We start from the raw sequence: 54458 nt of genomic DNA, 5'->3' as shown, positions 1-54458 counted from the left end.
ACGCCTCGGCCAGAGTCGCCGAGCTGCCCGACGAGGTGCGGCAGGACCTGCGCGACCCGATGCTGCGGGTCGCGACGGTGCTGATCGAGACGCTCGTCGAGCACCCGGAGGAACGGCTCGTGCTCGGCGGCACCGCGAACCTCACGCGCAACGTCGCCGACTTCCCCGGCTCGCTCCGGCAGGTGCTGGAGGCGCTGGAGGAACAGGTGATCGTGCTCAAGCTGCTCGCCGCCTCCCGTGATCCGGGCCGGGTGCTGGTGCGCATCGGCGAGGAGAACGAGGCAGCTGAGATGCGCAGCACTTCCGTGGTGTCCATCGGCTACGGCAGCCGTGACAATCCGCTGGGCGGCCTCGGCGTCGTCGGGCCCACGCGCATGGACTACCCGGGAACCATGGCGGCCGTGCGTGCGGTCGCCAACTACGTGGGTGACATCCTGACCGGTCGTTAACTCCAGAAACTTTGCTCTGAAAGATGAACACGAAAGCGAACAAGGTGGCCAGGGATTACTACGGCATCCTCGGTGTCTCGCAGAACGCGACACAGGATGAGATCAAGCGCGCCTATCGCAAGCTCGCCAGGCAGCTGCACCCGGACGTCAATCCCAGCGAGGAGGCCCGCTTCAAGGAGGTGACGGCCGCCTACGAGGTGTTGTCGAACCCGGAGAAGCGCCGCGTCGTCGACCTCGGTGGCGACCCGCTCGACTCCAGTGGTGGCGGCCGCGCCGGCGGTGACCCGTTCGCGGGCTTCGGCCTCGGCGACATCATGGACGCCTTCTTCGGCGCCACGTCCGGCGGCGGCCGCGGTCCGCGCAGCCGTGTGCAGCCGGGCTCCGACGCGTTGATCCGGCTCGACATGACGCTGGAGGAGTGCGCGGCGGGCGCCACCCGTGAGCTGACCGTCGACACCGCGATCCTCTGCGACCGCTGCCACGGCGGCGGCGCCAACGGCGACTCCAAGCCGATCCGCTGCGACACGTGCAACGGCCGCGGCGAGGTCCAGTCCGTGCAGCGCTCGTTCCTCGGCCAGGTCGTGACGTCGCGCCCGTGCCCGGTGTGCCGCGGCTTCGGCGAGGTCATCCCCGACCCGTGCCAGCAGTGCGCGGGCGACGGCCGCGTCCGCTCGCGCCGCACGATCTCGGTGAACATCCCCGCCGGTGTCGCCGAGGGCATGCGCGTGCGCCTCGCGGGCCAGGGCGAGGTCGGCCCCGGCGGCGGCCCGGCCGGCGACCTCTACGTCGAGGTCGAGGAGCACCCGCACGAGATCTTCGAACGCGACGGCGCCGACCTGCACTGCGTGGTCCAGATCCCGATGACCACCGCCGCGCTGGGCGCCACGCTGCCGTTGAAGACTCTCGACGGCGAGGAAGAACTGCAGATCGACCCCGGCACGCAGCCGAACACGCAGCTCGTGCTGACCGGCCGCGGCATGCCGAAGCTGCGCTCCACCGGCCGCGTCGACGGCCGCGGCGACCTGCATGTGCACCTTGAGGTCGTCGTGCCCACCAAGCTCGACGCCGCGCAGACGTCCTTGCTGCGCGACCTCGCCGAGCTGCGTGGTGAGAACGAGCCTTCGTTGTCGCACAACGGCAAGGGCGGCGGCGGGCTGTTCTCCCGCCTGCGTGCCTCGCGCGGTCACCGGTGACCCTGCCGGTCTTCCTCGTCCCGGCGTTGCCGTCGGGCGAGGAGTTCCTGCTGGACGGCCCGGAAGGCCGCCACGCCGCCACCGTGCGGCGCCTGCGCGTGGACGAGGAACTCGTGCTGTCCGACGGTTCCGGCACGCTGGTGCGCTGTGCTGTCGTGGCGGTCGAGCGCGATGCCTTGTCGTTGCGGGTTGTCGAGCGTTGGGTGGAGCCCGAGCCGACGCCGCGCGTGGTGCTGGCGCAGGCGTTGGTGAAGGGCGACCGCGGCGAGCTCGCCGTCGAACTGGCCACCGAGGCCGGTGTGGACGGTGTGGTGCCGTGGCGCGCGTCCCGTTGCGTGGCCAAGTGGGAGGACGGCCCGCGCGGCGCGAAACAGTTGGGGCGCTGGCGTTCCACCGTTCGCGAGGCGGCGAAGCAGGCCCGCCGTTCGCGCGTGCCTTTCGTCGACGAACCCGTGAGCACGGCCCAGCTTTCTCAGCGCGTGTCGTCTGCCGCTTTGACGCTCGTGTTGCATGAGAGCGCGACCGACCGGCTGGCGGACGTCCCGTTGCCTGCTTCCGGAGACGTGCTGCTCGTCGTGGGTCCCGAAGGCGGGATCACGCCGGAAGAGCTCGAGGCTCTGCGATCTTCGGGTGCGCGGGTTGTTCGATTGGGTCCAACCGTTTTGCGTGCATCTACCGCTGCGGCGGTTGCTCTGGGCGCTCTCGGGGTACTCACGTCGCGCTGGTGACCCAGTTCACTCTGAAGGTGAACATCGGATGGATTGGCTTGACGCAAGTTGTAGCGAATCGCAGGCCGATGGGGTTACCCTACTTGCATGAGGGGTTGATTGGTCTATCCGGAAACGGAGTAGACGATTAGGCCCTTCTGACTAAAGGACTCGCCGGACACCTCCCCCCTCGGTCCGGCGTCGGCGCCTCGCGGCGAAGCGACCCCCAGGCTTCGGACCGCGAGGCGCCCCTTTTGGTTTGGGCCGGGCTGCTCGGCGCTGGCGCGCCTTCGCAGCTGGCCCAAAAGGGTGTCTTTTGGGGGCCGAGCCCCCAAACCCCAGCCGGGCGGCTTCGCCCCCGGACCCCCGGCCGACCTCGCCTTCGGCGTCGGCGGCCCTCCCGCCTCGTGCGGCGCTTGGGCTATCTCTTGGCTTCCCCTGTGGATCCTTTGCCCTCGCGTAGGTTCTGCGCGTGCAGCGAATTGCTTACGGTGAGCATCCCAGTCAGTTTGGGGAGCTTTTTCTTCCTGACGGTGTTGCTGAGGGTGCTGTTGTCGTTATCCACGGTGGTTTTTGGCATCAGCGGTACGGGTTGGAGCTTGGGCGGCCGCTTGCCGAGGTGCTTGTTGGTGAGGGATTTGCCGTCTGGAACATTGAGTATCGGCGCGTTGGTGGTGACGGTGGGTGGCCTGTTACCGGACAGGACGTGTTGGCGGCCATTGAAGCTGTCGACATCGGGCCTGTTGTGACGCTTGGACACAGTGCCGGCGGGCATCTCGCTGTGTGGGCGGCCAAACACAGTCCGCGAGTGGTCGGAGCGGTGGCTCAGGCTGCCGTACTCGACTTCACGAAGCACATCACGGCTCGGGCGTTGGAGTTGTGTGCTGAGGAGCAGTTTGCTGAGGCTTCGCCGACGGCGTTGGTGCCGATCGGCAAGCCGGTGATCTGCGTGCACGGTGATCTCGACGAGGACGTTCCGGTGGAGCAGAGCGTCGAGTTTTGTGCTGTGGAGCAGCAGGCGGAGCTCGTCGTGGTGCGGGGCGGCGGGCACATGGACGTGATCACGCCGGGCACCGAGTCGTGGGAGCGGTGCCGGGAGGCGGTCGTTCGGCTTGCGCGCGGCTGCTAGAAAGGGCCGGTGCCGAAGGTTGTCGACCACGAGGAACGCCGCCGTGAGCTGGCCGAGGCGGTGTGGCGCATCGTGCAGCGGGACGGGATCGACCACGCGTCCGTGCGCGCCGTTGCGGCCGAGTCCGGGTGGTCCAGCGGGTCGTTGCGCCATTACTTCCCCACGCAGGACTCGTTGCTGGGCTTTGCGATGGAGCTCGCGTACCGGCGGTTCCTCGCGCGGCTGGAGAAGATCGACGCCGCGGCCGGTAACCGGGAGCTGTTGAGGGCCTTCGCGCACGAGATGCTCGCGCTGGACGACGAGCGGCGGGTGGAGGCGGCGGTGCTGCTGTCGTTCCTGCCGCGGGCGATGGTTGAGCCGTCGTTGCACGAGTTGGAGCGCTACGGCACGCGGCAGCTTTACGACGGGATCGCGCGCGTTCTGACTGCCGCCCAGGAGGCAGGGGAGCTGCGGGACGGCGTCGTGCCCATCAAGGCGGCGCGGCGGTTCATCGTGCTGATCGACGGGCTCAACATCCACCACGGGCTGGGGCCCGACGAGCTCACGGCCGACGACATGATCGAGGCCGTCGACGAGCAACTGGACCGGTTCTTCGCCTAGCGTGCTGGGCATGTCCTGTTTGTTCTGCCGGATCGTCGACGGCGAGATTCCCGCGACGGTCGTGCACGAGACCAAGACGACGCTGGCGTTCCGCGACATCCAGCCCAAGGCACCGGTGCACGTGCTGGTCATCCCGCGCGAGCACGTGCCGAACGCGGTCGATCTGAGCGGGGAGCAGCTCGGCGACCTCTTCGCTGCCGCGAAGGAGGTCGCCGAGGCCGAAGGCGTTGCGGAGAGCGGCTATCGGCTGCTGTTCAACACCGGGCCGGACAGCGGGCAGGAGGTCTTCCACGCCCACCTGCACGTGCTCGGCGGACGGCGACTTTGACAAGCAGGGTCTCTAGCCGAGGGCCTGCAGGATCGGGGCGTGGTAGCGGGTGCGGTCGCCGGGCAGCCGGTCCGCGCCCCTGACCATCCACGCGCACTCGCCGAACGACTCGAGGCCGTGTTCGCGCACGAACGCGATCACTTCCGGGTCGTGCACGTCGACGCGGACCCTGCCGTGGCCGACGGCCGCGTCGGCGATGAGCGCGCACGCGTCGGCGGGGGAGTCCGCGATGACCGGGCCGATCACCAGCAAGTCCGGCCGGACGTGGTACGAGCCCACGACACCGTGCGACGACACCCGCACGGTTCCCATGGCGAGCAACGACTCCCAGAGGAACGTGCGCGTGATGCCCGTGACCTTGGTGTCGAGCGCGACGAGTTCGTCGAGGTCGGCGGCCGTGGCGATCTGCGATATATCGGATATCGGTCCCGTGAAGTAGCCGGCGTGGATGTCGACGAAGCCGACGGCGTGGAAGCCGAGCTGTTCGTAGAGCGGTTGGCCCATCTTCGTCGAGACCAGCGTCGAGACGCCCGTATCCAATACATGGGATACCAGTCGGCGGGCGTGGCCCTGGCGCTCACGGCGTTGTGCGACGAGCACCATGGCGACCGACGTCAGCTCCGGGTAGCGCGTCGCGATCGTCGTGCCGACCAGGCCCTCGTCGTCGAACAACCCCCACGCTTCGGAGTAGGTGATCAGGAATGCCCACTTGTTCTCCTCGCGCGGCCACGACCGGCTCTCGGCCAGGTCGGCGCACGCGGGGATGTCGTTCACGGTCAGTCGTCGTAGCTCCACAAATCCCCCAGGATCAGCCGAGTGCGTGCGAAGCGGGCGCGAAGTAGCGCGACCGGTCGCCCGGCACGTCATCGGCGCCCCGCACCATCAACGTGCAACCACCGCTGCGCTGCTCGAACCCCCGCTCCAGCAGGAACGTGCCCACGTCGGCGCTGTCGGTGTCCACGCGGACCCGGCCTGCCCCCGCGGCCACGTCCGCGATCATCTCGCACGCGACGGAGGCGGTGGGGGCGATCAGTGGACCGACCGTGAACCCGTCGGGATTCGGGCGGGTCGCGATCACGCCGGAGTCCGTCACCCGCACGGTGTAGGGCGTCGACGGGTCGAGCACACGCTTCCAGAACAACGGGCGGGTGTACCCGCTCACCTCGCGGTCGAGCGCCACCAGCCACTCAGCGTCGGCCGCGGTGGCCTCCCTTGACACGCCGGACGCCGCGCCGGGCAACACGCCGTGGTAGTCGGTCGTGGCCCCGACAGGGTGAAAGCCGAGCCGCACGTACAGCGGCGCGCCCATGGCCGTCGCGAACAGGGCGGATGGACCAATATCCAATATATTGGACATCAGTCCGGTGGCGATGCCCCGCCGTCCGGCCCACGACCCGACCAGCACGCCGCTGATCGCCTGCATTTCGGGATAGGGCGTCGTCAACGTCGTGCCGAGCAATCCGGTCGAGTCGAACGCGCCCCACCCCGGCCCCAGTTCGAGCATCAGCTCCCACTGCTCGGGGGTCCACGACCAACCCCGGTCCGTGATGAGCTTCATGCACTCGGGTGTGTCTGCGACGTCAAGCCTGCGGATCTCCACGAGGCCGAGCACACACGGTGAGCAATCCGGTAGCCACCCATTTTCGGCCGGACTAGCATCGACGCCACCAGATCCGAGCGACAGGAAGCAGGCCGGGGCCACGTGGCCGAAGAAACACAGCAGAGCACCAAGGAAGGTCAGTCCCGGTTCGCCGTGCCCGACGGCGCGGTGCTCAGCCTGCTGGGGTCGCGAGACGAAAACCTCCGGCTGGCGGAGGAACTGCTCGACGCCGACGTGCACGTGCGCGGAAACGAGATCACCCTGTCCGGCGACCCGGCCGACGTCGCCTTCGCGGAACGGGTCTTCAGCGAACTGGTCACCCTCGCCAGCCGCGGCCAGGCCGTCGACACGAACACCGTCCGCCGCACCGTCGCGATGCTCAGCGCGAACGCCGACGAGTCGCCCGCCGAGGTGCTGAGCCTGGACATCATCAGCCGCCGCGGCCGCACGATCCGGCCGAAGACGCTGAACCAGAAGCACTACGTCGACGCGATCGACAAGAACACCGTCGTGTTCGGCATCGGCCCCGCCGGCACCGGCAAGACGTACCTCGCCATGGCCAAGGCCGTGCAGGCGTTGCAGGCCAAGCAGGTCAACCGGATCATCCTCACCCGCCCGGCCGTCGAGGCGGGCGAGCGGCTCGGCTACCTGCCGGGCACGCTCTACGAGAAGATCGACCCGTACCTGCGCCCGCTGTACGACGCGCTGCACGACATGGTCGACCCGGAGTCGATCCCGCGCCTGACCCAGGCGGGCACGATCGAGGTCGCACCGCTGGCTTATATGCGTGGTCGCACGCTTAATGACGCGTTCATCATCCTCGACGAGGCGCAGAACACGACGCCCGAGCAGATGAAGATGTTCCTCACCAGGCTCGGCTTCGGCTCGAAGGTCGTCGTGACGGGTGACATCACCCAGGTCGACCTGCCCGGCGGCCAGCGCAGCGGTCTGAAGGTCGTCAAGGACATCCTCGAAGGTGTCGACGACGTGCACTTCTCGGTGCTGACCAGCCAGGACGTGGTGCGCCACCGCCTGGTCGGCGACATCGTCGACGCGTACGAGAAGTGGCAGGTCGAGCAGGACGTCATCGACCAGAACGGGCGACACCACGGACCCGGTGCACGCCGGGGGAACCAGCGCCGGGGACGATAGGCGCCGTGAGCATCGAGATCGCCAACGAGTCGGGTGTCGGAGTCGACGAGGGTTCCATCGTCTCCGCCGCCCGCTTCGCGCTGGACCGCATGGGCGTGAGCCCGCTGGCCGAGCTGTCCGTCCTGCTGGTGGAGCTGGACGTGATGGCCGACCTGCATGAACGCTGGATGGACCTGCCCGGCCCCACGGACGTCATGGCCTTCCCCATGGACGAGCTGGACTCCGCGCGCCGGCCGGACGCCGCCGGGCTCGGGCCCGCGCTGCTCGGGGACATCGTGCTGTGCCCGGCGTTCGCCAAGGACCAGGCCAAGAAGGCCGGTCACGGCCTGCTGGACGAGCTGCACCTGCTGACCGTTCACGGCGTGCTGCACCTGCTGGGCTACGACCACGCCGAGCCGGCCGAGGAACGTGAGATGTTCACGCTGCAGAACCGCATCCTCGCGGACTTCCGCACCGCGCGTGACGAGGCCGAGCGGGCCGCGCACCAGCGCAGCACCGACGACAAGGTGCTCGGCGCCGTGGGGCTGGACGAGCAGAAGCCGCTCCAGCATCCCGAAGAAGACTGACGCGCATGAGCGGGAACCCAGCCAGTGTCATCGTGCTGGCCGTCTTGCTCGTGCTCGCCGCCGGTGTCTTCGCGTGTGTCGACGCTGCGCTCGGCACCGTGTCGCGCGCACGGGTCGAGGCGCTGCAACGGCAGGGGCGCTGGGGCACGAACCAGTTGCTGCAGGTCCTCAACGACCGGCCGCGGCACGTCAACCTGTTGCTGCTGCTGCGGCTGTTCTGCGAGATGCTGGCCGCGGTCCTGGTCACGACGGTGTTCCTGCAGTACGAGGACGAGAACTGGCTCGCCGTCCTGTACTCGTGCCTGAGCATGCTCGTCGTGTCGTACGTGCTCGTCGGCGTCGGTCCGCGCACCCTCGGCCGTCAGCACCCGTATGGCGTGAGCCTGATCGCCGCGGGCACGGTCCGTCAGCTCGGCCGGGTGCTGGGGCCGTTGTCCAAGCTGCTGATCCTCATCGGTAACGCGATCACGCCGGGCAAGGGCTTCCGCGAGGGCCCGTTCAGCTCCGAGGTCGAGCTGCGCGAGCTCGTCGACATGGCGCAGGAACGCGGCGTCGTCGACGAGGGCGAGCGCGAGATGATCCACTCGGTGTTCGAGCTGGGCGACACCATCGCGCGCGAGGTCATGGTGCCGCGCACCGAGATCGTGTGGATCGAGCAGTCGAAGTCGTTGCGGCAGGCGCTCGCGCTGTCGTTGCGCTCCGGCTACACCCGCGTCCCGGTGATCGGCGAGAGCGTCGACGACGTGCTCGGCGTGGTGAACATCAAGGACCTCATGCGGGCCACGCTCGCCGAGGACGAGGACCCGAAGAGCGTCGCCGAGCTGATGCGCCCGATGAGCTTCATCCCGGACTCGAAGCCGATCGCCGACCTGCTGCGCGAGATGCAGGTGTCCCGCCGGCACATGGCGATCGTGGTCGACGAGTACGGCGGCACCGCGGGCCTGCTGACCATCGAGGACATCCTCGAGGAGATCGTCGGCGAGATCACCGACGAGTCCGACACCGACGACCGTCCGCCGGTCGAGCACCTGCCCGACGGCGCCGTGCGGGTCAGCGCGCGCCTGCCGGTCGACGACCTGGACGCGTTGTTCGGCACCGAGCTGGACGACCACGAGGTCGAGACCGTCGGCGGCCTGCTCGCGCAACGGCTCGGACGGGTGCCCCTGCCCGGCACGGAGGCCGAGATCGCGGGCCTGCGCATGCGGGCGGAGGGCGGCAAGGACGAACGCGGCCGCATCCGCGTCACCACTGTGCTCGTGCGTCCCGTGCAGAAGGAGACAGAAGAAGATGAGTGACCTCGACCCCGAGGACGCCAAGCTCGTGACGCTCGCGCGGTCCGTCCGCGCGCGCAACAGCGCTGCGGAGGGTGCGGCGGTGCGCGACCTCGACGGCCGCACGTACAACGCGTCCACGGTCGCGTTGCCGTCGTTGCAGCTGTCCGCGCTTCAGGCCGCCATCGCGGCTGCAGTGTCGAGCGGCGCCGAGGGCATCGAGGCGGCGGCCGTGGTGACGGGGGAGTCGGCGGTGGACGCCGCCTCGCTCGCGGCCGTGCGCGACCTGAGCCCTTCGGCGCCGGTGTTCCTCGCGGACGCGTCCGGGGAGTTCCGCGAGCAGGTCTAGGCGGGCATCAGGCCCAGCTGCATCATCATGCCCGCGGCGTCCGGGTGGGTGTGGAACTCCTTGATCTTGCCGTTCTCGGCCTTGAGGAAGTAGGTCCCGCGGCTGGTGACCGACTTGCCCGTGGGCGGGATCTGCATGCCGCCCATCGCGAGCGTGCCGGTGTTGGTGCCGGTGAACTCGAGTTCGCAGGCGATCTGGTCGTCGGCGCAGACCACGTTGGTCGTGCGGATGTGCATGTCCGGGAACGCGGTGAACCACGCCTCGGTGTAGGCGCGGGCCGCGTCCGGCGTGCGCATCGGCTCCGGTGTGGTGTCGTCGACCCACACGAAGTCGTCGGCCAGCAGCTTCACGAATCCGTCAGTGTCGTGGCGGTCCCACGCGCCGATGCCTTCGTCGTTCAGCCGCTCCAGTTCTTCTCTCGACATGTCGCATCTCCTTGTGCGCGAGCTACGAGTGGAGTGCGGGGGACACGGCGGTCAGCGTGCGCCCGTTCACCTGCCCGGACCAGTGCCGGAAGGCCCCGCGAACGGCCATAACCGGCGAGAGGGACAATGGACTGATGGATGGTTACCGCTCCGGGTTCGCGTGCTTCGTCGGACGCCCGAACGCAGGGAAGTCGACGCTGACGAACGCACTGGTGGGCACCAAGGTCGCCATCACGTCCAGCAAGCCGCAGACCACCCGCCACACGATCCGCGGCATCGTGCACCGTGAAGACGGCCAGCTGGTGCTCGTCGACACGCCCGGCCTGCACCGGCCGCGCACGTTGCTCGGCCAGCGGCTCAACGACCTGGTGCGGGAGACGTGGTCGGAGGTCGACGTCGTCGGCTTCTGCGTGCCCGCCGACCAGAAGGTGGGCCCCGGCGACAAGTTCATCGCCGCCGAGCTCGAGAAGGTCGCCAAGCGCACGCCCGTGGTCGGCATCGTCACCAAGACCGACCTGGTGTCGCAGCAGCAGGTGATGGAGCAGCTGCTCGCGTTGCAGAAGGTGATGGAGTTCGCCGAGATCATCCCGGTCTCCGCGGTCGACGGCTTCCAGGTCGACAAGCTGAGCGACCTGCTGCTGCAGAAGCTGCCGGAGGGCCCGCAGCTGTTCCCGGACGGCGACCTCACCGACGAGCCCGAGCAGACCCTCGTCGCCGAGCTGATCCGCGAGGCCGCGCTGGAGGGCGTCCGCGACGAGCTGCCGCACTCCATCGCCGTCGTGGTCGAGGAGATGATGCCGCGCGAGGGCCGTGACGACCTGATGGACATTCACGCGTTCGTGTTCGTGGAGCGGCCGTCGCAGAAGGCGATCATCCTGGGGCACCGGGGTGAACGGCTCAAGCAGGTCGGCATGACCGCGCGCAAGCAGATCGAGGCGCTGCTGGGCACGCGCGTGTACCTGGACCTGCACATCAAGATCGCCAAGGACTGGCAGCGCGATCCGAAACAGTTGCGCCGCCTGGGCTTCTGATGGCGAACCTGTACCGCGACACCGCGATCGTGCTGCGCGTGCAGAAGCTCGGTGAAGCGGACCGGATCATCACGTTCCTGACCCAGCGGCACGGCAAGCTGCGCGCCGTGGCGAAGGGCGTGCGCAGGACGTCGTCGAAGTTCGGTGCGCGGCTGGAGCCGTTCTGCCACGTCGACGCGCAGTTCCACCCCGGCCGGTCGCTCGACATCATCACGCAGGTGCAGACGCTGGACGCGTTCGGCGTGGGGATCGTCAACGACTACCAGCGCTACACGGCCGCGTGCGCGATTCTCGAGACCGCTGACCGGCTCACGGCCGAAGAGGGCGAACCGGTCGTGCGGCTCTATCTGCTCGTCACGGGCGCTCTCAGGGCGTTGGCCGCGGCGGAACGTGATCCGTCGCTGCTGCTGGACGCGTTCCTGATGCGTGCGATGGCGTTCGCCGGTTGGGCGCCTGCGGTCAACGAGTGCGCGAAGTGCGGCGATCCCGGTCCGCACCGGGCGTTCAGCGTCCAGGCAGGCGGCTCGTGCTGCCCGAACTGCCGTCCGCCCGGCTCGGCGTCGCCCTCGCAGGACACCCTGGCGTTGCTCTCCGCGCTGCTGCACGGGCAGTGGAGCGTGGTCGACGAGATCCCGCACGTCGCCCGCCGCGACGCGAGTGGCCTGGTCGCGGCACACCTGCAGTGGCACCTCGAACGGCAGCTCCGATCGTTGCCTCTGGTCGAGCGCAAGGCCAAGCCGGACGACGGGCCGTTGGGCTGATCGGGCCAAGTTGGCGCCACGACCGGGAAACCCGGCTCGAGATCTCTGTAGTTTCGCCGGGTGGCAGATCTGGGGCTGGTGGCACTCGTGGGGCGGTCCGCGGCGGAAGCCGTTGGCGGGCTTGCTGTTCGTGCTTCCGCGAGCGGATGGAAGGAGTCGGTCGACGCGGTGCTGCCGGCACCGGAGGCCGTGCGCCAGAACGCGGCGTGGGCCGAGCTCGAACTCGCCCGTGCCCACCAGGACGCCATCGCCGGGTACCTCTCCGGACGCCTGTGCACCGGGCTGCTGGAGCTGCTCGCGTTCCTCGAGCTTTCGGCAGAGGACCGCGCCGAGGAGCAGAACCAGCTCGCCGAGACGTTCGTCGAGGAGCTGACGGGCAGGCTGGACCTGCCCGGCGAGCGGGCCACCGCGATCGGCGCCGCGTTGTGGAACGCCCTGCACGACACGGTCCGGCTCACGGTCGTCGAGCTGCGGCAGACTGGCGCGCTCAACGAGAACGACCTGGTCCACGCGACGCGCCTCATCCAACGGCCGGGCGCGGCGAGCCCGATCTCGCAGGCGGTGGTCGACCGGGTGGAGATCTCCGCCGACTACGGCCGTGTCACCGCAGCGCATGCCGCCGTGCGGTCGATCAAGCAGCAGATGCGCAGGCGGTTCGCGAGGCTGGTGATGCCGCACTCGCGTGAGGACCACCAGGTGCCCATCGAGGACATCTACGTCAACCGCGTGCTGGCGCCGTGGTCGTCGGCCGGCACCGTGGGAACGGCGATCTCCGAGGACGACCTGGCCGAGCGCCGGTTCGTGGTGATCGGCAATCCGGGCGCGGGCAAGAGCACGTTCATCCGCCGGATGATGTACCAGCTCGGCGCGGAGGAGAGCAGGCTCGCGCCGCTCGTGCTGGAGCTCAAGGACCACCAGCGGCTGGGGGCGTCGTACACGACGTTGCTCGCCGAGCGGCTCAGCGTGCTGACACAGCACGACTACGACGTCGGTGTGGTGCGCGACGTGCTCGCGCTGGGGCTCGCGGTGATCGTGTTCGACGGCATCGACGAGATCAGCGACGTGGACCGCCGCCGGGAGACGGTGGACGCGATCGAGGCGTTCTGCATGAGCTATCCGCTGGTCCGGGTGGTCGTGACGGCACGGGAGGAGGGCTATTCGAGCGCACGGCTCGACCCTGCCGTCTTCCCGGTGTTCCACCTGCCCGACTTCACCGATCCGCAGGTGGAGACCTACGTCGAGCGGTGGTTCCTGCTCACCTCGGGACCGCACCACGGCGACCCCGAGCGGCGGGTCGCGCTGTTCCTGCTGGACAGCGTGCACGTTGGTGACCTGCGCACGAACCCGTTGATGCTCTCGCTGCTGTGCATGATCTACGAGTACGACGGCTACATCCCGGAGAACCGTCCGCAGGTCTACGAGCAGTGCGCCGAGCTGCTGTTCGAGCGCTGGGACCGGGTGCGGCAGCTGCCCGGCGCGTTCCGGCCGAAGAAGGATCACCGCTACCTGGTGCAGGAGCTGGCCTACTACTTCTTCAACCGGGTCGACTCACAAGGCGGCGAAACCGAGGGGAAGCTGCGCAATCTGATCGGCGACTACCTCTCCCGCGAGGTCTTCGACAACGAGGACAGAGCCGCCACGACGGCGGCACAGGAGTTCCTCGACTACTGCGGCGGGCGGGCGTGGCTGCTCACCCGCACCGGCGTCAACGCCCGCGGGGAGAGGCTCTACGGGTTCACCCACCGCACGTTCATGGAGTACTTCGCCGCGTGTTTCATGGTGCGGCACTGCAACGGCGCGCACGATCTGGTCAGCCGCATCCAGCCGTTGATCGTGAGCGGGCAGAGCGAGATGGTGCCGCAGATCGCGATCCAGGAGCTGGATCGGCGGCTGGTGCGGGCGATCGACAACTGCCTGATGCTGCTGGTGTTCGACCAGTACGGCGAGGGCAGGCAGAATCCGTCGCTGCTGGAGTTCGCGCTGCGGTCGCTGCGGTTCATGAGCCCGACGCCCAGGACACAACTGGCGCTGTACCGGCAGGCGGTCCGCGTCGTGGGCACCACGCTGGACAGCGCGGTGCTGACGTTGCTGCTCGACCTGCCGGAGGAGTACTGGTCGCTGCTGCGAAAGATCTGCGACGAGACCTTCGACGACGTGAGCGCTGGCGACGAGAGCGTGCCGGATCCGGTGCGCGGGCCGGCGCGGCTGGGGGCGGGACTGGTCTCCGTGCTGCTGGGGAGGTGGGGCCGCTCGCTGCCGGAAGGCCCGCGCACGCCCCCGCTGTACCTGCTCCACCGGGACGACGACTCCGGTCGGCTACCGGTGGCGGAGGAACTGGGCGGGCTGAGCGAGGTCGCTCCGGATGTCGTGCACCGGATGTTCGACCGCGGCCTGCTCACCGCCCGCGACTTCGTCGAGCTGCTCGGTGGCCGGGCGTTGCTGGAAAGCTCATTCGTGGATTGGGATCCACACGGGACCAAGTTGCACACCGGCGGTCCGTTGCTGACGGCGCTGCAGCGGTTGTTCCAGTCCGGCGAGGTCCATCCTGAGCTGGAGTACATGCTCGGCGTCGTCGCGGACGACGTGCGGTGCGTGCTGAACATGTCCGAGCCGGTGAACAGGGCACTGGTCAGGGTGGCCAGGCGGTTCTTGGGCATCGCCGAGCGGTTCTTCCCGCTGCGCGCGCCCGAGGACGGCAGAACGGCGGAGGACGCGGCGGGTTTCTACCGTTTGTTCTTGTTCACGTTGTGCGCGGGTTTCGGGATCCAAACCGAGGTCGCACCGTCCGAATACCTCAAACCGATCGTGGAGGGCCTGCCGCCGTTGCGCAGATGGGCGCAGGCGATGCGACGCGACCCGTTCAAGGGTCACAAGTGGTTCCCCCAGCCGGAGGACCTGCGGGAGATCGTTCCCGAGCTGTTGCGCCGGACCGGGCCGTGCGACGACTGGCAGGAGGCGTTCCGGCACTGGCTCGGGGGATGGGAGAAGAGCAAGCGGCCCTAGCGGCTACTGTGGCGGCCACCGACAACGGTTGTCATCGAAAGGATGCCGAGCCTCATGCTGCGTCGCCGCCGCTCCGAACGCGAGAAGCGCGTCCCGCGCCCGCCGGAGCCGCACCCGTCCGGCGCGACGCCCCCGGCGATCCCCGCCGAGTTCGTGCCGAAGCACATCGCGATCGTGATGGACGGCAACGGCCGCTGGGCGAACCAGCGCGGGCTGTCGCGGGTCGAGGGGCACAAGCGCGGCGAGCAGGTCGTCGTCGAGGTCGCCAAGGGCGCCATCGAGATGGGCGTGAAGTGGCTGTCGCTGTACGCCTTCTCCACCGAGAACTGGCGCCGCAGCCCGGAAGAGGTCCGGTTCCTGATGGGCTTCTCGCGCGACGTCATCCACCACCGCACGGACGAGCTCGACGAGCTGGGTGTCCGGGTGCGCTGGGCGGGGCGCCGGCCGCGGTTGTGGCGCAGCGTGATCAAGGAGCTGGAGGTCGCGGAGGAGCGCACCCGCGACAACGACCAGCTCAACCTCGCGATGTGCATCAACTACGGCGGCCGCGCGGAGATCGGTGACGCCGCCCGCGAGATCGCGCGGCTGGCCGCCGCCGGGCAGCTCAACCCGGACAAGGTCGACGAGAAGACCATCGCGCGCTACCTCTACCAGCCGGAGATGCCGGACGTGGACCTGTTCATCCGGCCGTCCGGTGAGCAGCGCACGTCGAACTTCATGCTCTGGCAGTCCGCGTACGCCGAGCTGGTGTTCCAGGACATCCTGTGGCCCGACTTCGACCGCACCGACCTGTGGCGGGCCGTCGAGAAGTTCGCCGAGCGCGACCGCCGCTTCGGTGGTGCGATCGACAAGCCCGATTCGGAGGTGTCGTGAACGCGAGCGGTGAGGCTCTCGAGGCCGCGCGCAAGGCGCTGGAGCTGTTCCACGACGTCTCCGTGGACGACGACGGCGCGTTGAGCTTCCGTCACGGCGATGTGCCGTGCGCCGTGCAGGGCATGGAACTGGCCGAGGGCCTGACCGTGCTCTCGTTGACGGTCGTGGTCGCGTGGGACCTGGTTGGCGACGTGGCCGTGTGGGTGGCCGAGCGCGCTGGTCAGGGCCTGTTCGGCACGCTCGGTGTCATTCAGTCCGAACGCGGCACCGACGTGATGCTGCGGTACGCGTTCCCGGCGGACGGCCTCAAGCCGGAACCGCTGAGCACGCTGCTCATGCTGGTCGTGTCGACCGCCTCGCAGGTGCGCGGCGAGCTCCTCTCCCGCTTTTCCTAGAAAGGACCCCTCGATGGGTGGCGTGATCATTTACGAGCCGGAAGAGGACTCGGACGTCAACGAGTTCCCGTGGACCGTCACGTTCGAGCCGTCGGGCGGCGACGACTGGGACTCGTTCATCTGCGGCCCGTACGAGCGCGACCACGCGGTCGCGCTGGCCGAGGCCGTGGCGCTGGACGACGCCGAGGGCGGCGTGCTGGCCATCGTGAAGCCGATGCTGCCCGCGCTGTCGGCTGAGGACGTCTCCGCGACCATCGAGGAGCTGCGTGAGGCGGCCCTTGAGGAAGAGGACGACGAGGAGACGGTCAACGGCACGCCCGTCGACTTCGACGACGACGAGGACCTCGAGGAAGAAGAGGCCGAGTTCGCCGAGCCGCCGTCGCCGGAGGAGATCCGCGAGGGCATGGCCCGCACCTACCGCCGTCTGCTCGACCTGGATGCGGACGCGGAATGACGATCACCGGCGAGATCCGCTCGTCGAAGCGGCGCTCCGGCCCGCCTAGGCTGAAGATCACGTCGTTGGAAGTGCTGTGCGCGATCCTCGTGCTCGCCCTGCTCTTCCAGTCGCGGCTGGTCGACCTGCTGGACGTGCCGAAGCTGCGCACCGCGTCGACCGTGTTCGTGGCGATCTGCGTGCAGGCCATGCCGTTCCTGGTCCTGGGCGTGCTGATCTCCGGCGCGATCGCGGCGTTCGTGCCGGCTTCGGCCTTACGTCGGTTGCTGCCCTCCAAGACCGCGCTGGCCGTGCCCGTGGCAGGTGTCGCGGGCGTGGCTCTGCCGGGCTGTGAGTGCGCTTCGGTGCCGGTGGCACGGCGGCTGATGCAGCAGGGCGTCGCGCCGGCCGTGGCGCTGACGTTCCTGCTGGCGGCGCCCGCGGTGAACCCGATCGTGCTGGTGTCGACGGCGGTGGCGTTCAACGACACCCCGATGATGGTCGTCGCGAGGTTCGTCGGCTCGCTGCTGACCGCGATGGTCATGGGCTGGCTGTGGGTCCGCTTCGGCAAGATGGAGTGGATCGCCGAACGTGCGCTGGCGCGTCTTGGAGATCACTCCGGTCAGAACAAGTGGGCGGTGTTCGCCGAGAGCGCGCGCCACGACCTCGTCGACGCCGGCGGGTTCCTGGTGCTGGGCGGGCTGTTCGCGGCGGCGTTCAAGACGTTCGTGCCCGTCGCGTGGATGCAGACGCTGGGCGGGCAGATCGTCCTGGGCGTGATCGTGATGGCTTTGCTGGCCGTGATCCTGGCCCTGTGCTCGGAGGCCGACGCGTTCGTGGCCGTCGCGTTCTCCGCACTGCCGCTGTTGCCGCGCCTGGTGTTCCTGGTCGTCGGCCCGGCCGTGGACGTGAAGCTGATCGCGCTGCAGGCAGGTGCGTTCGGCAAGTCCTTCGCCTTCCGCTTCGCACCGGCTACCTTCGTGGTGGCGATCTTGTGTGCCGTCCTGACGGGAGTGGTGCTGCTGTGAGGCGGGAAACCCAGAACATCCTGCTGGTGCTGCTCGGCGGCGCGCTGCTGAAGATCAGCTTCTCCGGGCTGTACCTCAGGTACGTCCAGAAAGGCCTGTTGCCGCTGCTGATCGCGGCCGGCGCCATCATGATCGGCCTGGCGCTGTTCGCGATCATCCGGGACATCCGGGCGGGCAAGGCCGCCGCCGCTGAGGACGACCACGGCCACTCGCACTCGTCGCGCTCGACCTGGCTGATGCTGCTGCCGGTGCTGGCGGTGTTCCTGATCTCGCCGCCCGCGCTGGGCGGCGACGTCGTCAGCTCGGCCGCCGACACGAACCAGACGCAGCGCTCCCGCAACCTGCTGGGCGAACTGCCGTCCGGCGACGTCATCCCGTTGTCCATGACGGAGTTCGTGACGCGCACGGCGTGGGACGAGTCGGGCACGCTGGACGGCCGCAAGGTGAAGCTGACCGGGTTCCTCACGCGCGCCGAGGGCAACACGTTCGTGGCGCGGCTCGCGATCTCGTGCTGTGCGGCGGACGCGCGGCCGTTGAAGGTCAAGCTGACCGGAGACGTGCCGTCGTTGCCCGACGAGCAGTGGGTCGAGGTGACCGGCCAGGTCGTGCCGAAGTCGGCCAACGAGCAGAACTCGTGGGTGCCGAGCTTCACGGTGGAGGCGAGCACTTCGGTGCCAGAGCCGGTCGAGCCCTACGAGAGCTAGTCGTGGCCAACGAGGTCTTCGACGCGTTCGCCGAACTGGGTTTTCGCCAGGCAGGCATGCATCCGGCGTGGTTTCAGGCCTATCGGGAAACGAAGATCATGCCGACGATGGACGGCTCCTTCCACCGCGACGAGGATCGCCGCGTGTGGCAGGACGCCGTCGACCGGTACCAGCGGCTCCATCTCGCCGCCGGACCGCCGTGTCACCCGCGCGAGTTCGCGAAATGGCGTGCGCATCAGGCGATGGCGCCGCTCGAGATGGCGGTGGCCGACCCCGAGTTCGGCCTGATCGTGCTCGAGTGGCTGCGCGATCGGACGGACAACCACCGCGCTCGCGCTGTCGTGGGCTTCCTCTCGGAGACCGAGGACGGTCAGGAGTTGGTGCGCGGTCCAGAAAGGTCACGAGACCGATCCGGCGGTTCACCTCGCCGCGCTCGCGGCCGTGCTCGCCGCACGGCCGCGTCGGAACCTATTTGAGGCCCTTGGCCGTGCACTCCGCGCACGTGCCGAAGATCTCGACGGTGTGGCTGACCTCGGAGAAGCCGTTCTCGGCTGCGACGCGGTCGGCCCACTTCTCGACGGCGGGCCCCTCCACCTCCACCGTGCGGCCGCAGTGGCGGCACACGAGGTGATGGTGGTGGTGGGCCGAGCAACGGCGGTAGATGGCCTCGCCCGAGTCGGTGCGCAGGACGTCGACCTGGCCCGCGTCCGCGAGGGACTGCAGGGTGCGGTAGACCGTCGTCAGGCCGATGCCCTCGCCGCGGCGGCGCAGTTCCTCGTGCAGTTCCTGGGCGCTGCGGAAGTCGTCGAGCTGGTCGAGCAGGTTCGACACCGCGGTGCGCTGTTTGGTGGACCTCAGTCCGGTCACAACTTCTCCTCGACGTGCGTCACAGCGTCCACGACGATGTGCGCCAGGTGTTCGTCTACCAGTCGATACACGACTTCGCGGCCGTGTCGTTCGCCGTGCACCACGCCAGCCGACTTGAGCACCCGCAGGTGCTGGCTGATCAGCGGCTGGGCCACGCCGAGAGCCTCGACCAGCTCGTGCACGCAGCGGTCGTGTTCGCGCAGCTGCAGGACGATGGCGATGCGGACGGGGGCGGCCAGGGCGCGCAGCAGGTCGCCCGCCTCGGCCAGGGTGTGTGCGGCTCTCGGTGGCGCGGGCGCGGGGGCCTCGCGTTCGGGGGAGTGCTCGCCGTGCAACTGGACGGTCATGGCGGCGCACCTCACCTGGTAGGGATTTTCACAACCAATTCTACGGTGATGACGACCAGTACCAGCAGGACCACCACGCGCAATGTGCGCTGAGCTGGGGAAAGCACCTTCCAGGTGGCCGCCAGCAGGGCGCCTGCGCCGATGATCAGCACGCCTAACAGCACCGCGCCGACCGTGCCGCCGACCAGGACGCCGGTGATGAACAACCCGAGCACGAGCAGGAACGCCACCGCCGGGCGGACGCGTGCGAACGGGCCGTCGCCGGGCAGCAGAGGGCGCTTGGAGGTCACCGTGTCATCCTTGCACCGTGCTGCTCGTGTGCCGTTTCCGCGTATCCGACCCTGAGACGTTTACTTCGCGGGTCAAGCGGGCGTTAGAGCTTCTAACTGCCCAACCGGGGTGTCACAAGGGCACGTTGGCGCGGTCGACCGACGAGGACGACCGGTGGGTGCTGACGGTCGAGTTCGAGTCCGTGGTGGCTTATCGGCGCGCGATGTCGCCGTTCCCCGTGCGCGAACACGTCATTCCGCTGCTGTCCGAGGCGCTGACCGACGAGCCCGCGATGTACGAGCCGACGTTGACCAGCGCCGACGGACAGGTCTCGCAGCACACGAGTCTCCTGGCCGAGGACGCGTTCACGGTGCGGCTCGGCGAGGCGGGCGGACCGGCTACGCCCCGCAGTTAGTTCTGGGCGGCGATGGCTTCCATCTCCTCGACCCATTCCTCCTGCGAGTCGTGGGGGAGGAGTTCGAGCGCCTTGCGGGCGGCTTCGGCGGCTTCTTCGTTGCGGCCCAGTGCGTGCAGCGTCTTGGCCTTGCCGCTCTCCGCGTAGGCCTCCGGCGTCTTCTCGAAGGCGTCCAGCGCCTCGTCGAAGCGCTCGTTCTCGTAGTAGTACCAGCCGAGGTTGTTGTGCAGAGGGCCCAGCCAGCGCGACAGCTCCGGGTTCGCCTCGACCAGTTCGAGGCCCTGCTTGGTCCACTTCTCGGGGTCGTCGACCAGTGACGCCATGTGCGCGGCGTCCACCGCCAGCGACAGGTCGCCGCGCGTCTTGGCCAGGATGAATGCCGCCACGAACAACGGTTGCGCGGCCGCGGGATCACCACCGGAGCGGTGCAGCCTGCCGCGTTCGAGCAGCACGCGCACCCGGCCCGTCGAGTCTGGGGCGACGAGCGTTTCCGCCTCGTCGACGAGGGCGTGACCTGCGGCGAAGTTGTCCCGCAGGCCCTCGACGCGGGCGAGCTGGGTCAGCACCTCAGCGCGCTCGTCCTCGGTTTCCACGTTGTGTTCGAGAAACGCGCGGAACCGCGCCTCGGTGCCGTCCAGGTCGGCGAAGTCCCACAGCTCTCGCAGCCGGTCTTCCATTCGTGCAGCGTAAGGCCCCGGTCGCCCGTTCGGGGCGCAACGTGACGGGCTAGGCTGTGGCCCCCGAATCTGATTCCCCCGATGGAGTTCCCGTTGGCCGCCGATCGCATCGAGACCGTTGTCAGCCTCTGCAAGCGCAGGGGGTTCGTCTACCCGTGCGGGGAGATCTACGGCGGCACCCGTTCGGCGTGGGACTACGGACCCCTGGGCGTCGAGCTCAAGGACAACATCAAGCGCCAGTGGTGGAACTTCATGGTCCGCGGCCGCGAGGACGTCGTCGGCCTCGACTCGTCGGTGATCCTGCCCCGTGACGTGTGGGTCGCCTCCGGTCACGTCGAGGCGTTCGTCGACCCGCTGATCGAGTGCGAGTCGTGCCACAAGCGGTTCCGCGCGGACACGCTGTCCGAGGAGTACGCCGAGCGCACCGGCAAGCCGGTGGCCGAGGGCGACGTGTCGGACGTGCCGTGCCCCAACTGCGGCGTGCGTGGCAAGTACACCGAGCCGAAGATGTTCAACGGCCTCTTGAAGACCCACCTCGGTCCGGTCGAGACCGAGGAGGGCCTGCACTACCTGCGCCCCGAGACCGCGCAGGGCATCTTCACGAACTTCCTGAACGTGCAGACGACGTCGCGCAAGAAGCCGCCGTTCGGCATCGGCCAGATCGGCAAGTCGTTCCGCAACGAGATCACGCCGGGCAACTTCATCTTCCGGACCCGCGAGTTCGAGCAGATGGAGATGGAGTTCTTCGTCGAGCCGGGCACGGACGAAGAGTGGCACCAGTACTGGATCGACGAGCGCACGCGCTGGTACACGGACCTCGGTGTGTCGAAGGAGAACCTGCGGCACTACGAGCACCCGAAGGAAAAGCTGTCGCACTACTCGAAGCGCACCGTCGACATCGAGTACCGCTTCCAGTTCGGCGGCCAGGAGTGGGGTGAGCTCGAGGGCATCGCGAACCGCACCGACTTCGACCTCACGACGCACTCGAACGCCTCCGGTGTCGACCTGTCGTACTTCGACCAGGCCACGAACTCGCGCTACAAGCCGTTCGTCATCGAGCCGGCCGCCGGTGTCGGCCGCCCGATGATGGCGTTCCTGCTCGAGGCGTACGTCGAGGACGAGGCGCCCAACGCCAAGGGCGGCGTGGACAAGCGGGTGGTCCTGAAGCTCGACCGCCGGTTGGCGCCGGTGAAGGTGGCCGTGCTGCCGCTGTCGCGCAACGCCGAGCTCTCGCCGAAGGCCCGCGACCTCGCGACGGCCCTGCGCCGCAACTGGAACGTCGACTTCGACGACGCCGGTGCCATCGGCCGCCGCTACCGCCGTCAGGACGAGATCGGCACGCCGTTCTGCGTGACGGTCGACTTCGACACGCTCACCGACCTCGCCGTGACGGTGCGGGAGCGCGACACGATGTCGCAGGAGCGGGTGGCGATGGACCAGCTCGAGTCGTACCTGGCTGCTCGCCTGATCGGCTGCTGACCAGTCGGCTGGTTGGCCGTCGCCGACCGCAGGAGCGTTTGCGTCCTGACGTCGGTGTGACCGCGGTCGTCGTACGGCTGGGCGTGGATTTGTGGCGTTCGGGCAACGGCTCGCGGTGGCCGGTTTCGCGAAACTGGTGAGAGGTTCGGCCGGTGAGTCATCGGCCGAGCCCAGCCGTCGCAATGGCTCGTGGCGGGCGGTGTCGTCGAACCGGTGAGAAGCTCGGCCGGTGATCGTCATCGGCCGGGGCCAGCCGCCGCAGTGGGTGTGGGTGTCTGCTGCGCGCGTGCAGTGGATGCGGGCGCGGCTGGCGGTGGTCGGGCTGGCCGTGGTCGGTGCGGCGCTGGTGTTCGGGATCGTGCTGGTGGCGGTTGGGCTGAAGCTGCCTTCGTCCCGCAACCCGATCAACGTGATCGGCGTGATGATCGCCGGGTTGGCCGCGTTCTGGGTGTTGCTGGCCGGGTTGAGCTTGCTCGGTGCCAGGTCTTGCGCTCAGCGCGAGCATGTTGACGTGAACGGGGCTCGCCTGGTTCGTCGCCTGCTCGGGGTGTGGTGGGGTGGGGCGATCTTTTGCGTGTTGGGCGCGTGGTTCGTTGAGGTGATGACGTTCCGCAGGGCGCCGGTCATGGTGGGGTCGGCGCTGTACCTCGCGTTGCTGGCGGTGATCGTCGTGCTGGGCGGGGTCGCGTTCTTCGCCGCGGGCAACATCCTGAGGCGTGCTCGCGTGTAAGGGGCATGAGGGGGATCAGGAGACGTGGCCTCGTGCAGGCCGTGGTGGGGTTGGTGCTCGTCGCCTGGGTGGTGGTCGTCGCGGCGCTGGTCAAGGTCGAGAACACCCAGGTGCTCGTCGCCACGGCGGTGAGCGGGGCGTTCGTGTGTTCGTGCGCGGTAGCGAGCGGTGTGGTGGCTGCGCGGCTCGTCGACGCTGCGGCGGCCGCTCGGCTGCGGCACGTGATCGTCGTGCTCGAAGGGGCCTCGTTGGCGACCTTCTTCGCGTTCTACTGGTTCCTGTCCGGGGTCGACCTCCTGGGGAACTACCCGCTGGTGGTTCTGCTCGCGTTCGCGGTGCCGGTGCTCGGCGCGGTGCTGCTCAGCGTGTATGGCAGCCGGGCCGTGCACCTGATCGTCGCGGCCGAGTCCGGGCCGCTGGTGCCGGACTCCGGTGCCGATGCGGCGCCGCGGATCCGAGTGCTCGGCACCGTGCTCGTCGTGGTGGGCGTCGCGTTGTCTGTCGGTGTGTCGGCGATTGTGCTCACTGCGCCGTCGCGGTTGCTGGTGCTCGACGTGTTCGGTCTGGTGGTGACGTTCGCGCCGGTGCTGCTCGGGGTGTCGCTGGGGCGGGTGAGGGACGTCTACTCGGCGCGCCGGAAGAATGTCGGCGCGTATCTCCTGCTGCCGATCGCGGGCGGATTCGCCCTGACCAAGTTCGCCTCCCTGGCCGGCGCAGCGGGGATGCTGTTCGGCGCGCTGGTCTTCGGGGCGGTCGTGCTCCTCGTGATCGCGCTCCTCGTGGTGCGGGAGTACGCCGGTGTTTGGGACCGGCCGTGGCGCGAACCGAAGCGGAAGGTCAGCTCTTGACGCCCAGCTTGGCGAGGAGGGCCTGGCTCACGGCGTTGATCGACTGCCGCGCGGTGGTCCAGTTGCCGGTCGGACTCGTGGTGAGCACGGCGATGGCGTAGCGGTTGTCGAGGACGCCCGCGCTGTGCAGGTAGACGTCGCTCGGCAGGTAGTACATCCAGCCCTGCTTGGCGTAGGCGCCGGTGACGCCGAGCAGGCCGAACGCCTGGTCGAAGCCGTCTGCGGCGGTCGGCGGGGCCGATGACAGCGCGGCGACGATGGTGTCGCGCGCCGGTGAGGCGAGGATGTAGCGGTAGAGCTGGACCATGTCGTCCGCGGTGATGACGACCTCTCCCCATTGCGAAGGGTCCTCCGGGGCGTGTGTGCCGGTGAGGCCCGCTTCGGCGGCGACTCGGCCGGTGGCGTCCATGCCGTCGAACCTCGTCCACAGCACGTCCATGGCTTCGTCGTCGCTGGCGCTCAACGCGCGGTGGATCAGGTCTTGGTCGTCGGCGGACAACGGCTGTTGCAACGCGTCGACGGCGAGGATCAGCTTCGACAGCGACGCCGAGTAGAACGGCTGGTCGCCCTCCTGCGAGATCACCTGGCCGGTCTGCAGGTCCAGGACCGCGACGCCGACGTCGGACTTTCCGCCGGCGGCGACGATATCCAATATATCAGTCGCCGATATATTGGATACTGCGGACGACGTGCCGGTATCCGATATATCAGGACTCGTATGCGATATATCGCCGTCCGCGGCAGCCTCCGATGTACCGGAGCCGGTATCCAATACATCAGGTCCGCGCGATATATCAGTTGAGGGCTTCGCGTGCGCGTTGCACGGCGACGCGTCCGGGACCACGAAAACGGCCGCCGTGATGAGGAGGATCAGAGCCCAGCGCACATATCCAAGGTCCGTCTCACAGGAGCCTGGTGTCGAGCTTTTCCTCCTGTGCGGTTGCTGAAGAATCCTCCCTGACCACGACATATGCACCGGAACCAGGACGTTCCGTCACCGCTTCGACGAGCTCGGTGCCGCGGTACAGCAGCCCGACGCCGTCGTCGGTGCAGTAGGTCGTCGGCAGCACACCCGCGGCCACCGCCTCGTGGATCTTCGGGCGGCGCAGCTCCTCGGAGTCGTAGTGCACGCCGTTGCCGTAGGGCAGGAAGCCGAGGCCGTTCGTGACGATGCGGAGGTCCGGGCCGAACGAGTCGGTGGCGCCACCCATGTGCCAGCACAACGAGCCCGCCGAGACGCCGCTGAGCACCACGCCCGCCTCCCACGCCGTGCGGAAGACCGCGCCGAGCCCGTGCACCTCCCACACCGCGAGCAGGTTCGCGACCGAGCCGCCGCCGACCCAGACGACGTCGTGGGACAGCACATAGCTTTCGAGGTCGTCGGTCGGCGGCATCGTGAAGAGGTTCAGCACCGAGACGTCGACGCCCGCGACGCTGCCCGCTTCCGCCATGTTCGCGTTCATGTACCGCTGGTCGCCCCCGGCTGTGCCGACGTAGCAGAGCCGCGGCCGGCGGCCCTCGACGCCCGCCAGATCCAAAGCGAAGTGGATCAGCTTGCCGAACTCGAGGAAGGTCCGGTGACCGGAGCGCAGGCCTCCGGACGTGGCGAGGATGGTGGGCTGCTCAGCAGGCATGATGATGATCCTTGCAGGGGCGTCAACGCAGCAGCCCTGAGGTTCTGGAACCATGCATGGGGTGCGGACCCCACCCCTCAAACCTCTGGCCAGGATTCGTCGGATCGTGTTGCGCCTGCTCTTCGGCGCGTTGGTGGTCGGTGTGCTCGTGGTGGGCGGCACGGCGTTCCGGGTGTGGCAGGTCGCGCGCGTGGACGACTGGACCAAAGCCGACATGGCGATCGTCCTCGGTGCCGCGCAGTACAACGGTGTCCCGTCCGACGTGCTCGAAGCGCGGTTGGAGCACGCGCTCGGTCTCTACCAGGAAGGCGTCGTCGGCTACATCGCCACGACCGGCGGCCGCCAGCCGGGCGACAACTTCACCGAGGGCCAGGTCGGCAAGCTGTGGCTGGTGAAGCGCGGCGTGCCGGAGGACCGGGTGCTGCAGGTCGGCGAGGGCGCGGACACGCTCGGCTCGCTGCGGGCCGTCGCGTCGGTCGCCGAGGAACGCGGTCTGAAGACCGCCGTGATCGTCAGCGACCCGTGGCACTCTTTGCGCGCCCGCACCATGGCCGAGGACGCCGGTCTGCACACGTGGACCTCGCCGACACGCGTCGGGCCGAACGTGCAGACGCGCGAGACGCAGTGGTTCTACATCAAGCGCGAGACCGGAGCGTTGCTCTACTACCGCCTGATGAAGGCGCACGCCGGCGTGTTCGACGAGCTCAAGCTCCCTAAAATCGGCTGATGGGATATACCGGCCACGACGCGGAGCGCCTGCTCGCTGAAGTTCCGAAGACCGCCGTGCTGCCGGGCGCCCGCACCGACACGCGCACGCCGTTCTCCCGCGACCGCGCCCGTGTGCTGCACTCGGCGGCGTTGCGCCGGCTCGCGGGCAAGACCCAGGTCGTCGGCCCCGGTGAGGGCTCCGAGGTCACCGGTGTTCCGCGCACCCGGCTCACGCACTCGCTGGAGGTCGCGCAGATCGGCCGCGGCATCGGCGAGGAACTGGGCTGTGACCCGGACATCGTCGACACAGCCGGCCTCGCGCACGACATCGGTCATCCGCCGTTCGGGCACAACGGCGAGAGGGCACTCAACGAGCTCGCCGGACCGTGCGGTGGTTTCGAGGGCAACGCGCAGACGTTCCGCATCCTCGCCCGTCTCGAACCGAAGTCCGCGCACGGACTGAACCTCACGCGCGCAGTGCTCGACGCGGCGACGAAGTACCCGTGGAAGCGCACGCCGGGCACGGTGAAGTTCGGCGTGTACGACGACGACCTCGAAGTGTTCGAGTGGATGCGTGCGGGTGCACCGGAACGTGAGCGGTGCATCGAGGCGCAGGTGATGGACTGGTCCGACGACGTGGCGTACTCGGTGCACGACGTCGAGGACGGCGTCCTGGCGCACCGCATCAGTCTCGGTGCGCTGGCCCGCCCGGACGAACGCGCCGCCATCGCGTCGCTCGCGGCCAAGACGTTCTCCGACGAGTCCGTGGCCGCGCTCGAAGCCACCGCCGAGCAACTGCTCGAGCTGCCGGTGATCGGCTACTGGACCGAGCACGAGTACGACGGCTCGCTCGGCGCGCAGGTCGCGTTGAAGAACCTCACCAGCGAGCTGGTCGGCCGGTTCGCGAGTGCCGCCGTCACCGCCACTCGTGAGGTGCACGGCGACGGCGCGCTCACGAGGTACAACGCGTCGCTGGAGATCCCGCGCCAGGTCGCGGCGGAAGTGGCCCTGCTCAAGGCGATGGCCGTCCGGTACGTGATGAGCGACCCGGCCCGCCTGGCCATGCAGGCCGAGCAACGCGACCTCATCGCCGAGCTGGTCACCCGGTTGCTGGAACGCCCGACGCTGCTCGACCCCGCGTTCCGCCCGGTGTTCGCGGCCGCTTCCTCTTACGCCGCACGGCTTCGCGTCGTCATCGACCAGGTCGCGCTGCTCACCGACGCGCAGGCCGTGGCCTGGCACCGCGCATCGGCGTAGCTTCGAAGCCATGGCGGACGAATCCAGACCGCCAGGCCGACCGTGGCCGTGGCGGAGACCGAGCAGGGAAGCCGTGCCCGTGGGCTTCGACGACCAGGGGGACGACGACGGCTCGGCCGGCGTGCGCGAACCTCGTCACCCCAAGCCGTTCGGGCCGATGGGAGGAGCGGGGGAGCGGCCCGTCCCGGAAGATCCGATCGTGATGGCACTGCCAGATCCACGACAGTAGGAGTTTCTCGTGACCGATCAGGCCGACTTCGCTCTGACCATGCACCGCGTCGCCGTACCTGATCCGTCCTCCAACGCGTGCTGGTCGCCGTTCTCGGTGGCCAGTGCGCTCGCGCTGGCCCGCGAGGCCGCGCGCGGCGAGACCCGTGCCGAGCTCGACGGGTTGCTGACGGACTTCGACGCCGCCGACGCCCTCGACGTGCCCGAACTGGCCGTCGCCAACACGTTGTGGGCCGACGACGACCTGACGTTGAACCCGGACTTCTCGCTCACGAAGTCGGTGCGGCGCACCGACTTCACCGACCCGACGACGGTCCGCAAGCTCGTCAACACCGACGTCGCCGAGACGACCCGCGGCCTGATCCCCGAACTGCTGACGAGTCCACCGCCTCCAGACGCCGCGGCGATCATCGTCAACGCGCTGTACCTCAAGGTCGGCTGGTTGAACCCGTTCGCCGCGTGGGAGACCGCGCCCAGGCCGTTCCACGCGCCCGGCGGCGACGTGGACGTGCCGACGATGAAGGTGACCGAGAAGTTCCGCTACGCCCGCCACGACGGCTGGCAGACGATCGTGCTCCCGGCGGCGTCCGGCGTCGAGACCCTGATCCTGCTGCCGGACACCTCACTGGAGCAGCCGCTCACCCCGTCGGTCCTCGAAGCGGCCAACCGGGTGAACATCGAGCTCTCACTGCCCAAAGTGGACGTACGGGAGAAGTTCCAGCTGAAAAACGTGTTGGAGCGCCTCGGGGTCCGGCGCATGTTCGCCAGGAACGCCGACTTCAGCGGCCTCTCGCCGGACGAGCGCCTGTTCGTCGACGACGTGATCCACGAGGCCGTGCTGCGAATCGACGAAGAAGGCCTGGAAGGAGCGGCGGCCACCGCCGTGACGTTCCGGACCGTGTCGCTCGAGCTCCCGACCGAGCCGATCGTGGTGACCGTCGACCGGCCGTTCCTGCTCGTCGTCCGGCACGCCCGGTCGAAGGCGATCTACTTCCTCGCGCAGGTCGCCCGTCCATAACACCTGGGAGGATTTTTGACTGATCAGGCGGCTTCGCCCTGAACCTGCACCGCGTCGCCGTCCCTGATCCGTCAGAGAACGCGTGCTGGTCACCGTTCTCGGTGGCCATAGCCCTGGCACTCGTCCGAGAGGGTGCCCGTGGCCAGACCCGCACGGCGCTCGACTCGCTGCTGCGGGACTTCGAGCCTGGCGCCCGACGATGAAGGTGACGGCCGAGCTCGGCTACACCCCCGCCACGACGGCTGGCAGACGGTCGCGCTGCCAGCCAAGTCCGGCGTGGAGGTGCTCGTGCTGCTGCCGGACAGCTCGCTGGAGCAGCCGCTCGACCCCTCGGTGTTCGTGGTCCGCGACACACCGCCAAGGTCACGCTGTCACTGCTCAAAGTGGACGTCAGCGCGAACTACGACCTGGTCGAGACGTTATCGGCCGCGGGGGTGGAGGCAGCCGCCGAGCGGGCCCGATCGTGGTACAGGTGGACCGGCCGTTCCTGCTCGTCGTCCGGCACGCCGAGTCGAAGGCGATCTCCTTCCTCGCCCAGGTCGCCCGTCCGTGACAGTCGCCCTGATGGGCGAGCTTTTCGCGCGGCGAGATCATGATCATGCCTTTACGGTTCCGGGCATGACCCAGCACGGTGCCGGCGAACAGTTCGTCGTGCTCGCCGCGGCCGGCGCCACGCAAATCACCTGCTTCAGCGGCGTCACCGTTCCCGTCCTCCTGCGGACCGAGTGCTACGCGAAGGCGCTCGCCGCGGCGTTGGGTCTCAGCCCGGCACCGGAGCTGCAACGCGACGGCGTGCTGCCACCGTGCGTGTTCTTCATCCACGAGTACGCGCTGCGCACCGTCGTCGGCAGCAACCGGCTGATGGAGGACCAGGTCCTGCACCTGCTGTTCCACGCGCCGTCGATCCGGATCGTGCCGGCCAGCGCGGGCGGGGCGGCGGCGGTCGGGATGGACTACGCGCTGATCCAGTACGAGCACGAGCCACCGCTCGTCTACCTCGCGAACTGGGCACTCGTCAGCGACGCGGCCACCGTCGAACGGGCGATGCTCGTCTTTCAGCGCATGCACGCCGTCGCGCTCGACAACGAGCGGTCGCGTGACCTGCTCATGGAGTACGTGGCCGTCTACGACCGTTAGTTCGGCGTGTTGCGACGCAGGAAAAGTCGCATTCCGTCCTCGCCGGGCAGCGCGCACAGCAGCAGTCGGACGTTCTGGTGACGCACCGGCACCGCGCACGAGTCGCCCGCCAGCAGTGTTCCCGCCAGCAGGCCGGCCGACTCGTGATCGATGTCCAGCACGAAGTCGTTGCTCATGCCAGGACCCTATGAGCTGCCTGCCCCGCAACCCAGTCACCCAAAGGTGTCACATTCTCTGGCGCCGGCTCGTCCAGTGGGCATGACGAGGATCAAGGGAGTCACCAAGAAGGACGCCGGCCTGCTCACCAGGGCCGTGTACTGGTTCGCGAGGCGGGAGTTCGGGGCGGTGCCGGAGCCGGTCACCGTGATGGCTCACCACCCGAAGCTGCTGGTCGCGAGCGGCCGGCACGAGCTGGCGGTCAAGAAGGCGGCCCACGGACCGTTGTTCGAGCTGTGCGTCTACCGGACGGCCGTGCAGCTCGGCTGCTCGTGGTGCGTCGACTTCGGCGCGATGCTGATGAAGCACGAAGGCCTGGACATCGAGCGGTTGAAGCACATCGACTCGTATGCCACGTCACCGCTGTTTACCGACCTCGAACGCAAGGCGCTCGCGTACGCCGACGCGATGACCACCACACCGGTCAGCGTCACCGACGAGCAGGTCGCGGAGCTGGAGGAGTTGCTGGGACGCAAGGAACTCGTCGCGCTGACCTACCAGATCGCGCTGGAGAACCAGCGGGCGCGGTTCAACAGCGCGTTCGAGATCAAGGACCAGGGCTTCACGAGCGGCGACGCCTGCCGCGTCCCGGCACACTAGAGCCGTGGAGAAGATCACCCTGACGGGTGCCCAGGAGACCATGCTCGCCACGCTGTACGGCCGGGCGGTGGACAGCGGGCGGGCCACCTCCGTGCTGCACGACGACGAGGCGCAGCGTGCGGTCGACCGCATCGACTACGACTTCGCCAAGACCGGGATGAACACGACGACCTCGGTCGGCGTCGCCATCCGCGCGAGGGTTCTCGACGACTGGACCCGCGAGTTCCTCCGCAGCAACCCGTCCTGCACGGTGCTGCACCTCGCGTGCGGGCTGGACACCCGCGCGCATCGCATCGAACGGCCGGACACCGTGCGGTGGGTCGACGTCGACATGCCGGACGTCGTCGCGTTGCGGCACAAGCTCTTGCCCGAACCGCCCGGCGACTACCGGCTCGTGGCCTCGTCCGTCACGGAGGACGCGTGGCTCGAAGCAGTGCCGGCGGACCGCCCGACGGTGGCCGTGTTCGAGGGCCTCTCGATGTACCTGACACGAGAGGAGGGCCACGCGTTGATCAGCAGGATCACCAACAGGTTCGCGAGCGGTGAGCTGCTGTTCGACGTATACGGCTCGTGGGGGATCAAGCTGCAGAAGCTCGTTCCGGCCGTGCGCAACGCCGGCGCCACACTGCACTGGGGCGTCGACGATCCGCGCGAGGTCGAGGCGCTGCACCCCGGACTGACCACTGTGGACGCCTGGCGCAGCGTGGACCTGCCGCACCTGGACGCGTTGCCCAGGTCCGGCAGGATCCAGATGAAGGTCGTCAGCGCGATCCCGAAGCTCAGGGACGTCGGGAAGCTGCTGCGACTCCGCTGGTGACCAGGACTCCACCACGAAGTCGAACTTCGCGGTGGAGCGGTTGCCGACGAGCGGGCCGAGCTTGTGAACGTTAGCGTCGAAACGATCCCGTGACGGTTACGGTCTGGACCCAAACTCCACGTGGCCGAGCTTGTCGGGGTTCGCCAGGTCGTAGACGGCGAGGACCTTGCCGTCGTGCACGGTGAACGTGGTGACGCGCGCCGCCACGTCGCCCTGGGCCGGCATGACCATGCCGAGGTCGCCGTTGACCAGTGCGGGCCGCATCTGTGGAAGATCGTCCTCGAAGCCGTACTTGCGGAGGAGTCCGAAGAAGAAGCGGGCGACCTTCTCCGCGCCGGACACCGTGTTGACCGCCGTGCGCGCCTTGCCGCCGCCGTCGCCGATCATCACCGCGTCCGGGTGCAGCAGGCTCAGCACGGCGTCGATGTCACCGCTCGACATGGCCTGCAGGAACTTCTCCAGCACCTCCTGCTGCTCGGCCAGCGCGGCGCGGGGCGGTGGCTCGGCACCCGCGACGGCCTTGCGGGCGCGCGAGGCGTGCTGGCGCGCGGAGGCTTCCGAGACCTGCAGCACGTCCGCGATCTCGTTGAACGGCAACGAGAAGGCGTCGTGCAGCACGAACGCGACGCGTTGCTCGGGAGTGAGCCGGTCCAGCACGACCAGCGCCGCCATGCGCACGCCGTCCGCCCGCACCACGGCCGCCAGCGGGTCGTCGTCCTCACCGGTGGTGAGCAGCGGTTCCGGCAGCCAGGAGCCCACGTAGGTCTCGCGGCGCACGGCCGCCGACCGCAGCCGGTCCAGGCAGATGCGGCTGACCACGGTCGTGAGCCAGCCGCGCACGTCCCTGACGCCCTCGGCGGCCGAGAAGCGCGGCCACGCCTCCTGCACGGCGTCCTCGGCGTCGGCAACGCTGCCGGTCAGCCGGTACGCCACGCCGATCAGGTGGGTCCGGTGCAGTGCGAAGTCGTCGGCCGTGGTCACGGTTGGCAGTTTGCCAAAGGATTAGACTCGGCGACGTGGCAGGACGCATCAGGGAGAGCGACATCGCATTGGTGCGTGAGCGCAGCCGCATCGATGAGGTCGTGGGTGACCAGGTATCGCTCAAGAGGGCCGGTGGGGGAGCGCTGAAGGGGTTGTGCCCCTTCCACGACGAGAAGACGCCCTCGTTCAACGTGCGCCCGTCGCACGGCACGTTCCACTGCTTCGGCTGCGGCGAGGGCGGCGACGTGATCGCCTTCGTGATGAAGGTCGAGCACCTGTCGTTCGTGGAGGCCGTCGAGCGGCTCGCGGACCGGGCGGGCATCCAGCTCACCTACGAGGGCGGCGGCGCCACGCCCCAGCGCGATCGCGGCACCCGCAGCAGGCTGATCGAGGCGCACAAGGCGGCGGCCGAGTACTACGCGGAGCAGCTCGCCTCGCCGGAGGCGCAGCAGGCCCGCGAGTTCCTGGCGGAGCGCGGGTTCGACGAGGCAGCGGCTCGCCAGTTCGGTTGCGGGTTCGCGCCCGGTGGCTGGGACAAGCTCACGAAGCACCTGCTGGGCCGCGGTTTCGAGCTGCAGGAGCTGATCAAGTCGCAGCTCACCAAGGAAGGCAGGCAGGGGCCGATCGACCGGTTCCACCGGCGGCTGCTCTGGCCGATCAAGGACATCGGCGGCGAGGTCGTCGGGTTCGGCGCGCGGCGGATCTTCGACGACGACCCGATCCAGGCGAAGTACCTCAACACCAGCGAGTCGATGATCTACAAGAAGTCGCAGGTGCTGTTCGGGCTCGACCAGGCCAAGCGGGAGATCGCGAAGCGCAAGCAGGCGGTCATCGTCGAGGGCTACACCGACGTCATGGCGATGCACCTGGCCGGCGTGCCGACGGCGGTCGCGTCGTGCGGCACCGCGTTCGGCACTGACCACATGAACGTGCTGCGCAGGCTGCTGATCGACGACGACGTGAACGGCGAGGTCATCTTCACCTTCGACGGCGACGAGGCGGGCCAGAAGGCCGCGCTGAAGGCGTTCGAGGGGGAGCAGCAGTTCTCCGCGCAGACCTACATCGCGGTGGCGCCGGACAACATGGACCCGTGCGAGCTGCGGCAGGCCAAGGGCGATGTCGCGGTGCGCGACCTGGTGGCGCGGCGCACGCCGTTGATCGAGTTCGCGATCAAGGCGCAGCTCAAGGCCTACGACCTCGACTCGGTGGACGGCCGCGTCGAGGCGTTGAAGAAGATGGTGCCGTTCGTCGCGCAGATCAAGGACCGCGCCAAGCGGGACGGATACGCGACGCGTTTGGCCTGGTGGGTGGGCTGGGACGACGAGGCGATGGTCGTGCGCCGGGTGCGTCAGGTCGCCGGCGGCAAGGCGCCGATGGCCACCGCGGCCCGCGTCGACCCGAACCAGATCGCGCTGAGCGTGGACGTCGACGGACCGGCGCGGCCGAACCCGCGCGACCCGCGGCTGGTGCCCGAACGCGAGGTGCTCAAGGTCGCGCTGCGGCTGCCCGAGTACGCCGGGCCGCTCTACGACTCGCTGCCGGACGAGGCGTTCACGGACCCCGCCTACGTGGCGCTGCACCGGGCGATCCGCGCCGCCGGTGGCGCGTCCTGCGGGCTCGCGGGCACGGCGTACCTGGACGCGATCTCGCAGGCCTGCTCGCACGCATCGGTGCGGTCGGTGCTGACCGAGCTCGCGGTGGAACCGTTGGCCGTCAAGCAGGACGACGAGTTCCGGTACGTGTCGATGGTGATCGCGCGGCTGCAGGAGGTGCAGGTCGGCAAGCAGATCGAGGACGTGAAGTCGCGGTTGCGGCGGCTGTCCCCGATCAAGGACGCCGACGAGTACCGGGCGCTGTGGGGCGACCTGGTGGCGCTGGAGGAGTACCGCAAGGCGCTCCTGCAGCAGAGCGCGGGAGTGCTGTAGTGGGGCTGTTCCGGCGGTTGTTCGGCTCTGGTGCGCCGGACGGGTTCACCGGTGCGCTGGAGCCGGACGAGACGGTGATCGCGTTCGCTCCCGTGCCGGACGGTCATCTCGTCGTCACGTCGCTCGGGCTGTGGGTGCCCGGTCCCCGGCGGATCGGGTGGCACCTGATCAGCAAGGTGAAGTGGGAGGGCGCGCTGCGCGTGGTCGAGGCGCAGGAGGCCGGCACCGAAGGCCCGGTCGTGCTGCTGGAAGACCTTCCCGCGCAACGGTTCGCGGTGGCGGAGCCCGGCCGGGTGCTGCGGGCGATCAGCCAACGCGTCGAGGGGGCGATCCGGCATCGCGAGCGCGTCGAGTCGCCAGGGGTGTGGATCCTGCAGCGCAAGATTCCTGGTCAAGACGGCGTCGTGTGGCAGGCGCGGGGCGATGCCGGGGTGGAGCTCGCGGACGTGCGGACGGCGGTGGCGAGGTTCGCCGAGGGGCTGACTCGCTAGCAGTACGCGTGTACTGTTAGTCGTATGTGGGATCCGGCGCAGTACTTGGCCTTCGCCGATCACCGGGGGCGGCCGTTCTACGAGCTGTTGGCGCGCGTGAGGGCCGAGTCCCCGCGCCGCGTGGTCGACGTGGGCTGCGGGCCTGGGAACCTGACCGTCTCGCTGTCGTCACGGTGGCCATCGGCTGTCGTGGAGGCGTTCGACTCGTCACCCGAGATGGTCGAGGCCGCTCGTGCCGCGGGCGTCGATGCGCGGGTGGACGACGTGACGACCTGGGAACCGTTGCCGGACACCGATGTCGTGGTGTCCAACGCGGTGCTGCAGTGGGTTCCGTCACATCCCTCGATCGTGGAGAAGTGGGCGGCGACACTGCCTTCCGGCGTGTGGCTCGCGTTCCAGGTGCCGGGCAACTACGCGGACGCGTCGCACCGGCTGATCCGCGAGGTCGCCGGGCCGGCGCTGGCGCACGTCTTCCGGGCCGAGAAGCCCGTGCTGGAGCCCGTGGAGTACGCCGACCTGCTGGCCGGGTGTTCCTCTGTGGACGCTTGGGAGACCACGTACGTGCAGCGGCTCACCGGGCCCGACCCCGTGCTGGAATGGGTCTACGGCACGGCATTGCGGCCGGTGCGCGCGGCACTGTCCTCATCGGACTGGGACGCGTACGTCGCGGAACTGGCGCCGCGGCTGCGCGAGGCCTACCCGCGGCGAGCCGACGGCACGACGTGGTTCCCGTTCAGGCGGATCTTCGTGGTGGCTCAGGTGTGAAGATGATCACGCCTCACGCGCGCGGGGTGGTGGCCGGCGGGGTCACCGGGCGCCCGTTGGCCTCCTCGTGATGGCGCCACGGAGCCTTCTCGGCGGCCTTCTCCGCAGCGTCCGCGGCGAGGTCTTTTGCCTGGTGAGCGGCCTCGAACGCCTTGTCCTTGGCCTGGCTCGCCGTCCGGCGCACCGTGGGGTTGTCGGCGAAGCGGTGCCACATCCGCACGATCTGGTCGTAGCGCTCCCGCCCGGCCTTGGCGCCGAGCACGTAGCCGACCGCCATGCCGACCAAGATGCCCTTCATGCGGGTCTCCTCTCACATCGTGCCTGGTCAGAGGCCAGTTTGCCGCAAATCGGGGGGTGCTTGCAGAACCCGTTTTGAGGCTCATGTAGAGTTACCCACTGTCAGGAGGAACCAAGCCTGACAAGCAGGACACAACAGAACATTCCCCCATAGCTCAATTGGCAGAGCATGCGACTGTTAATCGCAGGGTTACTGGTTCGAGTCCAGTTGGGGGAGCGTAACAGCAGGTGAGGCCCCTTCCGGATGCGGATGGGGCCTCTTCTCGTTTTGTGCGGAGCTGGCCCTGTGCGCATGATCTCGGTGATTACCGCCGTCTACGACCCGGAGCCGGGCCACCTTCTCGAGGCGTACCGATCGCTCGCGTCCCAGGAGCTTCCGGACGGCTGGGCGTGGGAATGGCTGGTGCAGGAGGACGGGCGCACCGGCGTCGCGCGTGACGTTCTTCCCCCTGACGAACGGGTTGTGCACGGTTCAGGGCGGAAGGGCGGGGTCGCGATCACCCGCAACCTCGCGCTGTCCCGCGCCCGCGGCGAGCTGGTGAAGAACCTGGACCAGGACGACGTGCTGACCCCCGGCGTATTGGCACGCGACGTCGCGGCGATCGGGAGCGGGGTCCAGTGGACCACGTCGCGGGCGCTCGACCTCATGCCCGACGGCTCGCTGGTCGAGTTCGACGGCGATCTTGCTGGAGGCCGGCTGGAGCCTGGTGTGGTGCTCGACCACTGGCGCCGCAACGACTTCCGCCTGCCCGTGCACCCCACGACGATGTGCCTGCGGCGTGATCTCGCGGTGCTGCTCGGCGGGTGGATGGCGGTGCCGGGCAGCGACGACACCGGTCTGTTGATCGCAGCGAGTGTTTTGACCGCCGGCTTTTTCGAGTCTGCTGTCGGGCTGCACTACCGGAAGTGGCCAGGGCAGGGGTCGGCGTCCGGCAGCGCGCACTACGAGACGGTCGAGTGGAACGCGCGGATGAAGCTGATCAACGAGCGGGCGGAGGCGCTCCAGTCCATGGTGGACACTCGCGCGTAGCCGGCTTGGACGCATTTCGCGCGCAGGGCTTCGTCTTCGAGCATCTTGATGACGGCTTCGGCCAGTCCGGTGCCGTCTGCGAGAAGCGCGTTCTCGTTGTGGGTGCAGAAGTCCTCGACGCCGCCGTTGCGGGTGCTGACCACCGCCGCTCCGCACGCCATCGCCTCTGCCGCGGGAAGGCCCCAGCCCTCGGTGCTGGAGCTGCACAGGAAGACCGCGCTGCGGTGGTAGACGTCTTCGACGAGCTGCTCGCCGTTCAGGCCGTGGTGGTAGGTCATCCACTCCGGCAGGTCGTCGGGGCGAGGGCTGACGCCGAACGCGTTGACCTTCAGGTCCGGGATCTTGGTTTTGACTTGTTCGAGTGCTTTTGTGCCCGTTGCGAATCCCTTGGACGGGTGTTTGCTGACGAGCATCGCCACTGAGTTGCCGCGTGGGTGGTCTGTTGTCGGTGGCCGGAACGTCTTGTGGTCCAGGCCGTTCGGCACCACGGTGACGTTGCTGTTGCCGAGGCCCTCGAGCGTCCTGGCGAGGTAGCTGGAGACGGCGATCTTGGGGAAGTCCATCTTCAGCACATCGTGTAGTTCTTCGACGCCGTCCCAGGTGTCGTAGTTCTGGACGAGGTGGAACGGCGTGCTCTGGACGTGGGGGAGCAGGCGCGCGGTCGGCCAGTGCGTGGCGATCGTGACGTCGGCCGGCGGAAGGTGCGCCGGCTTGAGCTCGGGCACGATCATCAGCCGGACCCGCGGGTCGATCTCGAACCAGCTCACGGCTCGTCGCAGCCGAGCCTGGCTCCGGCCGTGCCACAGATCGCGCATGGCCTCCTTGACGTCGTCCCGCCACCGCTCGTGGACGACGGTGACCTCGCATCCCAGGTCGGTCAGCCGGTTCGCGTACTCGTAGACGACGCGGAAGCCGCCGATGGGCGCGCGGGGAAAGAGGTGCAGGACGAAGGTGATGCGCAACGGTCGATCCTTGTCATCCGACTGGGGCCTGGTGCTTCTGCGGCGGTTGAGTCAGCTTGGGTGGATGGCCCGCTTCGCGAATCTACGCCGCATCACGTCGCTGGACCCCGTCACCGACCACGAGGAGATCATGCGGATCTCCGCGGGCCTGGACTTCCCGTGGGACTACCAGAAGTCGCTGGAGCTGGCGCTGTTCCGCACGTACTGCGTGCCGTCGATCTCGGGCCTGCTGGAACGCACCGGCGAGTTCGAACGCCGCCCGCAGAAGCGCTACGACGACACCGCGGTCCTGATGGCCGAGCTCGTCGAACACGGCTACGACTCCCCGCGCGGACGTGAGGCGTTGCGCGTCGTGAACCGGCAGCACGGCCGTTACTCCATCTCCAACGCCGACATGCTTTACGTGCTGTCGACGTTCATCTACGACCCGATCGACTGGATTGGTTTGTACGGATGGCGGCCGTTGTCGCGCAACGAGCAGTTGGCCGCGTTCCACTTCTACCGCGCGGTCGGTGCCCGCATGGGGATCCGGGACATTCCCGCGGACTTCGGTGCGTTCCGGGCCTTCAAGGAGGCCTATGAGCAGTCGAACTTCGTGTTCGCCCCGTCGAACCGCCGCATCGGCCAGTACACGCTCGACCTGTTCTGCTCGTGGTACCCGTCAGTGCTCGAGCCGGTGGTCTCGCGGGCGGTGATCGCACTGCTGGACCCGCTGATGGTGCGCGCGTTCGGGTTTTCGTCGCCGCCGGGGTGGGTTGGCGTGGTGGGGCGGCTGACGTTGCGGATGCGGGCGCTGGTGGTGCGCCGGATGCCAGTGCGTCGTTCGTTGAAGCTGACCCGCGCGCGCAACCGCACCTATCCCGGCTACCCGGACGGCTACCGGCCCTCGGACCTCGGGGCGATCTCCAGCACCGCGCGCTGACCGTTGACCGTGCAGCCCATGGCCTTGAGGAACTCCTTGCCGGGCTGGAAGTCCGTCAGGCTCACGTGCACCTGCGTGATGTCGGGGTAGCGCTGCGTGAGCGCCGTGGCCATCGCCCTGCCGATGCCCCACCTGCGGAGATCCTTCGGCACCAGGAAGAACCCGATGCTGGCCTCGTGCCGCGCGGGGTGGTCGAGGACGAGGTCGACGAACCCGATCATGCCCTGAGCCTCGGCGACCAGCAGGTGCTTCTGCTCGAACGTCGCCCCCTCCGGCAACGCGTAGAAAAGACTCTGCACGTCACCGGGCCCCGACGGATGTCCCGTGGCAGCCTGGAACCAGTCGTCGCAGCCGGCGAACAGCCGCAGCACCTCGGGCTCGTCCGCCGGGGTGAAGTCGCGGAGGATCAGACGCACGCGTGCAGCCTATGTGTCGCTCGCCACGGGGGCGCGCAAGGCCCGTTCGGCGTGATCGGTATCCTCCACCACGCAGCGTGAGCCGCGCGGGGGAAGTAGCTCAGTTGGTCAGAGCAGCGGACTCATAATCCGTCAGGTCGTGGGTTCGAGCCCCACCTTCCCCATCCACTCGTGGGCGAGGTGTGTCGGCGAAAAGCGCCGACCCGCCTCGCTCCTCGTGTCTTCTGGGGCACGAACCCCCAGACCTCCGCGGGCTCTTTGCGCTCTCATGGGGTTCGTGCGCGCAGGCCTTCGACGTAGATGGACAGGAAGCGCCGCCACTCGCTCGGCGAGTCCCGGATCACCTGGGCCATTGCCCTGGTCAGGGTGGCCATGTCCGCGATCGTGTAGTCGGCGCGCAGCGTGCCGGCCTCGATCGCGCGGGTGATCAGGGTGCCCACGTGGCTCGTGCCGCGGTGGCAGGCCGAGACCACCTCGGGGGCGTTGGGCAGGTCGCGGGCCAGGACGTCGTTCAGGCCGCGGTCCTCGGCCTGCAGGGTGTAGAGGTCTTCGAGGTAGCCGGCGAACGCGTGCCACGGGTCGGAGTCGGCCAGGGCCTTCGCGCCGATGACGTCCAGGGCGGCCAGGCGCTCGGGGAAGATCGCCGTCGTGAAGTCCTCGCGGGTCGGGAAGTGCTTGTAGAGCGTGCCGATGCTGACCTCTGCGCGGCGGGCGATGTGTTCGAGCGGCACGTCGAGGCCGCGTTCCGCGAACAGTTCCGCGGCCGCTGCCAGCAGCTTCTCCCGGTTGCGTGCCGCGTCCGCACGCAGGGGCCTCGACGCGGTGACCATGGCCGGGATCCTACGCGGCGGATAAGTCGAGGGTGCCCTCGAATTCCGTGGTAGCGTCGGCCGCATAAGTCGAGGGTGCCCTCGACTTGGCCTGAGGAAGGACGAAAGCCATGTCTCCCACCGCGGTTGTGCTCGGGGTCGGTCCTGGGCTCGGCATGTCCATCGCGCACCGGTTCGGGCGTGAGGGCTACGACGTCGTGCTGGTTTCGCGCAGCAGCGAACGGCATGGCAGGTATCTGGCCGAGCTGGCCGCAAAGGGTGTGCGGGCGCGGGCGTTCGCGGTCGACGTGCGCGAGAGGGAGCTGCTCAAGTCCACATTGGACGAAGTTGGTCCGGTCGACGTCGTCTACTACGGGCCCGGAGCCACCGACCTCGACGACCTGCCCAACGAGATCAGTTCGACGTCGTCCGACGAGGCGCGGGCCGCCATGGACTGGCTCTACCCGGCGATCGACGTCACCGAGCACGTGCTGCCGAAGATGATCGAGCGCGGAGGTGGGCTGCTGTTTGCGGGTGGGCTTAGCGCGGTGGTGCCGATGCCGGTGCTCGGTGCGTTGGCGTTGACGGCGGCGGCGTTGCGCAACTACGCCGTGACGCTGAACGCGGCGTTGGCGGACAAAGGTGTGTACGCGGGCACGCTCATCATCGGCGGTGTCGTCGAACGTGGTGACATCCATCAGGCCGTGCAGAGCAAGCCCGAGCAGTTCGGGAGCTTGGCCGGGCACACGCTCGACCCGGACGACATCGCCGAGACCGCGTGGCAGATGTTCGTGAAACGGGACCGGGCGGAGGAGGTGTTCAACATGCTCTGAAGCGTTCGATGCGGGCTTGAGTTCCGGTGACTACGGTTGACTGCGTGCGAGTGGCGACGTGGAACGTGAATTCGGTCAAGCAGCGCGTGCCGAGGCTCCTGCCCTGGCTGGACCAGCGCAAGCCCGATGTCGTGTGCCTGCAGGAGACCAAGCTGGCCGATGACGCCTTCACGGCCTTGCTCGGCGCGGAACTGGCTGAGCGCGGCTACGAGGTGGCGCTGTTCGGCGAGACGCAGTGGAACGGCGTCGCCCTGCTGTCCAGGGTCGGGCTGGACGACGTCGCGGTCGGCGTGGCCGGGGCGCCCGGATTCCCGCACGTCGAAGCCCGCGCGGTGTCCGCCACGTGTGGTGGGGTGCGCGTGCACTCGCTGTACGTGCCCAACGGCCGTGAGCCCGAGTCGGACCACTACAAGTACAAGCTGGAGTGGCTCGCCGCGTTGCGGGACGTGCTGGAGGCCGGGCCCGACGACGCCCTGGTGTGCGGGGACATCAACATCGCTCCTGCCGATGCCGACGTCTTCGATCCCGAGGCCTACATCGGGCAGACGCACGTGACCGAGCCGGAGCGGGCCGCGTTGCAGGCCATTCAGGCGCTCGGCTTTCACGACGTGGTGCGGGATCGGTGGCCCAACGAGCGGATCTTCAGCTACTGGGACTACCGGGCCGGGATGTTCCACCGGGACCTGGGAATGCGGATCGACCTGATCCTGGCTTCGTCTTCCGTCGCACCGAGGGTGCAGGCCGCTTGGGTCGACCGGCATGCGCGCAAGGGGACCGGGCCCAGCGACCACGCGCCGGTGATCGTGGACCTGGACACGGCGCCGGACGGGGACATCGGGCCGGTGGTGCCGCCGCCGTCGTCGCCCGGCGCGAAGAAGAAGGTCAAGCTGCCCCAGGCGAAGTAGGCAACGTGACGGTGAAGGCGGCGCCACCTTCCGGGGCAGGTCCCGCCTTGATCGTCCCGCCCATCCGCGTGACCAGCCCGTGCACCAGCGCCAGCCCCACCCCGGTGCCCACCGGCCGCGTCTCCTGGTACCGCGCGTGCAACACCCCGCGGTCGAACGCGACGGGGTAGTCCTCCGCCGCCAGTCCTGGCCCGCCGTCCCGCACCTCCAGCACGGACGACAGCGCGAGCACCACCGGGCGACCGGCGGGCGTGACGCGCAACGCGTTCTCCATCAGACCGTCGATGACCTGGCGCAACCGGCGCGCGTCGGCCCACACGGTGGGTGAGGCCGTGACATCCAAAGAGAAAGCCACGCCTCGCGCGTGGCAGCGGGCGTGCCAGACCTCGGCCGCTGAGCGCACGACGGGTTCCAGGGCCACGGCCGCCATGTCCAGGCGGAAGTCGTCGGCGCCCAGGCGGGCCAGGTCCAGCAGGTCGGTCACCAGCCGGTCCAGGCGACGGGCCTCGTCGAGGATGACCGTGCCGACCGGGGCCACCTGCGCGCCGGACACCACGCCGTCGGCCAGGGATTCCGCGAAGCCCGTCACGGCGGTGAGCGGGGTGCGGAGCTCGTGGGAGACCGAGAGCAGGAAGTCGCGTTGGCGGGATTCACTGCGCTGCAAGGCATCTGCGAGTGAGTTGACGGAGGTGGCCACCTCAGCGAGCTCGACCGTCCCCGCCACCGGCACGCGGAGGTCGCGGCGGCCCGTGCTCATCGAGTGCGCCACGGAGGCCACGCGTTTCAACGGACGGGCCAGGACGGAACCCAGGGCCAGGCCGGCCAGGCACGCCACGGCCAGGCCGATGCCCAGGGCGAACAGGATGTTGCGGACCAGTTTGCGGTAGGTGTTGCTGGTCTCGGTCTCCTGCACGAGAGCGAAGCCGCCGGCCCCTGACGCGCGGGCCTCCACGTTCAGGCGGCCGCTCACGCTGGACACCGGCTCACCGCCCACAACGCGACCCGCACCCACGTCGCGAGCCGCACGCACGGCTGCACGATCGGAGCCGGAAATCTCACCGGACGAGGAGATGCGGACGATCGCGATCCCCTGACCCTCCAGGACCTGCTCGACCCGAGCGTTGGAGATCTGGCCCGACACCACGTCGGCCTGGGAGCGCAGGATCTCGCGGCTCACCTGTTGTGAGGTGGACAGCACCAGCCGGGTCGACACGAGGCCGGCGACGAGCACGGCGACGAACGCGACTCCCAGACACAGCAAGGCGATGCGGGCGGCGAGGTTCATGACGCGTCCGCCGAGTAGCCGACACCGCGCACCGTCCGAATTGGACTCGAAGCGCCGAACTTGGCCCGCAGCTGGGCGATGTGCACGTCGACCGTGCGCGTGCCGGCGACGGAGGCGTAACCCCACACGGCGCTCAGCAACTGCTCGCGCGAGAACACCTGACGCGGGTGCTTCATCAGGTACGCGAGCAGGCTGAACTCCGTCGAGGTCAACGAAACCTCCGCAGAACCGGCAAACGCACGACGTTCGCCGACGTCCAGCCGCACCGAGCCCACCTGCAGAACCTCCGAGACAACACTGGAAGAGCGCCGCAGCACGGTTCGGACGCGCAGAGCCAGTTCGCGCGGGCTGAACGGTTTGGTGATGTAGTCGTCGGCGCCGAGTTCCAGGCCCAGCAAGCGATCCACCTCGTCATCGCGTGCGGTCACGAACAGCACCGGGGTCCAGTCGCCCGCGGCACGCAGCGCGCGGCAGACCTCGATGCCGTTCATGCCCGGCAGACCCACGTCCAGGACCACGGCGACCGGCGACAACGAACGGACCGCGGCCAGTGCCGCGTCCCCCGAGGACTCGACCTGCACGCCGAAGCCGTCGCGCCGCAGGTAGAGCGCGACGAGCTCGGCGATCGCCGGTTCGTCCTCCACGACGAGCACCAGGCCACGTTCCACGCGTTCACCCCGGCTGGTTGATGTCCGACTCGATGCTGTTCAGCGTTGATTCCACATCATCGAGGTCCGACACCGGCGCCTCGCCCCGGCACGCCGTCAGCGACAGGACCAACAGCACAAGAGCAACCCACCTCACTTGGACCCGCAGTGCTCGGACTTGAACTTGGCGACCCGCTCCGCGGCCTTGCCCAGCTTCACCAGTTGCGCGTCCCGCAGCTTCAGCCGCGCGTCCAGGACGTCGGCGCGTGCCGTGTTGCCGGCGGCACGAGCGTCGGCGGCCTTCTGCTCGATCCACTTCTTCGAGCCCAGCGTCTCCGGGCTGCCGTTGATCCGGTCGGTCAGCGCCTTGACGCGAGCCTCGGTCCGCGGCACCCGCTGAGAGCAGATCTGCTGCACCTTCTCCGGGCTGATCGTGATCGGTTCCTGCGCGGACGCGGTCCCAGCGCCCAGCAGCAGCATCCCGGCCACGAGCCCACCGATTCGCGAAATGTTCATGGCACAGAACGATGCGGCAGCACGGTCAGAAGACGGTCCGCCGAATGTTCGGGTTCTGCAAAGACTCAGCGCAACGAGACCCCGCGGGAAGCCGCCACCTGCAGCATCGGCCGCATCCGGTCCCACACCCGCTCGGACCGCAACCCCTCCGCGGCACTGATCGCCTGCAGCCCGACGGTCTGCGCCTGATCGTCGTCCCCGTCCAGGAAGTGGCACGAGGCCAGCGCGATCAGGCAGAACGTCGAGCTGCGCGCCATGCTCGGCCCGAACCCCTCGATCGCCGACGTCAACGCCGGAATCGCGTGCCGGGTGTCCCCGAGTTCGGCGTAGACGGTCCCGATCATCGCCGTCAGGTCGGTCTCGTCGTGGAACCGGGCCCAGTCCGGCACGTGCGAGAGGTCCGCGCGCGCGAACGCGTCCTGTGCCTTGCCCAACGCACGCAACGCTTCCGCTGAACGGGCCTGACGCGCGTACGCCCACGCCTCGTTCGAATGCATGATGCTCGCCGCCAACGGCGCGCACGCGCCCCTCTGGAAGTAAGCCAGCGCATCACCCGGTGCGCCGTGATGCAGATGCACGCGCCCACGCCGGTAAACGATGTTGGTCGTCAGGTCCTCGTCGTGACGCGCAAAATCGAGAGCACGGTCGAAATGGTGATACGCCGCGCCGACCTGACCGCTGTCGAACGACGTCCATCCCGCGAGGTTGTGCAGATCGGCTACTGCAGACAACAAACGCGAGCGCACCATGTCCGTGGCCGATGCCGCCAACAGCTGCTGCGCCCAGTAGATCCGGACGATGACGGCGTCACGGCACGCCCCTCCGCCGTACTGGTAGTCGACCGACCTCAGCGAATGCGTCTGCGACTCCAGCTGTTCCACATCGCTCATGCCGATGCGGGCGGAGTGCGGGGGAGGGAAGTACGCAGGATCTGCCATGTGGAATACCTCTGCGCCGCGCGGTCTGCACCGAGCCTAGGGTGCCCACGAGCGGGTGAGAAGAGGGTTCTATGCCGAATGGAATTCGGCGCAACTGACGATTAAACAGGTAATAATGCGGGTATACCTGACTCCGTCGGCAGAGCAAGGTTCTTGCCATGAGGCGACGCACGCACCTGCGGCTGGTGACCTCCTTCGAGGCGGAGGACTCGACGTTGACGGCGGTCCTCAGCGCCGAGGACCTGGCTGAGGAGCTCGGCCTCGATCCCCACGCCCGAGTGACGTGCGGTCTGCATCGTTGCTGGTTGCACCAGTGCGTCGCCTCGCCGGACCACGTCATCCCGGTCACCGGCCATCGCTGGTGCCGCCCGTGCCGCTGTCCTCTCGAGGTGTTCGTCAACGAGACGACTGCGCGGCTCTTCTGTCCCAGGTGCGGCACTGGCACCCCGGACACGGCGGCGAACCGTCAGGTCGTGCGGGCGTGCCGTACCAGCATCGCGGCGATGCACGCCCAGTAGAACGACCCGGAAGCGTTAAGCCTGGTGGGTGAAGACGGCGGCCTCCGGCAGGTAGCTCGGGGGCCGCTGGCTGTCCTCCGGCACATCGAGCAACGCCCAGATGATGTGCCGCCCACCGCCAGCCGGCGTCTCACCCATGGTGAAGTTGCAAACGGCGATGGACGCGACGTTGCGCCGCATGATGTTCCACTGCCTGAGGTCCAGCCGTGCGGTCGTGCGTACGGCAACGGACAACTTGTCCGCACGCATGCGCAGCAGCAGCGCCAACGGACTGTCCTCGTCCTCGATGTGCGACACGAGCTCCACGGCCACTTGCGGGGCGACGTCGAGCAACGACTGGACGCCCCACCGTTCGCAGGCGCGTTCGGTGATCCGTTCCGCCACGTGCGGCAGACACCGGCACGTCGGCAGCGCCGCGTCCACGCGGTCCTCGTGCCGCAGCCGGACGACCGCCGTCAGCGCGGCCTGCGTCGTGGGGTACATGGGGATGTGCCGGGGGAGACCACGCGACTCGAGCGTCGCCCGCAGCTGGTGATCACTGACGACGAGGCTCAGCGAGATGCCCGGCCAGCGCGCCGCGGACAGCCACACCACGTCGAACACCACGAGCAGCGCTGGCGACTCGGCGACGAGGTCGTCGAGCTGCACCACCACGCCGACGAGCTCCTTGGTGGCGCAGTCGAGCAGCACGTCCTGCACGCGCATGTACGTCGACCAGTCGAGGCGGCCGCTGAACCTGACGACGAGCACGCCGTTCTGCTCGCGGATGTCGACGTCGAGACCTCTGCTGTCACCGGCCATGATCCGTCCCCTCGCGCAAACGGCACCCAGCCTTCAAGGTTGGAGGCGTCACACCGGGAGACCTAGGGGGTAACTACCCGTGTTTCGGCGTTGGTACCTCCGGGGGACCGCGTTGCAGCGGGAGATCGCGCCGACCTAGGGTGCCGCTGTGGGCGGTTCGCTTTCCCCAGGTCGCAAAGGTAATTTGCCTGCTGACACAACTAGTTTCGTCGGCCGCAGGCTCGACGTCGCCGAGGTGAGGAGACTCCTGTCCGAGTCTCGTCTTGTCACTCTTACGGGTGTCGGTGGCGTCGGTAAGACACGCCTGGCGTTGCGCGCGGCCGGGGAGACGTCGAGGGCTTTCCGCGACGGTGTGTGGTTCGTCGAACTAAGTGGTGTCACGGATCCGGAACTGGTCGTGCACACGGTTCTGGAACAACTGGGCGTCCACGACGACACGGTCCGCCAGCACCGCACCGTCCTGGTGGAACACCTGCGGGACCGGCAGGCGCTGATGGTCCTCGACAACTGCGAGCACGTCGTCGAACCCGCGGCCGCCCTCGTGGACGCGTTGCTGCGTGGCGTGCCGGGGCTGCGCATCCTGATCACCAGCCGCGAACGTCTCGGCGTCGACGGCGAGCACCTCTGGCAGGTCGCCCCGTTGCCGCAGGACCCGGCCGTGGTCCTGTTCGCGGAACGGGCCGCGGCCGTCGAGCCCGGTTTCGCCGTGGGACTGCACAACCACGACAAGGTCACCCAGATCTGCACGCTGCTGGGCGGCATCCCGCTGGCCATCGAACTGGCGGCGGTGCGCCTGCGCGTCCTCACGCTCGACCACCTGCTGTCCAGATTGGACGACACGTTCCGGGTGCTCGCGGAGGGCAAGCGCGGCGGCGACCCGCGGCACCAGACGCTGCAGGCCGCGGTGGACTGGAGCTTTCACCTGTGCACGCGGTCCGAGCAGATCCTGTGGGCACGGGCGTCGGTCTTCGCCGGCACGTTCGACCTCGAAGCCGCGGAACGGGTCTGTTCCGGCGACAGCGTTACGCCGGAGGAGGTCATGCGTTCGCTCGCGGGCCTGGTCGACAAGTCCGTCGTCGTGGCGGAACCGCACCCGGCGGGCACGCGGTTCCGGTTGCTGGAGCCGTTGCGCCAGTACGGCCTGGAGAAGCTGCGCGCCGCCGGCCGGGAGCAGGTGTTGCGGGAACGGCATCGCGACCACTTCATCGAGTGGGCCGAACGCCGCGAGCAGGAGTGGTTCGGCCCGAGCCAGCCGGAGATCTTCGCGCGCACCCGGATGGAGCACGCGAATCTCCGGTCGGCACTGGACTTCTGCTTCGAGGAGAGCAGCGACCGCGGCGTGCACCTGGCCTCGACGCTGTGGTTCTTCTGGGCGTGCTGCGGGATGCTCGGCGAGGGCAGGCACTGGCTGGACCGCTCACTGCTCATCCCCGCGTCCCCGGCCGACCGCGCGAAGACCTTGTGGGTCAACGGATATGTGGCGACGTTGCAGGGCGACCTCACGGCGTCGGCCGCCATGCTGGAGGAGTGCAGGGAGTACGCGAAGTCGGCGGGTGACGAGGTCGCGCTCGCCTACGCGACGCACCGGCTGGCGTGCACCCATCTCGTCGGCGACGACCTGGACCAGGCCGACGGGCTGTTCGAGGAGGCGGTCCGCCTCTACCGCGGCCAGGGGACGGTCAACAGCCACACCATGCTCGCCGACATCGAGCTCGCGATCTCGGCGACGTTCCAGCACGACTTCCCCGCCGCGGAACGGCTCTGCCTGCGGGCGAAGACCGTCGGCGAGGAGCACGGCGAGCTGTGGGCGCAGGCGTACGCGATCTACGTGCTGGCGTTGTGCGCGTGGGTGAGCGGTGACTTCGACCGGGCCGACCAGTTCGGCCGCGAGTGCCTGCGGATCAAGCGGACGTTCCACGACCTGCTCGGCATCGTGCTCGCGATCGAGGTGCTGGCCTGGATCGCGGCCTCGCAGGGCAACGCGGTCCGCGCCGCGACGCTGCTGGGCGCCACCAGCGAGATCTGGCAGTCGGTCGGCTACCCGATGTTCGGGTCGCGCTACTTCGGTGCCCCGCACGGCGAATGCGAGGCCACGACCATCGCGGCGCTCGGCGAGCAGGAGTTCCGCGCCGTGTTCCGCAAGGGCATGGACCTCGAACTGGACGACGCCATCTCGTTCGCGATCGGGGACGAGGTCGCGGAGGAGCTGCCGGCCGTCGCCGCGCCCACACCGTTGACCAAGCGCGAGCAGCAGGTGGCCGACCTGATCGCCGGTGGCATGTCGAACAAGGAGATCGCGGCCAAGCTGGTGATCGCCCGCAGAACCGCGGAGGGGCACGTCGAGCGGATCCTGCAGAAGCTCGGCTTCACCTCCCGCGCCCAGATCGCGACCTGGGTGACCGAAAGGCGCGGTTAGACGGTTCTAGTCAATGCACGGCACGCCGTCGGCGGACGGCGGCGGCGCGGTGGCCAGTTCGGTCACCTTCGACCGCACCTTCTCGGCGTCGACCTTGTTCACGTCCTTGCCGTCGAGGTGCGCGCCGCCCTCGACCGGCAGCGTCTCGAACCGCACCTCGGTCGGCACGTTGCGGGCGAACTCGGTGAGGTCGAACCTGGCGTCCAGCACGACGTCCTGCTTCGCCATGTCGATCATCGACTGGACGGCCGCCACGTCCGCGCCCTTCACCCGGCGCACGACGGCCGCGAGGAACGCCTGCTGGCGCTTCGTGCGGTCCAGGTCGCCGTTCGGCAGGCCGTGCCGCTGGCGCACGAACGACAGCGACTGGCCGGCGTCCAGGTGCTGCGGGCCGGCGGGGAAGTCCGCGCCGGACAACGGGTCCTTGGTCGCCTTCTGCAGGCACACGTCCACGCCGCCGAGCCCTTCGGCGATGTGGAAGAACCCGATCAGCGAGATCTCCACGAGGTGGTCGACCGGCTGGTTCAGGAACCCCGCCACGGTCTGCACCTGGGCCTTGCGCCCGGCCTCCCGCCCGGCGCGTTCCAGCGTCCGCTTGTCGTTCTGGCCGATCGCCCGCAGCCGGTCCTCCTCGGCGACCTTGGCCCGCCCGTAGGCCTCCTTGATCTTGCCCTCGCCGCCGGACGCCAGCGGCACGAGGTTGTCGCGCGGCACGGACATCGCGACGGCCGGCCCGGAAACCGGAATGTGCAACAGGATCAGCGTGTTCGCGTTGTAGCCGCCGCGGTCGCTCTCGCCCGCCTGCAGGCGCCGCAGCACGTCGTCCGGCAGCGGTTCGCCGTGCAGGTCCAGCCGGGTGGTCAGGCCCATGATCAGGATGTTGCGGCCGGACGACGAGCGGGGAGCGTCGTCGGGGATCGCGTCGGACCGCTCGATGCCCGTCGAGATCGTGGCGACGGTCGACCAGGCGATGCCCGACACGACGAGCACAGCCGCGCACACGACCACCCACGTGGTACGCATGAGGACGAGAAAGGCCGTGCGGTGATAGCGGCCACGTGATCGCATGACGAGACACCCCCGGCGGCTATTCTAGGTGGTCATGGGGGTTCAGCTGCCGAGTCTGGCGGCGCTCGCGGTGCTGGCGGTGTTCACGCAGGTGGGGATCTGGGTGGACGGGGACAACCTCGGCTGGCCCTTCGGCGTCTGGTTGGTGGCGGGTGCGCTGCTGACTTCGGCGCTCGTGCGTCGCGTGGGGTTGTGGACGGTGGCACCGGCGCCACCTGTCGTGTTCTTGGTCGTCGCGGTGGGCAATGCGGCCTGGCGGCGGCAAACGCAGTGGCAGTCGTTCTGGGGGAGCAGCAAGGAGTTCGCCGCGGACGCGGTCCCGTGGTTCGTCAACGGGTTCCCGTGGCTCGCGGCGTCGGTCGGCGCGGCTCTGGTGGTCGTCGTCGTCCGGACGGTTTCCGGGGGGAAGAAGAAAGAATGCAGGTCTTCGTCGACGCGGTCGGCAGCAGACGGGTAGTGGCGCGGCTGGTCAGCCTGACCGTCGCAAGTGGACTGATCGGGTTCGCCGCCGTGGTCGGTGGCACGCTGCTGGAAGTGTGGTGAAGCGCCCGCCGCGGCTGCACTGGGTCTCCATCCTGCTCGGTTTGCTCGTGCTGATCAGCGTGGTCTCGTTCCACGCCCACACCGCGATCAGGCCGGAACCGGTGCAGCACGCCCGCGAACACCGGGAGCTGCCGGAACGCACGCTCGCGCTGGCGTTCCACGGCGGCCCGGATCCGAAGTGGACACCGCGGCTGCTCACCGCGCTGCGGGAGATCAACGTCAAGGCGACCTTCTTCGTCATCGGCACCCAGGTCACCCGCAATCCCGAGGTGACCAGGCGCATCGCGGACGAGGGCCACCAGATCGCCATCGACGGTTTCCGCGCCGAGGGCGACCACGGCGATGCGCTGAACCTCGCGTTCGCGCAGGCCGCGCTGGCGGACGCGCTCGGCGTTCACACGCGGCTCGTCGGCGCGCCCGTCGAGGTGGACAGCGGCGACCGCGACCACCAGGACATCGGCACGCTGGTGCGGATGTCGTTGCAGCACGGCAGGGGAGTCGTCCGGCTGCACGACGACGGCAGCATCGGCGCCGACATCGCCCGTGAACTGGCCAGGGCGCCCGGCTACCGGTTCGTCACGGTCACCGACGACCGCCCCGTCGAGGCCACCGCGACCCAACGCTTCACCGGTGCGGTGACGACGTGGTCGCAGCGCAACGGCGGCATCGTGCTGATGCTGCTCGGCACGGCGATCGCGATCGCGGCACTGCTCGGTCTGCTGCGCACCCTCATGCAGCTCGGCCTCGCGCACACCGACCGCCGGCTGCGCAGGGAGGCCGCGCAGTCGCCGCCACCGTGGATCACGCCACCGGTCTCGGTGATCATCCCGGCGTACAACGAGGCGCTGAACATCGCCGCCACGGTGCGGTCCATCGCCGCGAACAACCACTGCGCCGACGTCGAGGTGATCGTGGTCGACGACGGCTCGACGGACGGCACCGGCGACCGCGCGGAGGAGCTCGGCCTGCCCGGCGTCACGGTGCTCCGGCAGGCCAACCAGGGCAAGCCGGCCGCTCTCAACACCGGAATCCGCAAGGCGAAGCACGACGTGCTGGTGCTGCTCGACGGCGACACGATCTTCGAGCCGGACACGATCGGCGAGCTCGTGCAGCCGTTCGCCGACGAGCAGGTCGGCGCGGTCTCCGGCAACGCCAAGGTCGGCAACCGCACGGGCCTGCTGGGGCGCTGGCAGCACCTCGAGTACTGCGCCGGGTCCAACCTGGACCGGCAGATCCTGCACGCGTTGCGCTGCATCCCGACCGTGCCCGGCGCGGTCGGGGCGTTCCGCAAGTCCGCGCTCACCGACGTCGGCGGCATCAGCGACCACACGCTGGCCGAGGACACCGACCTCACGATGGCGGTCACGCGGGCGGGGTGGCGGGTCGCGTACCGGCAGCAGGCGAAGGCGTGGACCGAGGCGCCGAGCACGGTCCCCGGGCTGTTCCGGCAGCGTTACCGCTGGTCGTACGGCACTTTCCAGTCGATGTGGAAACATCGCGGGGCGTTGCTGGAGAACGGGCCGATGGGCAGGTTCGGCCTCATCTACCTGCTGGCGTTCCACCTGCTGCTGCCGCTGCTCGCGCCGCTGATGGATCTGTATGTTGTATACGGTTTTCTGGTGGCAGACGCGCCGCTCGGATTCGTCGTGTGGACGGTATTCCTGCTACTGCAGACCGCGAGCGCCGGCTACGCGCTGAGGCTGGACGGCGAGTCGCTCAAGCCGTTGTGGGCATATCCCCTACAGCAGATTGTATACAGGCAGCTGATGTACGCCGTGGTCATCCAGTCGTTGATCACCGCGCTGCACGGCACGCAGCTGCGGTGGATGAAGGTGCGGAGGACGGGTCTGCTCGCGGACGCGCCCGGCGGTACGGTGCACGTCACCTAAGTCGGTGTCGGGCAGGGAGCACGGTTGGGTCGCATGCCCTTGGACGCGCCGGAGCGTCTGCAGGAGGTCTTCGCCGCCGTGCTCGACGTGCTGGCCGAGGTCGGCTACGCCAGGTTCAACATGGACCTCGTCGCGGCCAGGGCGCGGGCCAGCAAGGCGAGTCTCTACCAGCGCTGGCCGTCCAAGGCGCGGTTGATCATGGATGCGCTGAAGGCGAACCTGCCGGAGCTGCCGCAGCCGGACGAGGGCACGTTCGCCGAGGACGTCCGGCAGATCCTGCGCTCGTGGGGCGAGCCGATGCCGTTCGACACCGCGGGGATCTTCCTCGGCCTGCTCGAGGGCAGCCGCCAGGACGCCGATCTCGCCTGCCTGCGCGAGGAGCACGTCGACCGCGCCTACACGAAGCACCTGCGGATCGCGGTCGACCGGGCGAAGGCGCGCGGCGAGCTGCCGGACCGCCTCGACGCCGACATCCTCATCACCGCGCTGATCTCGACGTTCGTCCTGCGGTCAGAAGAACAGGGCGTGATCGACGGAATCGTCGACGGCCTGTTGAGACCGCTGATCGGGACCTTTCGAACCAAATAACTCGTCAGCTCGTAGTTTCTTCGCTACGTTCGGTCATGGTTTCAAAAGAACAGTTTTGTTCTGTTGAGGAGACTCCCGTGACTGAAGCTGCCGTCTGTCCAGTCCCCCACGAGAACCGCGTACACCCGCTCGGGCCGCCCGCCGGCTTCGAGGAGGCCATCAGCAACGGACCCGTGCGGATGCGCTGGCCGAACGGCGTCGAGGGCTGGCTGATCAGCAGTTACGCCGGGGTGCGGCAGGTGCTGTCGGACCAGAGGTTCAGCGCGAACCGCAATGGTGGGCCGGAGATGCGCACCGAGGGCGAGCCCGTGCTCGACGCCGGTCAGCCCGGCAACATGAACTCGATGGACGGCGAGGAGCACCTCCGGCTGCGCCGTCCGTTGTCGCGCGGCTTCATGGTCAAGCGCCTCAACGAGATGCGGCCGCGCATCCAGCGAATCGTCGACGAGCACCTCGACGAGATGGAGCGCGCGGGTACTCCCGCCGACCTCGTGTCCTCGTTGTGCCTGCCGGTGCCGTCGCTGGTGATCGCCGAACTGCTCGGCGTTCCGCCAGAGCACCAGGCGCTGTTCCAGGCCACCGCCAGGGAGATGCTCGGCAAGAACGGTTCCAGGGCCGAGTACGAGGCGAAGGCCGCCGAGCTGGGCCAGGTGATCGCCAAGGTCGTCGCGGAGAAGAAGGCCTCCGGCGACACCAGCGACATGATCGGCCTGATGGTCAACGAGACCGACTTCGACATGGACGAGCTGATGCTGCTCGCCATCGGTCTGCTCGTGGCAGGCCACGAGACGACGTCGAACTTCTTCGGCCTCTTCACGCTCACCCTGTTCGAACGTCCCGACCAGCTGGAGATCCTGCAGCGCGACCCGAGCCGCGCCGACGTGATCGTCGAGGAGCTGATGCGGTACACGATCGGCAGGCTCGGCGGCGCCGGCATCGCGCGCAGGGCGCTGGAGGACGTCGAGGTCGACGGCGTGACCGTGCGGGCGGGCGAGTGGGCGGCGGTGTCGTTGCACGCCAACCTGGACGAGGAGCTCTGCCCGCACGCGAGCGAGCTGGACCTGGAACGCCGGGCCGTGTCGCACCTCGGGTTCGGCTTCGGTCCGCACCAGTGCCTGGGCGCGAACCTGGCCCGCGCGGAGCTGCAGATCCTGCTCCGGTCGCTCTTCACCCGGTTCCCGAACCTGCGCCCCGCGGTGCCCGTGACGGAGATGAGCTTCCGCGAGGACATGATCACTTACGGCGCGTCCGCGATCCCGGTGGTGTGGTGATGACGGTCCGGATAGACCAGACGGGATGCATCGGATCGGGTCAGTGCGTGCTCGCCGCACCGGACGTGTTCGATCAGTCGGATGACGACGGGCTCGGGTTCGTGGTGATCGCCGAACCTCCTGCCGACCTGTTGCCGGGGGTTCGTGACGCAGTCGACCGGTGCCCCGCTCAGGTGGTGAGCCTGGAAGAGTGACTTGATCGGCCGTTCCGGTGAGGTGTCCTCACTGGAAATTGATTCAGCTCCCTTTTGCTGACACCTCGATGGCCCCTTTCCGATCACGCTGCCCGTCCAGAATCGTAGGCGCGACCACCACGGCGTTGTGGTGGTCGCGCGCACGTGTTCCGGGAGAGTCCAAAGACCCTTCCCGACCAGGCCGAACAACGGGATGGTGGCGA

The 54458-nt window shown here is 68.7% G+C and carries 66 protein-coding genes and 2 tRNA genes (1 of these 68 only partly in view); 47 read left to right on the top strand and 21 right to left on the bottom strand.

What is annotated here, in order from left to right; all coding sequences use genetic code 11:
* From hrcA to DI276_RS14020, 6 genes are all read left to right on the top strand, one after another.
* Positions 1 to 449: the end of a heat-inducible transcriptional repressor HrcA gene (gene hrcA, locus DI276_RS14045; RefSeq protein WP_112263730.1), read on the top strand. Its footprint begins 574 nt before the window's first position; 449 of the gene's 1023 nt are visible here — the last part of the coding sequence; its start codon lies beyond the left edge, outside the window; it ends in the stop codon at positions 447 to 449.
* A gap of 44 nt (positions 450 to 493) precedes the next feature.
* Positions 494 to 1642, top strand: a complete 1149-nt coding sequence (dnaJ, locus tag DI276_RS14040) for a molecular chaperone DnaJ (protein ID WP_112263833.1) — start codon at positions 494 to 496, stop codon at positions 1640 to 1642.
* The gene (locus tag DI276_RS14035) at positions 1639 to 2370 is read left to right on the top strand and encodes a 16S rRNA (uracil(1498)-N(3))-methyltransferase (protein ID WP_112263729.1); all 732 of its coding nucleotides are present in this window, start codon (positions 1639 to 1641) and stop codon (positions 2368 to 2370) included. Before dnaJ ends, DI276_RS14035 begins: the two co-directional genes overlap by 4 nt.
* A gap of 451 nt (positions 2371 to 2821) precedes the next feature.
* Positions 2822 to 3478 (top strand): alpha/beta hydrolase family protein, encoded by a 657-nt coding sequence (locus DI276_RS53250; protein ID WP_112263728.1) that lies wholly within the window; start codon positions 2822 to 2824, stop codon positions 3476 to 3478.
* Positions 3479 to 3487: 9 nt separating this feature from the next.
* Entirely contained in the window at positions 3488 to 4078 is a 591-nt protein-coding gene (locus DI276_RS14025) for a TetR/AcrR family transcriptional regulator (protein WP_112263727.1), read from the top strand.
* Positions 4079 to 4082: 4 nt separating this feature from the next.
* Positions 4083 to 4406 (top strand): histidine triad nucleotide-binding protein, encoded by a 324-nt coding sequence (locus tag DI276_RS14020; RefSeq protein ID WP_112263832.1) that lies wholly within the window; start codon positions 4083 to 4085, stop codon positions 4404 to 4406.
* Positions 4407 to 4418: 12 nt separating this feature from the next.
* Here the strand turns inward: DI276_RS14020 and DI276_RS14015 are convergent, their stop codons facing one another.
* Positions 4419 to 5180 carry a GNAT family N-acetyltransferase gene (locus tag DI276_RS14015; RefSeq protein WP_198680622.1) on the bottom strand — a complete coding sequence of 254 codons (762 nt, stop codon included), beginning with the start codon at positions 5178 to 5180 and terminating at the stop codon, positions 4419 to 4421.
* 34 nt (positions 5181 to 5214) lie between these two features.
* Complete coding sequence (locus DI276_RS14010; RefSeq protein ID WP_157984700.1) at positions 5215 to 5964, bottom strand: GNAT family N-acetyltransferase; 750 nt, start codon at positions 5962 to 5964, stop codon at positions 5215 to 5217.
* Between the two features lie 144 nt (positions 5965 to 6108).
* Here DI276_RS14010 and DI276_RS14005 point away from each other — a divergent pair, with 144 nt between their 5' ends.
* From DI276_RS14005 to DI276_RS13990, 4 genes are read left to right on the top strand one after another with little or no spacing between them, the layout of a single operon-like run.
* Positions 6109 to 7158: a PhoH family protein gene (locus DI276_RS14005; RefSeq protein ID WP_232836640.1), complete on the top strand. Its 1050-nt coding sequence runs from the start codon at positions 6109 to 6111 to the stop codon at positions 7156 to 7158.
* A gap of 5 nt (positions 7159 to 7163) precedes the next feature.
* The gene (ybeY, locus tag DI276_RS14000; protein ID WP_112263723.1) at positions 7164 to 7724 is read left to right on the top strand and encodes an rRNA maturation RNase YbeY; all 561 of its coding nucleotides are present in this window, start codon (positions 7164 to 7166) and stop codon (positions 7722 to 7724) included.
* Positions 7725 to 7729: 5 nt separating this feature from the next.
* The gene (locus tag DI276_RS13995; RefSeq protein ID WP_112263722.1) at positions 7730 to 9019 is read left to right on the top strand and encodes a hemolysin family protein; all 1290 of its coding nucleotides are present in this window, start codon (positions 7730 to 7732) and stop codon (positions 9017 to 9019) included.
* Positions 9012 to 9344 carry a cytidine deaminase gene (locus tag DI276_RS13990; RefSeq protein WP_112263721.1) on the top strand — a complete coding sequence of 111 codons (333 nt, stop codon included), beginning with the start codon at positions 9012 to 9014 and terminating at the stop codon, positions 9342 to 9344. The genes DI276_RS13995 and DI276_RS13990 overlap by 8 nt, the downstream gene beginning before the upstream one ends.
* Here the strand turns inward: DI276_RS13990 and DI276_RS13985 are convergent.
* Positions 9341 to 9769 carry an ester cyclase gene (locus DI276_RS13985; protein WP_112263720.1) on the bottom strand — a complete coding sequence of 143 codons (429 nt, stop codon included), beginning with the start codon at positions 9767 to 9769 and terminating at the stop codon, positions 9341 to 9343. The two genes, DI276_RS13990 and DI276_RS13985, sit on opposite strands and share 4 nt — an antisense overlap.
* 134 nt (positions 9770 to 9903) lie before the next feature.
* On the opposite strand from DI276_RS13985, the gene era reads away from it, so the two are divergent.
* Genes era through DI276_RS13940 form a run of 9 tightly spaced genes read left to right on the top strand, consistent with a single transcriptional unit; the run spans position 9904 to position 18473 of the window.
* On the top strand, positions 9904 to 10800 hold the full coding sequence (era, locus tag DI276_RS13980; protein WP_112263719.1) for a GTPase Era: 897 nt from the start codon (positions 9904 to 9906) through the stop codon (positions 10798 to 10800).
* Entirely contained in the window at positions 10800 to 11561 is a 762-nt protein-coding gene (recO, locus tag DI276_RS13975) for a DNA repair protein RecO (RefSeq protein ID WP_112263718.1), read from the top strand. Before era ends, recO begins: the two co-directional genes overlap by 1 nt.
* Positions 11562 to 11621: 60 nt before the next feature.
* Positions 11622 to 14564: an NACHT domain-containing protein gene (locus DI276_RS13970; protein WP_112263717.1), complete on the top strand. Its 2943-nt coding sequence runs from the start codon at positions 11622 to 11624 to the stop codon at positions 14562 to 14564.
* A gap of 54 nt (positions 14565 to 14618) precedes the next feature.
* Positions 14619 to 15437, top strand: coding sequence for an isoprenyl transferase (locus DI276_RS13965; protein ID WP_112263831.1), 819 nt, complete (start codon positions 14619 to 14621; stop codon positions 15435 to 15437).
* Positions 15434 to 15832 carry a YbjN domain-containing protein gene (locus DI276_RS13960; RefSeq protein ID WP_112263716.1) on the top strand — a complete coding sequence of 133 codons (399 nt, stop codon included), beginning with the start codon at positions 15434 to 15436 and terminating at the stop codon, positions 15830 to 15832. The genes DI276_RS13965 and DI276_RS13960 overlap by 4 nt, the downstream gene beginning before the upstream one ends.
* Positions 15833 to 15845: 13 nt before the next feature.
* Entirely contained in the window at positions 15846 to 16286 is a 441-nt protein-coding gene (locus DI276_RS50855) for a hypothetical protein (RefSeq protein ID WP_198680621.1), read from the top strand.
* Positions 16283 to 17293: a permease gene (locus DI276_RS13950; protein ID WP_112263715.1), complete on the top strand. Its 1011-nt coding sequence runs from the start codon at positions 16283 to 16285 to the stop codon at positions 17291 to 17293. Before DI276_RS50855 ends, DI276_RS13950 begins: the two co-directional genes overlap by 4 nt.
* Entirely contained in the window at positions 17290 to 17997 is a 708-nt protein-coding gene (locus DI276_RS13945) for a TIGR03943 family putative permease subunit (RefSeq protein ID WP_112263714.1), read from the top strand. Before DI276_RS13950 ends, DI276_RS13945 begins: the two co-directional genes overlap by 4 nt.
* Positions 17998 to 17999: 2 nt before the next feature.
* Complete coding sequence (locus DI276_RS13940; RefSeq protein WP_112263713.1) at positions 18000 to 18473, top strand: hypothetical protein; 474 nt, start codon at positions 18000 to 18002, stop codon at positions 18471 to 18473.
* Here the strand turns inward: DI276_RS13940 and DI276_RS13935 are convergent.
* The 3 genes from DI276_RS13935 to DI276_RS13925 are packed head-to-tail and all read right to left on the bottom strand — an operon-like array spanning position 18466 to position 19501.
* Positions 18466 to 18864: a Fur family transcriptional regulator gene (locus DI276_RS13935; protein ID WP_090100492.1), complete on the bottom strand. Its 399-nt coding sequence runs from the start codon at positions 18862 to 18864 to the stop codon at positions 18466 to 18468. The two genes, DI276_RS13940 and DI276_RS13935, sit on opposite strands and share 8 nt — an antisense overlap.
* Positions 18861 to 19211: an ArsR/SmtB family transcription factor gene (locus tag DI276_RS13930; protein WP_112263712.1), complete on the bottom strand. Its 351-nt coding sequence runs from the start codon at positions 19209 to 19211 to the stop codon at positions 18861 to 18863. The genes DI276_RS13935 and DI276_RS13930 overlap by 4 nt, the downstream gene beginning before the upstream one ends.
* Before the next feature lie 11 nt (positions 19212 to 19222).
* Positions 19223 to 19501 carry a hypothetical protein gene (locus tag DI276_RS13925; protein ID WP_112263711.1) on the bottom strand — a complete coding sequence of 93 codons (279 nt, stop codon included), beginning with the start codon at positions 19499 to 19501 and terminating at the stop codon, positions 19223 to 19225.
* On the opposite strand from DI276_RS13925, the gene DI276_RS13920 reads away from it, so the two are divergent.
* Positions 19456 to 19896: an antibiotic biosynthesis monooxygenase gene (locus tag DI276_RS13920; RefSeq protein WP_332874642.1), complete on the top strand. Its 441-nt coding sequence runs from the start codon at positions 19456 to 19458 to the stop codon at positions 19894 to 19896. The genes DI276_RS13925 and DI276_RS13920 overlap by 46 nt on opposite strands.
* Here DI276_RS13920 and DI276_RS13915 read toward each other — a convergent pair.
* Complete coding sequence (locus DI276_RS13915; RefSeq protein ID WP_112263709.1) at positions 19893 to 20573, bottom strand: tetratricopeptide repeat protein; 681 nt, start codon at positions 20571 to 20573, stop codon at positions 19893 to 19895. The genes DI276_RS13920 and DI276_RS13915 overlap by 4 nt on opposite strands.
* Positions 20574 to 20666: 93 nt before the next feature.
* On the opposite strand from DI276_RS13915, the gene DI276_RS13910 reads away from it, so the two are divergent.
* The 3 genes from DI276_RS13910 (at position 20667) to DI276_RS13900 (ending at position 23630) form a co-directional block, all read left to right on the top strand.
* Positions 20667 to 22052 (top strand): glycine--tRNA ligase, encoded by a 1386-nt coding sequence (locus tag DI276_RS13910; RefSeq protein ID WP_112263830.1) that lies wholly within the window; start codon positions 20667 to 20669, stop codon positions 22050 to 22052.
* A gap of 229 nt (positions 22053 to 22281) precedes the next feature.
* Positions 22282 to 22782, top strand: a complete 501-nt coding sequence (locus DI276_RS13905; protein WP_112263708.1) for a hypothetical protein — start codon at positions 22282 to 22284, stop codon at positions 22780 to 22782.
* Positions 22783 to 22814: 32 nt separating this feature from the next.
* A complete protein-coding gene (locus DI276_RS13900; protein WP_112263707.1) occupies positions 22815 to 23630 on the top strand; it encodes a hypothetical protein in 816 nt (271 codons plus the stop codon).
* Here the strand turns inward: DI276_RS13900 and DI276_RS13895 are convergent.
* Entirely contained in the window at positions 23620 to 24282 is a 663-nt protein-coding gene (locus tag DI276_RS13895) for a serine hydrolase (protein ID WP_112263706.1), read from the bottom strand. The genes DI276_RS13900 and DI276_RS13895 overlap by 11 nt on opposite strands.
* A 250-nt stretch (positions 24283 to 24532) precedes the next feature.
* Positions 24533 to 25264, bottom strand: coding sequence for a Type 1 glutamine amidotransferase-like domain-containing protein (locus DI276_RS13890; protein ID WP_112263705.1), 732 nt, complete (start codon positions 25262 to 25264; stop codon positions 24533 to 24535).
* Between the two features lie 61 nt (positions 25265 to 25325).
* Between DI276_RS13890 and DI276_RS13885 the strand changes: the two genes are divergently transcribed.
* From DI276_RS13885 to DI276_RS13865, 5 genes are all read left to right on the top strand, one after another.
* On the top strand, positions 25326 to 25991 hold the full coding sequence (locus tag DI276_RS13885; RefSeq protein ID WP_232836639.1) for a YdcF family protein: 666 nt from the start codon (positions 25326 to 25328) through the stop codon (positions 25989 to 25991).
* Positions 25991 to 27229, top strand: a complete 1239-nt coding sequence (locus tag DI276_RS13880; RefSeq protein ID WP_112263703.1) for a deoxyguanosinetriphosphate triphosphohydrolase — start codon at positions 25991 to 25993, stop codon at positions 27227 to 27229. Before DI276_RS13885 ends, DI276_RS13880 begins: the two co-directional genes overlap by 1 nt.
* A gap of 238 nt (positions 27230 to 27467) precedes the next feature.
* A complete protein-coding gene (locus tag DI276_RS13875) occupies positions 27468 to 28475 on the top strand; it encodes a serpin family protein (RefSeq protein WP_112263702.1) in 1008 nt (335 codons plus the stop codon).
* Positions 28476 to 28513: 38 nt separating this feature from the next.
* On the top strand, positions 28514 to 28678 hold the full coding sequence (locus tag DI276_RS13870) for a serpin family protein (protein WP_112263701.1): 165 nt from the start codon (positions 28514 to 28516) through the stop codon (positions 28676 to 28678).
* 415 nt (positions 28679 to 29093) lie between these two features.
* Positions 29094 to 29612 (top strand): Scr1 family TA system antitoxin-like transcriptional regulator, encoded by a 519-nt coding sequence (locus DI276_RS13865; protein WP_112263700.1) that lies wholly within the window; start codon positions 29094 to 29096, stop codon positions 29610 to 29612.
* Here the strand turns inward: DI276_RS13865 and DI276_RS13860 are convergent.
* Positions 29609 to 29788, bottom strand: coding sequence for a hypothetical protein (locus DI276_RS13860; protein WP_030472123.1), 180 nt, complete (start codon positions 29786 to 29788; stop codon positions 29609 to 29611). The two genes, DI276_RS13865 and DI276_RS13860, sit on opposite strands and share 4 nt — an antisense overlap.
* A gap of 82 nt (positions 29789 to 29870) precedes the next feature.
* Here DI276_RS13860 and DI276_RS13855 point away from each other — a divergent pair, with 82 nt between their 5' ends.
* Positions 29871 to 30428 carry a carboxymuconolactone decarboxylase family protein gene (locus DI276_RS13855; protein ID WP_112263699.1) on the top strand — a complete coding sequence of 186 codons (558 nt, stop codon included), beginning with the start codon at positions 29871 to 29873 and terminating at the stop codon, positions 30426 to 30428.
* A gap of 4 nt (positions 30429 to 30432) precedes the next feature.
* Positions 30433 to 31245, top strand: a complete 813-nt coding sequence (locus DI276_RS13850; RefSeq protein ID WP_232836638.1) for a class I SAM-dependent methyltransferase — start codon at positions 30433 to 30435, stop codon at positions 31243 to 31245.
* A gap of 96 nt (positions 31246 to 31341) precedes the next feature.
* Here DI276_RS13850 and DI276_RS13845 read toward each other — a convergent pair whose 3' ends face one another.
* Positions 31342 to 32226 (bottom strand): sigma-70 family RNA polymerase sigma factor, encoded by an 885-nt coding sequence (locus DI276_RS13845; protein ID WP_232836637.1) that lies wholly within the window; start codon positions 32224 to 32226, stop codon positions 31342 to 31344.
* Positions 32227 to 32261: 35 nt separating this feature from the next.
* On the opposite strand from DI276_RS13845, the gene dnaG reads away from it, so the two are divergent.
* The 3 genes from dnaG to DI276_RS13830 are packed head-to-tail and all read left to right on the top strand — an operon-like array spanning position 32262 to position 35407.
* Positions 32262 to 34151 carry a DNA primase gene (gene dnaG / locus DI276_RS13840; protein ID WP_112263697.1) on the top strand — a complete coding sequence of 630 codons (1890 nt, stop codon included), beginning with the start codon at positions 32262 to 32264 and terminating at the stop codon, positions 34149 to 34151.
* Positions 34151 to 34642, top strand: coding sequence for a hypothetical protein (locus DI276_RS13835; protein WP_112263696.1), 492 nt, complete (start codon positions 34151 to 34153; stop codon positions 34640 to 34642). The genes dnaG and DI276_RS13835 overlap by 1 nt, the downstream gene beginning before the upstream one ends.
* 24 nt (positions 34643 to 34666) lie before the next feature.
* On the top strand, positions 34667 to 35407 hold the full coding sequence (locus DI276_RS13830) for a trans-aconitate 2-methyltransferase (protein WP_112263695.1): 741 nt from the start codon (positions 34667 to 34669) through the stop codon (positions 35405 to 35407).
* 13 nt (positions 35408 to 35420) lie between these two features.
* Here the strand turns inward: DI276_RS13830 and DI276_RS13825 are convergent, their stop codons facing one another.
* Positions 35421 to 35705 (bottom strand): hypothetical protein, encoded by a 285-nt coding sequence (locus DI276_RS13825; RefSeq protein WP_112263694.1) that lies wholly within the window; start codon positions 35703 to 35705, stop codon positions 35421 to 35423.
* A 143-nt stretch (positions 35706 to 35848) separates the two neighbouring features.
* Here DI276_RS13825 and DI276_RS13820 point away from each other — a divergent pair.
* A tRNA-Asn gene (locus DI276_RS13820) sits at positions 35849 to 35921 on the top strand.
* A 75-nt stretch (positions 35922 to 35996) separates the two neighbouring features.
* Positions 35997 to 36734 carry a glycosyltransferase family 2 protein gene (locus tag DI276_RS13815; RefSeq protein WP_112263828.1) on the top strand — a complete coding sequence of 246 codons (738 nt, stop codon included), beginning with the start codon at positions 35997 to 35999 and terminating at the stop codon, positions 36732 to 36734.
* Here the strand turns inward: DI276_RS13815 and DI276_RS13810 are convergent.
* Positions 36647 to 37696, bottom strand: a complete 1050-nt coding sequence (locus tag DI276_RS13810) for a glycosyltransferase family 4 protein (protein ID WP_112263693.1) — start codon at positions 37694 to 37696, stop codon at positions 36647 to 36649. The genes DI276_RS13815 and DI276_RS13810 overlap by 88 nt on opposite strands.
* A gap of 64 nt (positions 37697 to 37760) precedes the next feature.
* On the opposite strand from DI276_RS13810, the gene DI276_RS13805 reads away from it, so the two are divergent.
* Complete coding sequence (locus DI276_RS13805; protein WP_112263692.1) at positions 37761 to 38618, top strand: oxygenase MpaB family protein; 858 nt, start codon at positions 37761 to 37763, stop codon at positions 38616 to 38618.
* Here DI276_RS13805 and DI276_RS13800 read toward each other — a convergent pair.
* A complete protein-coding gene (locus DI276_RS13800) occupies positions 38573 to 39034 on the bottom strand; it encodes a GNAT family N-acetyltransferase (protein ID WP_112263691.1) in 462 nt (153 codons plus the stop codon). The genes DI276_RS13805 and DI276_RS13800 overlap by 46 nt on opposite strands.
* Positions 39035 to 39123: 89 nt before the next feature.
* Between DI276_RS13800 and DI276_RS13795 the strand changes: the two genes are divergently transcribed.
* A tRNA-Ile gene (locus DI276_RS13795) sits at positions 39124 to 39198 on the top strand.
* A gap of 102 nt (positions 39199 to 39300) precedes the next feature.
* On the opposite strand, the gene DI276_RS13790 is transcribed toward DI276_RS13795, so the two are convergent.
* The gene (locus DI276_RS13790) at positions 39301 to 39864 is read right to left on the bottom strand and encodes a TetR/AcrR family transcriptional regulator (RefSeq protein WP_112263690.1); all 564 of its coding nucleotides are present in this window, start codon (positions 39862 to 39864) and stop codon (positions 39301 to 39303) included.
* 110 nt (positions 39865 to 39974) lie between these two features.
* Between DI276_RS13790 and DI276_RS13785 the strand changes: the two genes are divergently transcribed.
* Entirely contained in the window at positions 39975 to 40676 is a 702-nt protein-coding gene (locus DI276_RS13785; protein WP_112263689.1) for an SDR family NAD(P)-dependent oxidoreductase, read from the top strand.
* 44 nt (positions 40677 to 40720) lie between these two features.
* Entirely contained in the window at positions 40721 to 41581 is an 861-nt protein-coding gene (locus DI276_RS13780; protein ID WP_198680620.1) for an exodeoxyribonuclease III, read from the top strand.
* On the opposite strand, the gene DI276_RS13775 is transcribed toward DI276_RS13780, so the two are convergent.
* The 4 genes from DI276_RS13775 to DI276_RS13760 form a co-directional block, all read right to left on the bottom strand.
* Positions 41559 to 42866 (bottom strand): HAMP domain-containing sensor histidine kinase, encoded by a 1308-nt coding sequence (locus DI276_RS13775; RefSeq protein ID WP_112263687.1) that lies wholly within the window; start codon positions 42864 to 42866, stop codon positions 41559 to 41561. The two genes, DI276_RS13780 and DI276_RS13775, sit on opposite strands and share 23 nt — an antisense overlap.
* A complete protein-coding gene (locus DI276_RS13770) occupies positions 42863 to 43534 on the bottom strand; it encodes a response regulator transcription factor (RefSeq protein WP_232836636.1) in 672 nt (223 codons plus the stop codon). Before DI276_RS13770 ends, DI276_RS13775 begins: the two co-directional genes overlap by 4 nt.
* A 132-nt stretch (positions 43535 to 43666) precedes the next feature.
* A complete protein-coding gene (locus DI276_RS13765) occupies positions 43667 to 44029 on the bottom strand; it encodes a hypothetical protein (RefSeq protein WP_112263686.1) in 363 nt (120 codons plus the stop codon).
* A gap of 65 nt (positions 44030 to 44094) precedes the next feature.
* Entirely contained in the window at positions 44095 to 44967 is an 873-nt protein-coding gene (locus DI276_RS13760) for a hypothetical protein (RefSeq protein WP_157984699.1), read from the bottom strand.
* 158 nt (positions 44968 to 45125) lie between these two features.
* Between DI276_RS13760 and DI276_RS13755 the strand changes: the two genes are divergently transcribed.
* Complete coding sequence (locus tag DI276_RS13755; RefSeq protein WP_112263684.1) at positions 45126 to 45485, top strand: hypothetical protein; 360 nt, start codon at positions 45126 to 45128, stop codon at positions 45483 to 45485.
* Positions 45486 to 45500: 15 nt separating this feature from the next.
* Here DI276_RS13755 and DI276_RS13750 read toward each other — a convergent pair whose 3' ends face one another.
* Positions 45501 to 46286 carry an STAS domain-containing protein gene (locus DI276_RS13750; RefSeq protein ID WP_112263683.1) on the bottom strand — a complete coding sequence of 262 codons (786 nt, stop codon included), beginning with the start codon at positions 46284 to 46286 and terminating at the stop codon, positions 45501 to 45503.
* Between the two features lie 235 nt (positions 46287 to 46521).
* Between DI276_RS13750 and DI276_RS13745 the strand changes: the two genes are divergently transcribed.
* Entirely contained in the window at positions 46522 to 48702 is a 2181-nt protein-coding gene (locus DI276_RS13745; RefSeq protein WP_198680619.1) for an ATP-binding protein, read from the top strand.
* Between the two features lie 6 nt (positions 48703 to 48708).
* Here DI276_RS13745 and DI276_RS13740 read toward each other — a convergent pair whose 3' ends face one another.
* Positions 48709 to 49725 (bottom strand): LCP family protein, encoded by a 1017-nt coding sequence (locus tag DI276_RS13740; RefSeq protein ID WP_157984698.1) that lies wholly within the window; start codon positions 49723 to 49725, stop codon positions 48709 to 48711.
* Between the two features lie 79 nt (positions 49726 to 49804).
* Here DI276_RS13740 and DI276_RS51980 point away from each other — a divergent pair, with 79 nt between their 5' ends.
* The 6 genes from DI276_RS51980 (at position 49805) to DI276_RS13715 (ending at position 54255) form a co-directional block, all read left to right on the top strand.
* Positions 49805 to 50227 (top strand): DUF6542 domain-containing protein, encoded by a 423-nt coding sequence (locus tag DI276_RS51980; RefSeq protein ID WP_232836635.1) that lies wholly within the window; start codon positions 49805 to 49807, stop codon positions 50225 to 50227.
* A complete protein-coding gene (locus DI276_RS52965) occupies positions 50188 to 50313 on the top strand; it encodes a hypothetical protein (protein WP_269814257.1) in 126 nt (41 codons plus the stop codon). Before DI276_RS51980 ends, DI276_RS52965 begins: the two co-directional genes overlap by 40 nt.
* Positions 50310 to 52202, top strand: a complete 1893-nt coding sequence (locus DI276_RS13730) for a bifunctional polysaccharide deacetylase/glycosyltransferase family 2 protein (protein ID WP_232836634.1) — start codon at positions 50310 to 50312, stop codon at positions 52200 to 52202. The genes DI276_RS52965 and DI276_RS13730 overlap by 4 nt, the downstream gene beginning before the upstream one ends.
* A gap of 33 nt (positions 52203 to 52235) precedes the next feature.
* Positions 52236 to 52790, top strand: a complete 555-nt coding sequence (locus DI276_RS13725) for a TetR-like C-terminal domain-containing protein (RefSeq protein WP_112263678.1) — start codon at positions 52236 to 52238, stop codon at positions 52788 to 52790.
* Positions 52791 to 52867: 77 nt separating this feature from the next.
* The gene (locus tag DI276_RS13720) at positions 52868 to 54061 is read left to right on the top strand and encodes a cytochrome P450 (RefSeq protein ID WP_157984697.1); all 1194 of its coding nucleotides are present in this window, start codon (positions 52868 to 52870) and stop codon (positions 54059 to 54061) included.
* Complete coding sequence (locus DI276_RS13715; RefSeq protein ID WP_112263826.1) at positions 54061 to 54255, top strand: ferredoxin; 195 nt, start codon at positions 54061 to 54063, stop codon at positions 54253 to 54255. Before DI276_RS13720 ends, DI276_RS13715 begins: the two co-directional genes overlap by 1 nt.
* Positions 54256 to 54458 lie beyond the last annotated feature (203 nt).

The organism is Lentzea terrae (genome assembly GCF_003265345.1).
Taxonomy (GTDB): domain Bacteria; phylum Actinomycetota; class Actinomycetes; order Mycobacteriales; family Pseudonocardiaceae; genus Lentzea; species Lentzea terrae.
Note: the sequence above shows the minus strand (reverse complement) of the source record. Positions and strands in the feature narration are given on the sequence as shown.

Bases quoted from the DNA above. Each gene is read 5' to 3' on its own strand.
- DI276_RS14010 (WP_157984700.1), bottom strand. From the start codon at position 5,964: ATGAAGCTCATCACGGACCGGGGTTGGTCGTGGACCCCCGAGCAGTGG.
- DI276_RS13995 (WP_112263722.1), top strand. From the start codon at position 7,730: ATGAGCGGGAACCCAGCCAGTGTCATCGTGCTGGCCGTCTTGCTCGTG.
- DI276_RS13990 (WP_112263721.1), top strand. From the start codon at position 9,012: ATGAGTGACCTCGACCCCGAGGACGCCAAGCTCGTGACGCTCGCGCGG.
- DI276_RS13985 (WP_112263720.1), bottom strand. From the start codon at position 9,769: ATGTCGAGAGAAGAACTGGAGCGGCTGAACGACGAAGGCATCGGCGCG.
- era (WP_112263719.1), top strand. From the start codon at position 9,904: ATGGATGGTTACCGCTCCGGGTTCGCGTGCTTCGTCGGACGCCCGAAC.
- recO (WP_112263718.1), top strand. From the start codon at position 10,800: ATGGCGAACCTGTACCGCGACACCGCGATCGTGCTGCGCGTGCAGAAG.
- DI276_RS13965 (WP_112263831.1), top strand. From the start codon at position 14,619: ATGCTGCGTCGCCGCCGCTCCGAACGCGAGAAGCGCGTCCCGCGCCCG.
- DI276_RS50855 (WP_198680621.1), top strand. From the start codon at position 15,846: ATGGGTGGCGTGATCATTTACGAGCCGGAAGAGGACTCGGACGTCAAC.
- DI276_RS13950 (WP_112263715.1), top strand. From the start codon at position 16,283: ATGACGATCACCGGCGAGATCCGCTCGTCGAAGCGGCGCTCCGGCCCG.
- DI276_RS13930 (WP_112263712.1), bottom strand. From the start codon at position 19,211: ATGACCGTCCAGTTGCACGGCGAGCACTCCCCCGAACGCGAGGCCCCC.
- DI276_RS13915 (WP_112263709.1), bottom strand. From the start codon at position 20,573: ATGGAAGACCGGCTGCGAGAGCTGTGGGACTTCGCCGACCTGGACGGC.
- DI276_RS13890 (WP_112263705.1), bottom strand. From the start codon at position 25,264: ATGCCTGCTGAGCAGCCCACCATCCTCGCCACGTCCGGAGGCCTGCGC.
- DI276_RS13880 (WP_112263703.1), top strand. From the start codon at position 25,991: ATGGGATATACCGGCCACGACGCGGAGCGCCTGCTCGCTGAAGTTCCG.
- DI276_RS13865 (WP_112263700.1), top strand. From the start codon at position 29,094: ATGACCCAGCACGGTGCCGGCGAACAGTTCGTCGTGCTCGCCGCGGCC.
- DI276_RS13860 (WP_030472123.1), bottom strand. From the start codon at position 29,788: ATGAGCAACGACTTCGTGCTGGACATCGATCACGAGTCGGCCGGCCTG.
- DI276_RS13855 (WP_112263699.1), top strand. From the start codon at position 29,871: ATGACGAGGATCAAGGGAGTCACCAAGAAGGACGCCGGCCTGCTCACC.
- DI276_RS13830 (WP_112263695.1), top strand. From the start codon at position 34,667: ATGTGGGATCCGGCGCAGTACTTGGCCTTCGCCGATCACCGGGGGCGG.
- DI276_RS13825 (WP_112263694.1), bottom strand. From the start codon at position 35,705: ATGAAGGGCATCTTGGTCGGCATGGCGGTCGGCTACGTGCTCGGCGCC.
- DI276_RS13815 (WP_112263828.1), top strand. From the start codon at position 35,997: ATGATCTCGGTGATTACCGCCGTCTACGACCCGGAGCCGGGCCACCTT.
- DI276_RS13805 (WP_112263692.1), top strand. From the start codon at position 37,761: ATGGCCCGCTTCGCGAATCTACGCCGCATCACGTCGCTGGACCCCGTC.
- DI276_RS13790 (WP_112263690.1), bottom strand. From the start codon at position 39,864: ATGGTCACCGCGTCGAGGCCCCTGCGTGCGGACGCGGCACGCAACCGG.
- DI276_RS13785 (WP_112263689.1), top strand. From the start codon at position 39,975: ATGTCTCCCACCGCGGTTGTGCTCGGGGTCGGTCCTGGGCTCGGCATG.
- DI276_RS13775 (WP_112263687.1), bottom strand. From the start codon at position 42,866: ATGAACCTCGCCGCCCGCATCGCCTTGCTGTGTCTGGGAGTCGCGTTC.
- DI276_RS13765 (WP_112263686.1), bottom strand. From the start codon at position 44,029: ATGAACATTTCGCGAATCGGTGGGCTCGTGGCCGGGATGCTGCTGCTG.
- DI276_RS13760 (WP_157984699.1), bottom strand. From the start codon at position 44,967: ATGGCAGATCCTGCGTACTTCCCTCCCCCGCACTCCGCCCGCATCGGC.
- DI276_RS13755 (WP_112263684.1), top strand. From the start codon at position 45,126: ATGAGGCGACGCACGCACCTGCGGCTGGTGACCTCCTTCGAGGCGGAG.
- DI276_RS13750 (WP_112263683.1), bottom strand. From the start codon at position 46,286: ATGGCCGGTGACAGCAGAGGTCTCGACGTCGACATCCGCGAGCAGAAC.
- DI276_RS13740 (WP_157984698.1), bottom strand. From the start codon at position 49,725: ATGCGTACCACGTGGGTGGTCGTGTGCGCGGCTGTGCTCGTCGTGTCG.
- DI276_RS51980 (WP_232836635.1), top strand. From the start codon at position 49,805: ATGGGGGTTCAGCTGCCGAGTCTGGCGGCGCTCGCGGTGCTGGCGGTG.
- DI276_RS52965 (WP_269814257.1), top strand. From the start codon at position 50,188: ATGCAGGTCTTCGTCGACGCGGTCGGCAGCAGACGGGTAGTGGCGCGG.
- DI276_RS13725 (WP_112263678.1), top strand. From the start codon at position 52,236: ATGCCCTTGGACGCGCCGGAGCGTCTGCAGGAGGTCTTCGCCGCCGTG.
- DI276_RS13715 (WP_112263826.1), top strand. From the start codon at position 54,061: ATGACGGTCCGGATAGACCAGACGGGATGCATCGGATCGGGTCAGTGC.